The 43,584-nt window shown below is 40.9% G+C and carries 34 protein-coding genes; 26 read left to right on the top strand and 8 right to left on the bottom strand.

What is annotated here, in order from left to right; translation table 11 throughout:
* Positions 1–2,016 precede the first annotated feature (2,016 nt).
* Entirely contained in the window at positions 2,017–3,165 is a 1,149-nt protein-coding gene (locus WCP75_RS04130; RefSeq protein WP_336276980.1) for a 5-(carboxyamino)imidazole ribonucleotide synthase, read from the bottom strand.
* Positions 3,166–3,173: 8 nt separating this feature from the next.
* Positions 3,174–3,665 carry a 5-(carboxyamino)imidazole ribonucleotide mutase gene (gene purE / locus WCP75_RS04125; protein WP_336276979.1) on the bottom strand — a complete coding sequence of 164 codons (492 nt, stop codon included), beginning with the start codon at positions 3,663–3,665 and terminating at the stop codon, positions 3,174–3,176.
* Between the two features lie 585 nt (positions 3,666–4,250).
* On the opposite strand from purE, the gene WCP75_RS04120 reads away from it, so the two are divergent.
* From WCP75_RS04120 to WCP75_RS04105, 4 genes are all read left to right on the top strand, one after another.
* Entirely contained in the window at positions 4,251–4,751 is a 501-nt protein-coding gene (locus tag WCP75_RS04120; RefSeq protein ID WP_336276981.1) for a helix-turn-helix domain-containing protein, read from the top strand.
* A 551-nt stretch (positions 4,752–5,302) separates the two neighbouring features.
* The gene (locus WCP75_RS04115) at positions 5,303–5,455 is read left to right on the top strand and encodes a DUF5993 family protein (protein WP_336276978.1); all 153 of its coding nucleotides are present in this window, start codon (positions 5,303–5,305) and stop codon (positions 5,453–5,455) included.
* Positions 5,456–5,465: 10 nt separating this feature from the next.
* On the top strand, positions 5,466–6,041 hold the full coding sequence (locus WCP75_RS04110; protein ID WP_336276977.1) for a disulfide bond formation protein B: 576 nt from the start codon (positions 5,466–5,468) through the stop codon (positions 6,039–6,041).
* 1,543 nt (positions 6,042–7,584) lie between these two features.
* Positions 7,585–9,225, top strand: coding sequence for a BID domain-containing T4SS effector (locus WCP75_RS04105; protein ID WP_336276976.1), 1,641 nt, complete (start codon positions 7,585–7,587; stop codon positions 9,223–9,225).
* 1,294 nt (positions 9,226–10,519) lie between these two features.
* Here WCP75_RS04105 and WCP75_RS04100 read toward each other — a convergent pair.
* Positions 10,520–10,804 carry a hypothetical protein gene (locus tag WCP75_RS04100; protein ID WP_336276975.1) on the bottom strand — a complete coding sequence of 95 codons (285 nt, stop codon included), beginning with the start codon at positions 10,802–10,804 and terminating at the stop codon, positions 10,520–10,522.
* 1,519 nt (positions 10,805–12,323) lie between these two features.
* Between WCP75_RS04100 and infA the strand changes: the two genes are divergently transcribed.
* The 19 genes from infA (at position 12,324) to WCP75_RS04005 (ending at position 34,956) form a co-directional block, all read left to right on the top strand.
* Complete coding sequence (gene infA / locus WCP75_RS04095; protein WP_010702900.1) at positions 12,324–12,542, top strand: translation initiation factor IF-1; 219 nt, start codon at positions 12,324–12,326, stop codon at positions 12,540–12,542.
* A gap of 210 nt (positions 12,543–12,752) precedes the next feature.
* Positions 12,753–13,439 (top strand): Maf family nucleotide pyrophosphatase, encoded by a 687-nt coding sequence (locus tag WCP75_RS04090; protein WP_336276974.1) that lies wholly within the window; start codon positions 12,753–12,755, stop codon positions 13,437–13,439.
* Positions 13,440–13,524: 85 nt separating this feature from the next.
* On the top strand, positions 13,525–13,725 hold the full coding sequence (gene yacG / locus WCP75_RS04085) for a DNA gyrase inhibitor YacG (protein WP_336276973.1): 201 nt from the start codon (positions 13,525–13,527) through the stop codon (positions 13,723–13,725).
* Between the two features lie 1,321 nt (positions 13,726–15,046).
* Positions 15,047–17,644, top strand: coding sequence for an ATP-dependent chaperone ClpB (clpB, locus tag WCP75_RS04080; protein ID WP_336276972.1), 2,598 nt, complete (start codon positions 15,047–15,049; stop codon positions 17,642–17,644).
* A 734-nt stretch (positions 17,645–18,378) separates the two neighbouring features.
* The gene (locus WCP75_RS04075; protein ID WP_336276971.1) at positions 18,379–18,690 is read left to right on the top strand and encodes a hypothetical protein; all 312 of its coding nucleotides are present in this window, start codon (positions 18,379–18,381) and stop codon (positions 18,688–18,690) included.
* A 373-nt stretch (positions 18,691–19,063) separates the two neighbouring features.
* Positions 19,064–20,389, top strand: coding sequence for a PBSX family phage terminase large subunit (locus WCP75_RS04070; protein WP_336276970.1), 1,326 nt, complete (start codon positions 19,064–19,066; stop codon positions 20,387–20,389).
* Entirely contained in the window at positions 20,389–22,266 is a 1,878-nt protein-coding gene (gene bgtI, locus WCP75_RS04065) for a BaGTA-type gene transfer agent portal protein BgtI (RefSeq protein WP_336276969.1), read from the top strand. Before WCP75_RS04070 ends, bgtI begins: the two co-directional genes overlap by 1 nt.
* 56 nt (positions 22,267–22,322) lie before the next feature.
* Complete coding sequence (locus WCP75_RS04060) at positions 22,323–23,120, top strand: hypothetical protein (protein ID WP_336276968.1); 798 nt, start codon at positions 22,323–22,325, stop codon at positions 23,118–23,120.
* Between the two features lie 276 nt (positions 23,121–23,396).
* A complete protein-coding gene (bgtG, locus tag WCP75_RS04055; RefSeq protein WP_336276967.1) occupies positions 23,397–24,530 on the top strand; it encodes a BaGTA-type gene transfer agent major capsid protein in 1,134 nt (377 codons plus the stop codon).
* A 420-nt stretch (positions 24,531–24,950) separates the two neighbouring features.
* Entirely contained in the window at positions 24,951–26,099 is a 1,149-nt protein-coding gene (locus tag WCP75_RS04050) for a phage capsid family protein (RefSeq protein WP_336276966.1), read from the top strand.
* Between the two features lie 112 nt (positions 26,100–26,211).
* Positions 26,212–26,892, top strand: coding sequence for a hypothetical protein (locus WCP75_RS04045; RefSeq protein WP_336276965.1), 681 nt, complete (start codon positions 26,212–26,214; stop codon positions 26,890–26,892).
* Entirely contained in the window at positions 26,893–28,365 is a 1,473-nt protein-coding gene (bgtE, locus tag WCP75_RS04040; protein ID WP_336276964.1) for a gene transfer agent protein BgtE, read from the top strand.
* Positions 28,366–28,490: 125 nt separating this feature from the next.
* Positions 28,491–28,949 carry a hypothetical protein gene (locus tag WCP75_RS04035; protein WP_336276963.1) on the top strand — a complete coding sequence of 153 codons (459 nt, stop codon included), beginning with the start codon at positions 28,491–28,493 and terminating at the stop codon, positions 28,947–28,949.
* Positions 28,946–30,067 (top strand): BaGTA-type gene transfer agent maturation protease BgtD, encoded by a 1,122-nt coding sequence (gene bgtD / locus WCP75_RS04030; protein ID WP_336276962.1) that lies wholly within the window; start codon positions 28,946–28,948, stop codon positions 30,065–30,067. The genes WCP75_RS04035 and bgtD overlap by 4 nt, the downstream gene beginning before the upstream one ends.
* An 875-nt stretch (positions 30,068–30,942) precedes the next feature.
* Positions 30,943–31,245 (top strand): hypothetical protein, encoded by a 303-nt coding sequence (locus WCP75_RS04025; protein WP_336276961.1) that lies wholly within the window; start codon positions 30,943–30,945, stop codon positions 31,243–31,245.
* 60 nt (positions 31,246–31,305) lie between these two features.
* Positions 31,306–31,956: a gene transfer agent endolysin BgtA gene (gene bgtA / locus WCP75_RS04020; RefSeq protein WP_336276960.1), complete on the top strand. Its 651-nt coding sequence runs from the start codon at positions 31,306–31,308 to the stop codon at positions 31,954–31,956.
* A gap of 13 nt (positions 31,957–31,969) precedes the next feature.
* Positions 31,970–32,212 carry a hypothetical protein gene (locus WCP75_RS04015; protein ID WP_336276959.1) on the top strand — a complete coding sequence of 81 codons (243 nt, stop codon included), beginning with the start codon at positions 31,970–31,972 and terminating at the stop codon, positions 32,210–32,212.
* Between the two features lie 564 nt (positions 32,213–32,776).
* On the top strand, positions 32,777–33,220 hold the full coding sequence (locus WCP75_RS04010; protein ID WP_336276958.1) for a hypothetical protein: 444 nt from the start codon (positions 32,777–32,779) through the stop codon (positions 33,218–33,220).
* A 998-nt stretch (positions 33,221–34,218) separates the two neighbouring features.
* On the top strand, positions 34,219–34,956 hold the full coding sequence (locus WCP75_RS04005; protein WP_336276957.1) for a DUF4167 domain-containing protein: 738 nt from the start codon (positions 34,219–34,221) through the stop codon (positions 34,954–34,956).
* Positions 34,957–35,011: 55 nt separating this feature from the next.
* Here the strand turns inward: WCP75_RS04005 and WCP75_RS04000 are convergent, their stop codons facing one another.
* From WCP75_RS04000 to WCP75_RS03985, 4 genes are all read right to left on the bottom strand, one after another.
* On the bottom strand, positions 35,012–35,461 hold the full coding sequence (locus tag WCP75_RS04000; protein WP_336276956.1) for a hypothetical protein: 450 nt from the start codon (positions 35,459–35,461) through the stop codon (positions 35,012–35,014).
* Positions 35,462–35,564: 103 nt separating this feature from the next.
* A complete protein-coding gene (locus WCP75_RS03995) occupies positions 35,565–35,981 on the bottom strand; it encodes a hypothetical protein (RefSeq protein WP_336276955.1) in 417 nt (138 codons plus the stop codon).
* A 171-nt stretch (positions 35,982–36,152) separates the two neighbouring features.
* Entirely contained in the window at positions 36,153–37,178 is a 1,026-nt protein-coding gene (locus tag WCP75_RS03990; protein WP_336276954.1) for a PAS domain-containing sensor histidine kinase, read from the bottom strand.
* A 20-nt stretch (positions 37,179–37,198) separates the two neighbouring features.
* Positions 37,199–37,993 carry a response regulator gene (locus WCP75_RS03985; RefSeq protein WP_336276953.1) on the bottom strand — a complete coding sequence of 265 codons (795 nt, stop codon included), beginning with the start codon at positions 37,991–37,993 and terminating at the stop codon, positions 37,199–37,201.
* Between the two features lie 172 nt (positions 37,994–38,165).
* On the opposite strand from WCP75_RS03985, the gene WCP75_RS03980 reads away from it, so the two are divergent.
* The 3 genes from WCP75_RS03980 (at position 38,166) to WCP75_RS03970 (ending at position 40,563) form a co-directional block, all read left to right on the top strand.
* Positions 38,166–38,369, top strand: a complete 204-nt coding sequence (locus WCP75_RS03980) for a NepR family anti-sigma factor (protein ID WP_336276952.1) — start codon at positions 38,166–38,168, stop codon at positions 38,367–38,369.
* Between the two features lie 6 nt (positions 38,370–38,375).
* The gene (locus WCP75_RS03975) at positions 38,376–38,930 is read left to right on the top strand and encodes an RNA polymerase sigma factor (protein WP_336276951.1); all 555 of its coding nucleotides are present in this window, start codon (positions 38,376–38,378) and stop codon (positions 38,928–38,930) included.
* 226 nt (positions 38,931–39,156) lie between these two features.
* Positions 39,157–40,563, top strand: a complete 1,407-nt coding sequence (locus WCP75_RS03970) for a sensor histidine kinase (RefSeq protein WP_336276950.1) — start codon at positions 39,157–39,159, stop codon at positions 40,561–40,563.
* 683 nt (positions 40,564–41,246) lie between these two features.
* Here WCP75_RS03970 and WCP75_RS03965 read toward each other — a convergent pair.
* The gene (locus tag WCP75_RS03965) at positions 41,247–43,235 is read right to left on the bottom strand and encodes a M23 family metallopeptidase (RefSeq protein WP_336276949.1); all 1,989 of its coding nucleotides are present in this window, start codon (positions 43,233–43,235) and stop codon (positions 41,247–41,249) included.
* Positions 43,236–43,584: the final 349 nt, after the last annotated feature.

Raw genomic sequence — 43,584 nt, 5'->3', positions numbered from 1 at the left:
AAGGTTTGGGAGGGTAGTTGTGTTTGGGAACCGTTGAGGAGGGGTCTGTGGATTGAGAGCCCTTGGGGTGTGTTGGTGGACTTGAGACGTTTGTGGGAGTTGCTGGGGACTGGAAACCCTTGGGTTTGTGTTTGGGAATTGGAAACGCTGGGGTTGGTGTCTGTGAACTGGAAACGCTGCGGTTGGTGTCTGTGAACTGGAAACGCTGCGGTTGGTGTCTGTGAATTGGAAACACTGCGGCTGTGTTTGTGAACTGGAAACGCTGCGGCTGTGTTTGTGAATTGGAAACACTGCGGCTGTGTTTGTGAATTGGAAACACTGCGGTTGGTGTCTGTGAACTGGAAACGCTGCGGTTGGTGTCTGTGAACTGGAAACACTGCGGCTGTGTCTGTGAACTGGAAGTTGCTAAAAAAATAGCCTATAAAAACCTGATTGTTGAAAGGGACAAGCTCAGTATTCTTTATGTCTGATAAACACGTTGTTGGTGCCGAATGTGTCTATAAAAAATGGCTCGTCGTCTTCCAGACAAAGTTTACGAAAAAACTGAAAAAGCCAAATCAAAATCACATCATCAACTTAAAATTATGCAAATAGACCATCGGCGAGCGCCTACGTTACACGTCTATAAGCGTAAAAATGGAACTCTTCATAAAAAGAGTACCAATAAAAACCATATCAGACTTATTCATTTTTTGATTTATGATATTTTCAAATTACAAAAGTGATTAAGTAATAGGGTAAAAATCATGACGTTAATATTTAACTGAGCTTCGCCAACTCTTGCACCGCCTTCTTTGCGACCATCATTGATGCAACAACTGCTGGAGAGAGAGGAGACGGTGTACAGACCGACAGGCGATGAGGTCAGCTTTTATGTCTGTTGTTCCCAAAAGCTTAGCTTTATACACTTCACAATTTCCCAGCACATGCATTACGCAATTGCATGTCTCCGTGTAGGAAATAAGCTCTATACAATCTACGGATCTTTATTTGCTTGTCAGCGAAAAAAGATATGTAATGACAGAGATTGTCCACTTCGTGAAATCTCGACGAATGCCTTAAGTGGCAGTGATTTCCACTTGGTTAAAGAATTTTTATTTAAATGAGGTTGAGAGAATCCCTAGCCATTTTCTCTGGTATGAGAAGATTGAATGAACAATAATCATAAAAAATCGCTCAAAGTTTGTAAAATGCTGTATTATTACAATTCTGTATAAACGTTAAATCGTAAATAATGTAAAATGAAAGCCTATACGTTTTAAATAAACAACAAACCATTCATAAAGTCCTGCAACTTCCTCTGTTCATAAGATCTCGCAATTTCTTTTATAATAGTTCTATATTTGTTCAAGTCTGTATCATTTATAAAGTAAAGATTTTTAGCATCTCCTGAAACAATATTGTTGTGCCTTCAGGTTGATGAAATGGCGCAATGTCTGAGAAACGGAAAAGGTGGGGATTCGTCCTACAAAACGTGAAAATGAAAAATGTAGCAAAAAGGTTGAGGGGAGAAAATATTTGCGTTCTCTACAGAAAAAAACTGAGAAATAAAATTTCAAATGCGTGCTTCAAGTCGCAGTGATTCCCACTCAGTTAGGGAATTTTTATTTAAATAAGGTTGAGAGAATCCTTAGCTCTTTTCTTCAATTTACTGAAAGCAAGTATCATGGTTCTTCGAGAGGAAAAGAAAGAGGAGAGAGCCTTGAAGAATGTTGCGGGAAAACATCAAAAAACGCCGCTCTAAAATAGCCTTTGGGGTATTAAAGGAAATACGAACATAGAGTATTTTAAGAGAGAAAACCCTTAAGATTAAGAGCTGTCTTTACGAGGAGAGTTTTAGAAAGATATTGAAAGATACAAAGAATACCTCATGAATATATCTTTCGTGTTTACAAGGCGAAAAGGACAACATTTTTCCATAGTTACAGCGAAAGAACGCCTTTCCTCCCCCCGTTCTTTAAGAAATTCAAAATTGATTAGAACTTTTTTTCCGAAGGACGTTTTCGCGGGAATATATCATTCTTCGCGTATATTAGCAGATGTGTTAGCGGTCCCCGTTAATTTGATAACATGACCCATTTTACGAGTTGGCTGGACAGAGCTCTTACCGTATAAATGCACCGATGTGCGGTCTTGCGTTAAAAAATATTTGAATTCACCAAGATTGCTGCCAAGAAGATTTATCATTTCACAATTGCTATGGCGGTAGGTGCTGCCCAAGGGAAGCCCACAAATGGCGCGGATATGTTGTTCAAACTGTGATGTTATACATGCCTTTTGCGTCCAATGCCCAGAATTATGCACGCGCGGTGCCAATTCGTTTACCAAAAGAGCGCCGTCCATTAATACAAAAAACTCAACGCAAAGAACGCCGACATAATCCAGACTATCCATGATCTGCGCGCTGATATCCTGAGCAGCTTTTTGCACATTAAGCGGGATACGAGACGGCACAAACGATTTGTGAAGAATACCGCTTTGATGCTGATTCTCAGGGCAATCGTAAAAAACATGTTCTCCTTGCGGTGTCCGCGCTGAGAGAACAGAAATTTCTGATAAAAATGGAACAATTTCTTCCAAAATACACGGTTGTCCCTGAAAAACCGCTGAAGTTTCAGCAGCGTACTGCTCCGTTGGATGATTCAGCATGACCTGGTTTTTTCCATCATAGCCGAAACAACGTGTTTTCAAAATACCGCGATTGCCTAATGCGGAAAGGGAAGAAATGAGCGATGAGTGGTCATCAACAGCATGCCACAAGGCAGTGCGGATGCCTTGAGAGTTCAAAAACTTTTTCTCAAATAGACGATCTTGCGATATTTCTAGTGCCTTGGATGAGGGATAAACGCACTTACTTTGCTCAACATATTTGATCATGGATAGGGAAAGGTTTTCAAATTCATAGGTCACAATATCACACATTGCAATAAAGCGATCTAACGCTGCACGGTCGTCATAAGGCGCGGCAATATGGTGGCTGGCTGTTTGTGATGCTGGGCAATCTGCCTCCGAACAAAAAACAACAGTTCTAAATCCAAGTTCTGCTGCGGCTATTGCCAACATACGAGCCAGTTGTCCTCCCCCTATCAAGCCGATCGTTCTTCCCGAAGTTAACGCTTGGGAAGAAGATGAAGAAAATTTTTCGAAAGATAAAGGCTCTGTCATGTTGTATCTCAATCTGTAGGAGTTTGCGCTACACTGGATGATTGTTTTTGGCGCCAATCTGCTAGACGTTGCGCTAAGTCATCATCATAAACAGCTAAAAGTGCTGCTGCCAAAAGCGCTGCGTTTATGGCACCCGGCTTTCCGATTGCCAACGTGCCGACGGGAATTCCTGCTGGCATTTGTACAATCGAAAGTAAAGAATCTTGACCATACAATTGCTGCGTGTGCACTGGAACACCAAAAACAGGAAGCGGCGTCAGAGCAGCCAGCATACCAGGAAGATGTGCCGCGCCACCAGCTCCAGCGATCAATACCTTAAAGCCTGCTTCTTTCGCACCTTTCGCAAATTGGTAAAGGCGATCAGGAGTACGGTGCGCTGAGATAATTTGGGAAGTGTGGGAAATTTCAAGACTACTCAAAATATCCGCACTATAGCGCATCGTCTGCCAATCGGATTGGCTGCCCATTAAGATCGCTACATCATGTGGTTGTTTAGTCATCCTATATCCTTTTCAAAGGTTCAATGATTCCCTCCCGTTTTTTTTTAAAGTTTTATACTGTCTTTGGAAAGTAAATTTATACAAAAAAATAGTTTTTAATAATACCTTAGCTAGAAACTCATGTTTCGAAAATTTAGGCAACAAAAAACACAAATTTTTATAAAATATAAAAAAATAATCTAAACAAATTAAGTGATTAATGGTGTTGCATTTCGCATTTTATAGATAAATTATTTGACTTGATTAGAAAAATATTGATGTAAAATAAAAAGAAAAGTTATAAAGTAGTTTCCGTGTATAGAAAAACTGTAAAAAATGATTTAATAGGCAAAATAAAATTCCGATGTTAGGACCTTATTTTAAATAAGATTAGCTTATGGTGTTAGTTGTTTTTTCGTTAAACTGTACAATACTAAACAGATAAGTTCATTGGACAAATAAGGTTGTTTACAGATTCGGAAAAAAGGCTCCAAGCCATTTCAAATCACTCAAAGAAAGGGGTGAGAAACAACGCTTTTTCACTAAACAAGGAAAAAGTGTTGGCTTTCGCGCCTTGTAAACAAGAAAATATTTATGAGGTATTTTTTGGCACGTCCCGATTCAGAACCAAAAACACCATTAGCAAAGCGCTTACGAAAAATAAGAAAAATGTTTGGAAATGAAGAACGTGGCGCTTTTGCAAAATCTCTCGGTTTAGCGAAAAATACACTGGCAAATTACGAGCTAGGTGCCAGCGAACCGCAAGCGTCTATCATAATGGCCTACCACACAATTTACAGCGTGGATGTGCGTTGGATACTCACAGGCGAGGGGGAAATGTTTACCGATGTGGCAAGGGCAAAAGCTGCAGGCTTTAAACCACAGCCCATTCCCGCTGGACTGACGAAAAAACTTGAACGTGTAGCCCATACAATCTATCGCGATGCAAAAATAGAACTCTCTCCAGAAAAGCTAGCGCAATTGGTGGAGGAGCTCAGCAGAAAGTTGCAAGAACTTGTTCAAAATATCAATGACAAGGAAGAAGTCGAGGCAACCTTGCCGCTTCTTAAATTGCATTTAAAACGTCAAGTTAAAGCAAAAAAATAAGCAGAAAAGATGCATAAAATACGGATTAAAAATTATCTGAAATCAAAAGTTAATGAAAATTATGAAATCCAAAGTTAATGAAAATTATTTGTCGCTTTTCTATGATTCTTGAATCTGAATGCGATAGCCGATTTTTTTTAAATAGAAGAGCAGAAAGCTAGTGCACTTAAAAAATAAAAAATTCTAGCATGAAAAATGATAAAAAAATTTATGAGGTCCAGAGGCAAAAATATGGCAGTTATAAGGACGCCTTATTTCATTTGAAAAATTCCTGAATATTAAACCCAAATTATGATCATTTCATACCCTCTAGTATAGAGACAAAAACGATCCCATACATCTTTAAATAAATAATGTTTGACCAAACAATAATTCTTCTATATCTCAATGAAACCCACAACTTCTAATGTTCTTCTTTCGCACTAAGGTGAAAATCTAAAGCATGGATCGTGGGTAAATAAATATATCGTCTCTTTTTTTGACAATTATCTAACATCTCTTCGTGCAATATGCGCTCACCGCATATTACTAAATAACAAAGGCTTTTTACCATGTTTATCCCATTTTTAATTGCTTTGTGCACAGCAGTAACCGCTGCCTGTGGAAAGAAAAACACAAGCTACGCTCTTTGGGTGGTTTTGTTGATTGTTATCCTCCTTACTTTTAACCATCATGCAACCTCTGTCCTGAATTTGTCTTTTTAAGGGGGAAATTATGAAAAATATCGAGCAAAAAAACTACCATTTTGTTGTCTTTATGAACTCTTTGGGACTCATTGGTTTATCCATTGTTTTGTTAGTAGCTTTTTATTATCAGTTAATGAAATTTGAATTGCCATGCCCACTTTGTCTTCTTCAGCGCGTTGGTCTTATGCTGGCTGGGTGCGGATTCCTTCTTAATATATGCAACAAAATAAAAAATACCCATTATGCTATGGTTATTCTCGGCTGTATGGTAACGGGTATTGTCGCTATTCGGCAAATATTTTTGCATATCGAACCAGGCGATCTCGGATATGGATCGACTTTCTTCGGATTGCATTTTTATAGTTGGACTTTTATCATTTCCGTCCTTTGTATTTTGGGCGTTGTTGTTGTTATGGTTTTGACGGAGTTGTCGCATAAATTTAAGGTGCTGCCCTCTTTACCAATGTTGAATAAGACAGCAAGTTTCTTGTTTATATTTTTGATTGCAGCTAACTTAGTTTCTACTGTATTGGAGTGCGGAAGCGGACAATGTGCCGATGATCCTGTTAGATATGAATTATTGTCAAGTTGGTTTCTTTCTTAAAAAGATTCTTTTGGGCTTTTGGAGCGTATCATAAGCGAAAAAATTTCATAAGCCCGGCTTTGATTTCTGTAGAATATATCTCAAATATCTAAATGATAGAAAAAGATGCAAAATTACCAAAAATTTTGCATCTTTCTTGCAATATGTCGCTCGTGGACTTCTAATCTCTTGATAATTTGCCTTTGGTGACTGATCACTGCAAGCGGCAGGGTCCGTTCGAGTTTTAATCTTCTGAGAAAATCCGGAAATGGATCATCCTGAACACATCATCCTATTAAAGAGAAATGCTCGCGCATACATAGCGAAAACAAGACCTTATATTCTGACAATGAGTTCTCATAATAAATTCCGTCAATTTCATTATAAATCGCCGATTATATATCAAATGAGTATACACTTTTGGGGCTTTTTCTTTTGTAAAATGTCATGCGTTTTTGTTACGAAATTAAAAAACGGTAGAATTAAAGCAGAAATATGCGATTGAAAATAATTTCAAAAATATCGTAGTCGTAGCCATTATATACAATGAAGAGAATAGCTATTCATTAAAGAAATGAAAAAAGTGAGGGGAGAACGATAATACGATCTATGAGAGCGGAAAGTGTGTGTGCACTCACGTGAAACGGCATTATTTCTCCAAAAGATTGAAGGTGGATATATTCTCCTGCAGGGTGCTATATGCGTTTTACTGTAGAAAATTGCCTAAATGTATTTCTCTGTAAAAACTTCAGCATTCCTAGATTTAAAAACTTGTTATCGTATTTACTATTATAATTTTTTCTTTATTTCTGTAAAATCGTTTTTAAGATAAAAAGTGCCTCGAATTTCATTGTATATTTCCACGACAAGCTGAAGACTAAATCTTAACACAATGCGCATTTGTGGACTCTCCACGCATATTTGTCGTTTGAGCTTGGAACAAGAAGCACTCATTCTTATAAATCGTTCTTGATATATCTTTGATAAAGCGTCGGTGATCGTGATGTTAGAGCACGATTTATGACGCCATTTTTGTGCCGTTTTTGCAGAAAGTAAAATATCAAATATTATTTATTTTCATACGTTTACTTTTCTGTTGACCACCCTACATACCAGATTGTCATCATACGACCACTGCATTCGCTACAATCGTGGTTTTACATCTATCAAGTGGCTTTGGGGAGCGACTTCGTTGAAAGAAGCGATCGCTGAGTGCGGGCGCTTGCGGCGGTGTCTGTGACAAATATAAAAGTAAAATAGAAAAGGTAAAAATATAAAAGGCCGTAAAAGGCAAATAATAAACAGCAGAAAAGGGAGGTTCATAGAAAGTCTTTTTTAAAAGGGGAAATTTACGAAAACAACTCCAGCCGGTCGTTGTACATTTCTCGCGTAGAAAAATTACAAGCAGAACATGGAAGCGGTTAACGCCGCTAAGAATGTCTGTGTAATTGATGAGAGTGCACTTTGCCGTAAAACATTTGAAAATCCCAGAGGGAGAGTCAGAGGTATTCGTTAAGGAAGCTTGATATTCTCGTGAACAGCGCCGCATTTTAAGGAAGCGAACATGGTAAAATCAGAACAATTACAATTACATACGGTAAATACGGGACATGCGGGACATGCGGGGCGCACAGAGGGCTATTTTTATCCTGGCACACAAGTTCTGAAAAACAGATACGGGATAACAAATGCCCAGGAATTAGATGCAAAATGCAGCCTTGATCTAGTCTTGGCAATGGATGAGCTAAATCATGAGCCACTGCCAGGAAAATTTACTACCAGTTACCTAAAATACATTAACAGAATATTGTATGGTAGTAATTTTGAATGGGCTGGTCAGACCATCGATCAACCATGTGTGTTTTCAGATGGTACTGCTGCTGGTTTGGTGAATGCAGAATTTGCTGCAGAGATCCGAGAAGGCCTGCAGGAGATAGATAATGTTCTAGAAGAAAACAGCGACTTAAAAAACCTATCAGATAAAGAATTTGCTAATGTTACAGCACGAACATTTTGTGCTCTGGATAAGCTGAAGCCGTTCGTAGAAGGAAATGAGCTTACACGGCAAGTATTTCTTGAAAAGCTGGCTGAGGCCACAGGCCGAAAAATTGATCTTTCGCTTGTAACCACTGCTCACTTGGAAAATGTGACCAGGATTGCAGAGAAATATGATGATATGAAGCCTATGGCAGAGATGATTCAGGGTATTTCTAACCCTAAAACAGCTGCTGCTTTGAGAGAATTTTTGGGCCAAATGCAGAATGCTACGGGTGGTGCGATTCAGCAGCATATCGTTTTGGGCGCAAATGAAGGAGGAACTTATCAGGGTATTTATCAAGGTTCCGGCGTAAATGGTTTTGCGGTTAAAATGGATGATGTGTATATCGTCGGGTCGTTGGAGCATTTAACGCCAGAACAGCTGAAAAGTTTGAAACCTGGCGACAAGATTACTTTTCAAGTTCCAAAGGCTGAGGAGCTCGACAAAGTTCTTATCCCGGCGGAAAAATTAGCTGATTTAACCAAAGAAGAGCTTGGCCAGAGAGTTTCGGAAAGACCTATTATTCAGGCAACGCAAAGGCAAGTTCAGCGGTATGCGGAGCTCGTCTACGGTGATCCTGGTGTTTTTGACAAAATGATGAAAAAAATGTGCGGTGAGAGATTCGTCGATGGAGAGCTCCCCGACCAAATTTTGAATAATCCAAAAAGTTTTCACAGACTTTCAGGTGTGGGCTTTCTCGGATTTAAAAGTGAAAGGCGTCAGCGAGCCGAGGAAAATATTGAGAGACTTAGTGAGGCAATGCAGAAGTATCTCCGCGCTACAGCAATTTGTAAGCATGATGCCATTGATCATCATCGGGAAGAGCAAGCGCGCTGCGGAACGCAGATCGATATGCCAAGTAAGACACTGCGGGAAGTTTTTGAATTTCCGATGGATATGCAGAAAGACATTTTCAAAGAGCTGCCTGAGCTGAAACAAGAACTTAGCGATTTTGTGAAGAAAGTTGAGAAGCGTCTCTCAGCGGAAGAACGGTGTGCTGTCAGCGATAAAAATCTTAAGAAACTTGCTGAGAGTGTTGGGGTATCAGAAAGTAAAGCAGAGCAAATGTTGAAAATTATTAATGGTGCAAAAGCAATTAATGAAGAAGTTCAGCAACAAGCGCAAGTCATCAAACTTCATCAGACGCAAAAAGTAATGTCTATGTAAGCTGATGAGGAAAAAATAAAATATATATCGTCATTGGGAGCTCGTATAAGACGGTACAAAGTAGAGATGATGTGCGTTGTTTCAGCACGGCGTGTTAACCTAAAAGAGAAAAAATCAACGCCGTGCTGATTTTGTAGTTATACAGGCCACATTTAGGGTTGGCGTTGCTTCTGCCATTCTTGATACAGACAACATTGAACAACGCGGACGGTCTTTTCATTCAAGCGCAATATAAAAAATGTGATATCGAATATGAAAAACGACAGTCCGGTTCTATAAAAGGACAGGGAAAGGGAGCTGTTCGTAATGGGTTTTCTGGGATAATATTCGGTAACTCTCAATCGATGTTTTGCAACATTGTGCAAAACAAGAAATATCGGTGCTAAGTTTTCAATACCGCTTTTATTAAACGCATCATAATCGCTGGAATGTGACTTACGCTTTCAATATTGTTGTATCTATGTAACTAAAAACAAGTATATATTTCTTCATCTGATACACAACGATTTGAGTATTATACGTTTTTTGCATTTTTTTGCAGTTTTGCGGGAAGAGAAGAAAAAACGAAACTGTGTAGTATAAAGCAGAGACGTGTGGTGGTGAATAAGCTGATTTCAGTGGGCAACGATACAGAGTAAAATTTCAGTGAAAAAGAATGACGCTAGCGTTTTTGTCAACTTGGTTAGGGCCAACATTTTCAGTTCTGAAATAGTTTCTAATGGAGTTTTTTTATGCTCTCTATTTCTCATTCGTTACCCCATCAGGTTTAACGGTCCCTTCTGTTGCAGCTATACCGGTTGGCCATCCTGGCTTTGCAATAAAAGCAGTATGGTCAAAGGATGTGGTGCTAAACGTATTTAGGATTTTTATTGCCGTGCGTTCTTACATTTGAACATACCTACTGCGCATCTTCATTGAGCTACATCATTGCTTTTTTATCTCAAATGCTCGTATTTTTGGAAAAAAATAAAAAAGCGGGGCTAGTGGTTTAATAGCTTAAGGCATAGCCCAGGCGTTATGCAGTATTCATGTGAGGACAATGTGAGACCTAGACATAATTTGGGAAAAAATATAGAAAATTTATAAGTATTGGTACAGTTAACAGTGGCTTTGTTGATTTTGAGAGAAAAGAAGAAAAACGTCAATAAACGGAAATGAAGAAGTTTTTTCACAATAGCTCCTTTCTAAGAAGGATGATACGGGGTTTAAAAAACAGCCATTAAGAAGGCGGTATGCAAAACAAAAGAAAGAGGTTACTGTCTCTTTCTTTTATTTGTTATTGCGAAATTATCATTTATCCGCTTTGGGCGATTTCCGCTGAAATCATATTTGAGCCGTTGTGACTTTCTTCATTTTCACGAGATTGAGGATAATCGCTGGACATCCACGTGTTATCATTTGATTTTCTTAGTGGAGCATTAGGACTTTCGGCGTCTTCCATTTTAGAGATAAAAATAGTGGACAAAAAAAACCGAGATTTTTGGTGCCCTATGAGCAGCATCTCATAACATTTCATAGACAGATTTAGCAAAAGATCAGGTCTCTCTAATTGACTGGTCCTCTCTGGGGGGGCTGCCATTCTTGAGTGTTTGCGACGACATCGAGCTTTTTCTCCACCGCTGAAAAGGTTTCTTGTCGTTTTAGAGGCATCCGCATTTTTGCTAGTTTACCCTATTTTTCTCCAGCATCTTCCTGGACTCTACCAAGGCATCTTAATCTTCTATTGAGTTTTTCTAATTTATTTCCAAATAAAGTCCTGGAAGTCGTGCTGATTGCGATTGCCGTTGCTACCTCCAATTAGCGTACCTCATACTGCCGCTTGAGACAGAAATGAAGCCAGAGACAATGTGAGAGATTGCTATTGTTCAGCATATGCAATTGAAGAAAATCCTACTGATATGTGTATTGATGCAGGATGTCCGTTGTAAGCCTGTGGTTGCAATGCTTTTGTCTCAGGGGTTAATACAACGAAAATGACAAAGACAAACGGAGTATTTGTGATCTTTTGTTGATTGTTGTGCCGCATTATGGAAATTTGAACGCCGCTCAGAACAGCATTTAGCAATGATGGTGGTTATCAGAACCGATTGTAAGCTTAATTTGCGCATTTTTTACGCGATATTACGAAATCACTTAAAAAATTGAACAAATATTAATAGCGAAAAAAAATGTAAAAAAACGTTGCACCATTTTCTGAGATATATGGCGCATTAGGTATCTTATGGAACTATGCGGTTAAACTAATATATGCATTTTATCAATGTTCAGTCTATTGAGTTTAATAGTTAGATCTAGTTAGCTGAACATTGATCATCGCATTGACATCGGCACTGTTTTCTAAAATGCAAGAAATTGCCCGCGTCGTCGACACGTTGGCGGAAGAAAACAACTCGCTTTTTAAATTAGATTTTGAAAAAAATTTTGTTTGTAAAAACAAAATACAACCACGCAATATAAATCTCCGACAAATCTATAATTTTGACCAATTAAGCTAACAAACAATTTATCGTCTGAGAAAAAGAAATAAAAGCATCTGGCAAATAAGGAGAGGGAAATGGAAAATTTGAGCCAATTTTTTTAGTGTGTTTTTACGTAAAACCGTATTTACCAAGATTTTTTCTTGTTTTCTGTATATCTGTGTAAGTGTATAATCGTTAAATCGTAAATAAAGAAATAAATAGATCTATAAGGCCAATGTTTACAAAGACATGATCTTTGATGTCATTGGCGTTTATGTTGTTTTCTAAAGTGCAAAAAATAATTCATATTATAAGAAGAGAAGCTTAAAAGTGATTTGCACGGTTTGCGGAAAAATGAACGAGATATAAAAAAATACTGAGGTAGAATAAGCTGAATTATGATCATCTTTCAAAAAAATTATCTCAAATGTCCATAAAGCATCCAACCAATACAAAATGTAGAAGCATTTAAAAGGCAAGTGTTGAAGAAAATCTCTTTCTTTTTGTTGAATTTTTGTTCACAAAACTAGAAAAATAAGATATGAACGCTAAAAATTAATCCGCGTGGTATTCGTTAAGAATCGATGCGCGGGATTATTTTTAAGGTTAACGTGCGAATTATAAAGGGAGTCGTTGTTTATGTCCAAAGAAGAGGTTTTGGAATTTTCTGGTGTTGTAACTGAGCTTCTCCCTAATGCCATGTTTCGCGTTAAACTGGAAAATGACCATGAAATCATCGCCCATACTGCAGGTAGAATGCGCAAGAATCGCATTCGTGTATTGGCAGGTGATAAAATTATGGTTGAAATGACCCCTTATGATTTGACAAAAGGACGTATCACTTATCGCTATAAGTAAGACGTGGTATTTTATTTTCTATGAAAATAGCGCTGTTGTTCAGGAATGCTGCTCCCATCCTTTCCAAAAGAAAAAATTATCTTTGGGACGGAAAAAAAGAAGTCGCCTGGAAGATCTAAGAAAAAGAGGCGGGGAGCTGTTTGCGAAAAAAAATCAGTGTTGCGAAAGCTCGTCTCGTGAGGGTGTAGTGTCGCTTTTGAGGGGGTTGATGTGGGTGTCTTGAGAGGAACTTGCGATGAAGAGTCGCATTCGGAAGAAGTTCAATTGGTGCTCGCTTCTGCTTCGCCGCGCCGGTTAGCGCTTTTGGCGCAAATTGGTCTGGATCCCCATCATGTCTTGGCAACAAATATCGATGAAACACCAAAAATAAGAGAACATCCCGCAAATCTTGCAAAGCGTTTGGCAAAGGAAAAAGCGCTGAGAGCACAAGAAATTTTGCTGTGGTGCAAGAAAAACAGAAAAGAAGAGTTCTCAGCGAGAAAAACTGTGATTTTAGCCGCCGATACCGTCGTTGCTGTCGGGCGTGTCATTCTTCCTAAACCAGAACAAGAAGATGAAGCTTACGAATGTTTGCGCTACCTTTCTGGACGTGTCCACGAAGTATATGGCGCCATTTGTGTGCTAAACGAATATGGAAAAAAAACTGTGAAGCTAATCGAAAGCCACGTCCGTTTTAGGCGGTTGACCTCTGCTATGATAGATGCTTATCTTGCGTCTGGAGAATGGAAAGGAAAAGCAGGCGGATACGCTATTCAGGGAAATGCGGGTGCTTTCGTTGTTCATATTGCTGGCTCATATTCCAATGTGGTTGGTTTGTCATTAGCTGAAACAATGGATCTCCTTACAGCTTATCGCTTTCCCGTTCTCACAAATTGGACTAAAGAGATCGTGGCTTGAGAAAAGCTCAGCAAAAACAAATAAACAAAACAAAAATATCAGAAAAAATGAAAAATGGCGCGAATAAACGATTAGGGTGCAATAAATGCCAAAAGAGCCAGGTACAACACAAACAGAGGTAGCTACAAAATATCCTCCACGTCCTTGCCCAATTTGTGGTCAAATGTCTCGGCAAGATGCTTATCCTTTCTGCTCAACAAGATGCCGCGCATTGGATCTTAACCGGTGGCTTTCAGGCGCTTATATCTTGCCACCCCCACCGCAAAAAGCAGATGAAGAAGAATAAAAGAAAGCAGAAAATGTTAAGAGCTGGAAGGGTCAGTGTTGAAGGTCATCCGTGGAATAGAGTGGTCAATGCTAAAGGAAACTGAGCACTTAAAGCCAATAAAAAGCTCGGTTTTTGAAACTGAAAAAAATAAGTGAGATCAAGAAGGGCAAAGATGATGTTTCCTGAAATCAGGAAGATCCCGGTTCATTGAAGTTCAACACGGTTTCGCCAGCCTCAGGGTAAGGACCGCACTTGCTGATATGGTCTTGCAAGAAAACCAAAAACAGCCCCAGAAAAGTGGCTGTACAGAACGTGTCTAGTTTTATAGAAAGCGAGAAATTCAAGGGCATTATATATGTTTTAAAGGGGCAGGTGCAATTTCAAATTAAGGATATGGATCACCCCGTATCTATATTTATTTTACAAAAATATCGTTGTGTAGCAGCCGTGTTAGATGCTCTTTGAGCAATGCGGGATTTTACGCAGACATGAAAGCGGAAGCAACAGGTTTAAGACTATAAGTTAACCTTGAGGGACTTAATAAAAAAATTCGGCTGTTTCATCTGCACAATAAGGTGTTATGCAAAAGGAAAATATCTTTCTTAAAGTTAAAAACAAAACAAGTGGTCGGGCTGTGTGAAAAGTTGAAACCTTGTCTAAAACATCAATGGTAAGGAAAACGTTGAGAAAACTTTTCGCCACTTAGAAAACTGAATAACGGAAAACTGAATAATGCAAAAATAGGGACGGAAAAGTATACCTTGAAGAAAAATATACAGTCAATGCGTTCTCAAAAGTAAAAACTCACCCACTTTTCGCTTTTCGTTGTTTGAAGCAAATTCAAAAACTACCTTTTACTTTTTGATCGCATTTTTTTCTAAAGTTGTTCAAAAATTAGCCTTTAAGCTCACAAAAAATTCCTGTGAGTAAAATTTAAACTCGAAAATAAGGCGCCCTTTACTGTGCATTTCAGTAAATCGAGGAAGTGCCGTTGATTGTGGTTTTATTCCGTCTTTTCTCATTGTTTATAAAATTTTGTGTCAAATGATATCGGGAAAAATTAAGCCTCTACTACGAAAAACAAAATAAGACGTTGCTAATTCTCTTGAGTTAAACATCGTGTTTTTTCTTTTCCCGCTAAGGCCTATTTCGCCACAATTACTCCTTATTTGTTGAATCATTCCTCTTGTACTATCTCTCGTCGAGACCCATATTCATTTTGGAAATGTGGTTGTTTCCGTGCTGCACCGTTTGCTCCGTAGGGCCGGAGGATGGAGGCCTTTGCAAAGGTCTTTGGAGAGTGAAGTAAAGGGTGGTGGCGGTTACGAAAGGAAAAAAAATGAACCTGGAAAAATATAGTGAACGTCTTCAAGGCTTTTTGCAATCAGCGCAAAATAACGCCCTCTCTCGTGACCATCAGCAATTTATGCCAGAGCATCTCCTCAATGTGATTTTGGAGGATCCCCAGGGATTGGCTGCCTCTTTGATTCAAAGAGCAGGGGGAGATCTTTCACTTATCCGGAAAACGCTCAAGGACGCCCTCGATGCTCTTCCACAAGTTCAAGGAGGAAATGGGCAGCTTTATCTATCTCAGCCCTTGGCAAAAGTCTTCTCTACGGCAGAGAATATCGCACAAAAAGCCGGAGACCAATTTGTAACCGTAGAGCGAGCTCTACAAGCGCTGCTTATGGAAAATACCGCAAAAACAGCCGACATTTTAACAAAAGCAGGCGTAACTCCGCAAGCGCTTAACCAAGCAATTAACGCTCTTCGTAAAGGAAAAACAGCAACAAGTCCACGTGCTGAGAGCCAGTATGATGCCCTTAAAAAATATGCTCGTGATTTGACAAAAGATGCACGGGAAGGAAAACTTGATCCCGTCATCGGACGAGAAGAAGAAATCCGCCGAGCCGTTCAAGTTCTTTCAAGGCGGACAAAAAATAATCCTGTTCTCATTGGAGAGCCCGGTGTGGGAAAGACAGCAATCGTTGAAGGTCTCGCACTGCGAATTATTAATGGCGATGTGCCAGAAACACTGCGCGATAAACAGCTGTACGCGCTGGATATGGGCGCGCTCATTGCTGGGGCAAAGTATCGAGGTGAATTCGAAGAACGATTAAAAGGGGTCTTGGCTGAAGTGCAAGCCGAAAGTGGGCAAATCATCCTCTTCATTGATGAACTACACAACCTCGTTGGGGCCGGAAAGTCCGATGGCCCTATGGATGCTTCCAATCTCCTGAAACCCGCTCTCGCACGAGGAGAACTCCATTGTGTCGGTGCGACGACTTTAGATGAATATCGTAAATATGTTGAAAAAGATGCCGCCCTCGCACGGCGTTTCCAGCCCGTCTTCGTGTCTGAGCCAACCCTCGATGATACAGTCTCCATTCTACGAGGCATTAAAGAAAAATATGAACAACACCACAAAGTGCGATTAGCAGATAGCGCTTTGATTGCTGCCGCGCGCTTATCTAATCGTTATATTACAGACCGTTTCTTGCCCGATAAAGCCATCGATCTGATTGATGAAGCTGCAGCGAGATTACGTATGCAAGTCGATTCAAAGCCAGAAGAGCTCGATGTGGTCGATCGGCGAATCTTACAGTTGAAAATTGAGCAAGAGGCCTTGAAAACAGAGGTCGATCCAACAGCAAAAGAGCGCTTAAAAATCGTACAAGACGAGCTTAAAACATTAGAACAACAATCTGCAGAAATGACAAGCGCTTGGCAGGCCGAAAAGCAAAAATTAGGACACGCAGCAGACCTGAAAAAACAGCTCGAAGATGCTCGTAATGCTTTGGCTATCGCTCAGCGAAATGGGCAATTCCAGAAAGCAGGAGAACTCGCTTATAGCGTCATTCCTGAACTCGAAAAACAATTGAGTATTGCTGAAAATGACGACCAACAAAGCAGTTTCGTCGAAGAAACTGTCACCGCTGAGCATATTGCACGTATCGTTTCAAGATGGACGGGAATTCCCGTTGATCGTATGCTGGAAGCAGAAAGAGAAGCTTTGCTGCGTATGGAAGACGAAATCGGAAAACGTGTCGTGGGGCAAGGTGAAGCCGTTCAGGCTGTGGCACGCGCTGTACGACGCGCGAGAGCAGGGTTGCAAGATCCAAATCGACCCATCGGATCATTCATGTTCCTAGGTCCAACAGGTGTCGGGAAAACCGAATTAACTAAAGCACTCGCCGCTTTCTTGTTCCAAGATCCTAATGCAATATTACGTATTGATATGTCCGAATATATGGAAAAACACGCCGGTGCACGCCTCATTGGGGCACCGCCTGGGTATATTGGTTATGAAGAAGGAGGCGTGCTGACAGAGGCTGTGCGCAGAAGGCCGTATCAGGTCATTCTGTTCGATGAAATCGAAAAAGCGCATCCCGATATTTTTAATCTCTTGCTCCAGGTCCTTGATGAAGGGCGATTAACAGATAGCCAGGGAAGAACCGTTGATTTCAGAAACACTTTACTCATTATGACTTCAAATTTGGGGGCTGAGTTCTTAACTGCTCTGCCCGAAGGACAAGAAATCGATCAGGCAAAAGATGATGTTATGAAGGTCGTAAAAGCATCTTTCCGGCCAGAGTTTCTTAACCGTATTGATGAGATCATTCTGTTTCAGAGATTGCAGCGCGATGATATGGAGGCAATCGTTGATATTCAAATACAACAATTGCAAAATTTGCTCAATGAACGAAAAATAACTCTACATATCAAGCCAGAAGTAAGGCAGTTCATCGCTGATAAAGGATATGATCCCGTCTACGGAGCCCGACCTCTCAAACGGGTGATACAAAAAGAAATTCAAGATCCGCTCGCCGAGAGCATCTTGTTTGGAAAAATTCACGATGAAACGGATGTCACAATCGTAAAAGAAGGTGATCGTTTGAGCTTTCATTCAGAAAAGCAAACCGGAAATAGTGCGTAAGAAAACAGCTGTCGACAATAAAACTTGACAAGGTTAATCTAAAAAGGTACCATTATACCACAATCGGTTTTTTTCGCCTTAACGTTGGGTTTTGTGCCGGGCGCGTTCCCGTTGTGTTTGTTTTTCCAAGTTGTTTGTCGGGGTCTCCGTGTGCGTGTCCAGAGGTCAGAACGCTGATGTTCTGGTTTGGTTGCGGCGCTGGTGTCCGTTCTGGAAAAAGGAACCGAAGCAGCTGGTGTTTTTGTGTGTCGTGGAAGAATCCGCACGTCGGTGGTACGCGGTGGGAAGGTGTTCCTTCCGTTTCGTTTTCGGGCGTGTTTTGTGGGGTCGTTCCATCAGGTGGGTTGTTCCTGTTTCTCTCCTCTGTGTGTTCTTTTTCGAGCGAACGGCAGGGTGCGCGCACGCTTCTTTTAAAAAATGATCTGCAATCTCGATACAAATGGTGAAATAGCGGACAATAAGGGCAGGTCATGGTTGTGTGCGTTAAAAAAATAGACACAAAGCTATTGAGCATGATGGTAATTGCCGGAAACTCACGCCAGATGGTTGGACGGATTAATCAGAAGTAAGATGAAAAAGCCGCGGTGTTGGAGTCGGTCGGTGAGTAGGCCTGGCCAGGATTGCGGTTCACTTGGAACTGTGTTTCCGATTATGTGAGTCATCTTATCGATTATCAAAATATTTCGCTGATCCTTGCGCAAGAAAATGAGCTATCACTTATTTAAAGGGACACAATGGTAAAAAATGAAAAGTGCCTTTCTTTACGTAAAAGAGGACGGTCGAAAGGGGCGTTAAATAAATCAACGAAACGCTTTAATGAAGCTCTTCTTACTGCTGCAGAGCAGGCGGGGTCCCAGTATGGGGATGATGGGCTTGTGTCTTATCTGCAGTATCACGCACTTAATAACCCTGTGCCTTTCTTTTCGCTGCTTGCGAAGGTTTTGCCTTTACAAGTGACTGCAGAAGCTGGAGGTAACGTCAAAACAATTTCCCGTATCGAGATCGTTCCGGTCGATTCAAAAGATATGACGCCAGGTGAACGATGACGCTCTACGACCGCGATGTTGGAAGGCTGTGGGTGGTGCCAGAGAAACTTCGGTGGTCTTTAGTGATACAAAATAGTTTCATGGCTCTTGAATATCATAACAGCTGAGCATTTCGATGTGCCATTTTTTGCATATATCAATATTCACGTGCCAATGTTTGTTGTCATAAAAAATTGATGAGGGATACGGAAGTTTTACTTTGCGTGGATAGAATTTTATGTAGCTGGTCAGTTTAGTCTGTATGGGAAAAGCATGGCCAAGAAAATTTCTTTTGGTACAGAAAAGACTCCCACCTGCAACGTTTTTTAAAAATCTGCTCCCAAAACGCTTTAGAAGAAATTCTATTCCTTAATCGGATAATCTTAGTTTTAAAATGACAACTGCTCAAGTCGCTCTTATTCCAAAATTGATCCCTGTTTTTTCTGGGAAAGCCGATGTGCGCGCCGCTTGGGGAGGCCGAGGATCTGGAAAAACGAGATCCTTCGCCACGATGACCGCTGTTATCGGATATCGGCACGGAAAAGCCGGTGAGAAAGGTATTATTCTGTGTGCGAGACAATTTCAAAATTCACTCAGTGAAAGCTCATTGGAAGAAATTAAGCGTTCCATAGAATCTCACTCTTTTCTACGGGATTATTATGAAATCGGCGACAAGTATATCAGATCAAAGGATGGACGAATTGTCTACGTTTTTGCCGGTCTGGATCGAAATATTGCAAGTATTAAATCGATGGGACGTATCTTCCTTTGCTGGGTTGATGAGGCTGAGCCTGTTACTGAAGCAGCTTGGCAGACTCTTATCCCCACATTACGCGAGGAAGGAGAAAATTGGAACGCAGAGTTATGGGTAACGTGGAACCCCTGCCGAGAAAATGCACCCGTGGAAAAACGTTTTCGAAATGTGGATGATCCCGATATCAAGGGCGCTGAGATAAATTGGAGAGATAACCCACGATTCCCAGAAAAGCTTAATCGAGATCGAAAAGCAGATTTAGAAAAAAGACCTGAACAATATAACCATATTTGGGAAGGAGGGTATCTTCAATCTGTTCAAGGGGCATATTATCAAAAAGCTCTACTGGAAGCAGAGCAAGAAGGACGCATTACTACGGTGCCACGCGACCCCTTGATGCAGATCAAAATCTTTTGGGATATCGGTGGGACAGGGGCAAAGGCTGACGCTACCGCTTTGTGGGTGGCGCAATTTGTGGGACGTGAAATCCGTGTTCTCGATTATTATGAAGCTCAAGGACAGCCCTTGTCTGAGCATATAGGGTGGATATTTCAGAGGGGATACGATAAGGGGATGATGATTTTGCCCCATGATGGTGCTACAAAAGATCGCGTCTATAATGTAAGTTTTGAAAGTGCCCTTCAGCAAGCTGGTTTGCAAACAAAAGTTATTCCTAATCAGGGAGCAGGCGCTGTTAAAATGCGCATCGAAGCTGTAAGACGGTTGTTTCCTGCCATATGGTTTAATCGTGAAACAACAAAAGCAGGGCGAAAAGCACTCGCGTGGTATCATGAAAAACGAGACGAACAGAGAAATATTGGATTAGGCGCTGAACACGATTGGGCTAGCCACGGAGCTGATAGCTTCGGGCTTCTATGCCTTGCCTATGAACAACCAACATTTCGACCGAACAAAAATTCTTACCGAGCTCCTCAGCATTCTCAAACTTCATGGATGGCTTTTTAATGAATAATTCTGCAGATTCTTCAAATAAATTAGAGACAATTGAATATCAGGCTCTCTTTAAAAAACTCGTCGGCTGGTATCAAGAGGATATCGCTCATGTCGAGAAATGGCGGAAAAATGCCCAAGAAGACTACGATTTTTATAATGGACGTCAATGGAATGAGCAAGATATCGCCGCGCTCAGAGAGCAAAATAGACCGGTTATGACTTTTAATCGTGTCGCACCTTTGGTCAATGCCGTGATTGGTACAGAGCGTAATAATAAGAGACAAGTGCAATTTATTCCACGACAAGAAGGTGCAGCATTTGCAAATCAAATATTAACTGGTGCCGCTGAATGGTTTCGTGATGAAGCTGATGGTGAATATGAAGATTCTGACGCCTTCCAAGACGCTATCATTTGTGGAATGGGTTGGACCGATACCAGGCTGGATTTTGAAGAAGATCCCCAGGGAAAACCAGTCATTGCACGATTAGACCCTATGAAAATGGTTTGGGATGCGAGCGCTATTAAACCAAATCTCACAGATGTGCAGCATGTGTGGTATATCGATGAAAAACCCCTTGATGTCGCTCAAGAAATGTTTCCATCTCTACATTGGAGCGATCTTAATGCTGATTGGGTTAAGCATAACGCCCCTTTTTATCAAACTAGCGATAGCAATATGCAAGGCTACGGACAAGATCTTGGCGAAATAGATAGCCGCCAGAAGCCAAAAATGGTCACATTGGCCGAATGTCGATGGTTCGAGCGGGAGGTTGTTTACAAGGTCCTTGATCCACAAACAGGAAAATTTATCAATCATTCTGAACAAGAATTTCAAAAATTAAGCCAAGAGTTTCCCTATATCCAAGCAACGAGAATGACAAAAAAAATTGTCAAACGAGCTTTTTTGGGGAAAAGGTTACTCGACGTGCCGGACAAGCCTCTCGTCCCCCCAAACCAATTGGGTTGGGAGTGTATTACGGGATATTTTGATAAACTAAGCCGCCAATTCTATGGAATTGTTAAACCAACAAAAGATCCTCAACGCTGGGCTAATAAATATTTTAGTCAAGTGATGCATTTGCTCAATAGCCAATCAAAAGGCGGGATTATGGCAGAGAGAGACGCTTTCGATGATGATCGACAAGCCGTAGAAAGTTGGGCAAGAGCAGACAGTATTACCTGGCTGAAAAGTGGTGCTGTTGCGGGGGGAAGAATTCAACCAAAACCTGTGGCACAATTCCCACAAGGATTTTTCCAACTTTTCAATGAAGCAAAGGGCGCTATTACACAGGTAACAGGACTGTCTCACGAGTTTATTGGAACGCGCGAGGTGAATCAACCAGGAATTTTGGAAGAGCAACGACGCCAATCTTCTCTCAATTTGCTTGCTTCATTCTTTGACGGTTTACGTCGATACAGGCAACGACAGGGAAAAATTATCCTTTATCTCATTCAAAATTATCTCTCTGACGGGAGATTGGTACGAATTGCTGGAGAGGAAAATGCACAATATGTACCGTTAACACGAGAGGTGATCACAAATTTGGAATACGATATCGTGGTCGATGATGCACCGACAAGTCTCAACGAAAAAGAACGAACGTTTGCTATTATTATGCAATTGCTGCCTTTGATGCAAAGTTTTACAACACCAGATATCATTCTCGATCTTTTGCATTATTCTCCTTTGCCAGCATCGCTCCTTCACAAAATTGCTGTAAAAACGCTTAAGCAGGATCAACCTCAACAAGAACAGTACGATTCTTCCGTGCAAAGTGGAAACCCAGCAATGAAACAGAGCCTAGATAATGGAGGACAACACAGTGCAGGTGTTGGAATACAACAGGCAATGCAAGCCATTTTGCAAATGGCAAATGCTCAAAAATAAGCCGCTTAATTTAAAAATATATCCACCATATTGCTGAAAAAAAGAAGGTCAACCTCATGGATCAAGAATACTTAACGCCAGAAGAACAAAACCAATTGGAACAAGATATTCCGCATCAAACGCAAGAGGAAAAAGTTTATCAGAAGGAGAAAAATGCCGGGGAAAAAGCGCTTGAAGAAAACTCACAAGGGTCGGATACAATAGATCAACAACACCAAGAATGCGCGCTGCAAGAAGATGAACAAAAAACGCAGAAGGGAGAGAGCCCCCCAGATCCGCAAAAAGACTTCATGGGATATATGCGATGGTTGGGAGAAACACTACACAAACAAGGCTTGTTGAATACACAACAACAGTTAGAGCAGAAAAATGCCCCCGAAGAACAACAGCTGCATGCGTTTTACAAGCAATCTGTCGCCGCTGTTAAACAAAAGCATCATGATTTTGATAATGCTGCCGATTTTATTTATGATATGCGTGCTAACCAATTGGCCGCTCTCTCTTCAATTTATCCAGAAATGGCCGATCAAAAAGTCGTGGATACAATTATCGGTAATGAATTAAAGCAAATTTTGCAGTGTTGTGCACAAAAAAATAAAAATCCTGCTGAGGTGATTTACTCTATCGCACAAAATATTGGATACAATAACCCTGACAGTAATACTGCCGAAAATTTGCGCGAAAAGCATAATTCTGCGCGTACACTCGCTGCCTATAATGGTTTGACCACAAACGGTCCTATGGCCTTGGATATGCTCGATAAAATGTCAGAGGCAGAATTTAGTACGTGGATGAGCGATCCAAAAAATAAAGCTACCTTTGACCATTTGATGCAAGGAGGACGGTCTGACTGAAAAAGTCATGAGAGATGATCTTTGAAAGAGGTACACGTCGAGCTTATGGTTCAAAAAAACAATATCCAAGAAGCTCATCTTCGACACTAAATGCTCTGAGAAAAACTTTGCCAAGAAGAAAAACAAAAAAACTCCCTTAAAAGAAGAAGGACTCCTTGGTTAAAGATCTCATACAAAAAAAGAAATTAATCCACAGTTCGAAAAATAAAAAATGTGGACAAGCAGCGATCGGCAATTTGCCGATTTTTTTTATGCCAATAATCTGAAGAGGAAAAAATGACAACAAGCTATATCGGAGTAAATGACCAAAAGGCCGTGTGTATATGGTCTAAACTTTTGAATCAGGAAATTTCAAAGGCCATCCCTATTGCTTCACTGATTGGGAAAGACTCCAACAGTATCATACAGCTGAGAGATGAAGCGAGTAAAGCGAATGGTGATTCAATTAGCTTTAATTTACGCACGCAACTATATGGCAATGGGATAAGTGAAGAAGACGAGCTGGAAGGCAACGAAGAACATCTGCATTTTTTAAGTGATAGGGTGGTCATTAACGAACTTGCTCATGCTGTACGCGTTAAAAACGAGGGCACTATCGACCAGCAGCGGGTTATACACGACCTGCGTACAGAGGCCAAAAATGCTTTGGTTGATTGGTATACAGATCGTTTAAGCATGATGTTTTTCATGCATGTTTGCGGATATACACCGGACGCACTGGAGTTTGAAGGACGAAACCTCCAACTCTCTCCCGTTCATTACGGATTTAATAAACCAACGGCACCAACCAGTAAACGCATAATTCGACCCAATGACAAAATGGCAGATGAAGAGTTAGACAAAAACGATGTTTTTGATCTTCAACTCATCGATAAAGCGGTTGAACGAGCTAAACTCGCAAATCCTAAAATTAGGCCTGTGCGCGTTGATGGTGAAAATGTTTACGTGCTTTATTTGCATCCGACGCAGGTCACGCAGTTGCGGACCAACACAGACAGAGGGCAATGGCTCGACATTACTAAGGCTGGCTATAACGGAAGCCGCGGGAAAAACCCCATTTTTGATGGGTCGCTTGGTATGTATAATGGCGTCATTTTGCGCGAGGCGGAACATATAACTCAAGGTGTCGTATCAAGCACAGAAGATGAGGTTCCGGAAAGTATGCCCAGCACACGCCGTGCCGTCCTGCTCGGGGCACAAAGTGCTGTGATTGCTTTTGGAAAAGATCGGGGGTCGACACGCTACAAATTGGTAGAAGGGCTGTTTGACTATGAACGCGAATTTGGTGTCGCTGCAAGAACCATTATTGGCATGAAAAAAACGCGATTTGATTTCTCTGATATGGTAGATGAGGGAGAAGTACAGGATTTCGGGACAATTGTGATCACAACTTACGCAGAACCCGTTTAAAAACTTTTCAGAAAAGTATAGCAAAGAACGTGCAATCACAAAATATCGAAGTAAGGCCCAAAAAAAACAACTATGTTCATAGTTGAAAGGACTTTATGATGGCAAAAAAACTTCTCAAACGAGTGTCGTTTGGGAAGTGTTGCGTGCTTGATCGCTACCCGCAACATCCTCCTCCGGGAACTCCCGTTTTGAGGGATGATTAACAAAATGTCAGTGACAAATTCAATATTTGAGCCAGTGATCGTCAAAAACGACAGCGCTTTTGACCATGTGAAATATGCATAAAGGAAGTACACAGGAAAAGCTGTCAATGAAAACTGATAAAAACGCCGAAACTAATTTATCTCAAAAAGCAAAGGCGCGGATTGTAAACAATCCGCTCTTTAGTAATTTTTACGTCACTAAGCTTAAGAGGGGAAAATGCAAAAAAATCACGTAAAATTAAATGACCAAAAAGTTTCGTCTGTACGATCTAAATTGTTGAGCAAGGAAATTTCAAAAATTATGCCTATCGCTTCATTGATTGGTAGAGACTCCAACAGCGTCATACAATTAAAAGAAGAAACTAATAAAGAAAGTGGCGATGCGGTTATCTTTAATTTACGTGGGTACTTGCGTCACAACGGAGAAAATGATTCCGATCGTATTAAAGACAACGAAGAATATTTGTACTTTATAAGCGATCGTGTGGCTATCGACGAGCTTTCTCATGCTGTGCGCGTTCAAAGTGACGGAACTGTTAACCAATATACCATACGCGACTTGCGCTCAGAGGTCGAAAACGCATTAGTCGATCGGCATGCAGACCGTTTAACCACGATGTTCTTCTTTCACGTTTGCGGATATACAGCGAATTACATAGATATTGGACATGAAAAAATCATGCTCAAACCTGTCCATTATGGATTTAATAGGCCAACACCACCGACCGATAAACGCATTATACGACCTAATGGAAAAACCGCAGACGGAGATTTGGACAAAAATGATATCTTTGATCTCGAACTTATCGATAAAGCTGTTGACCGCGCTAAACTCGAAAATCCAAAAATAAAACCGGTGCGTGTAGGGAGGGAAAATCTTTATGTGCTTTATATGTACCCAACGCAGGTCGTCCAATTGCGCAACAGTACGGAAAAAGAGCGATGGATCGAAATTACTAAAGCACAATATCATGGGAACCGCGTAAAACACCCTCTCTTAGATGGGGCTATTGGTATATATAATGGAGTCATTTTGCACGAAACTGAGTGTGTTACCGCGGGTATACAGCTTGGTGAAGATGATGGAGGAACTCCCGTGCAAAATGTGCGTCGTGCCGTTCTACTTGGAGCACAAAGCGCGATTATGGCCGTTGGAAAAAATCGTGGAGAAGCAGACTATCAATTGGTGGAGCGAGTTTTCGATCATGATCGCGAATTTGAGGCAGTTGCGAAAATCATCATTGGCATGAAAAAAACGCGCTTTAGTATCTTTCCGAAGTATGTGCAAGATGTGATGTCAATGAGCGAGACAAGCAAGCAAGATTTCGGGACGATCGTGCTCCCAACTTGGGCAGAGACTATCTAATACTATCCAGAAAATTTTTAACCCTTCTTCCGGAAAAAACAATTTTGTTCAGAGAAGAAAAAAAACGCTACTCAAAATGGCGAAACACTGAAAATAAGGATTATGGTGCTTTATGTCTGTTCCATCCAACAAGGTTACACAACAAGATCAGTCCAAGATTTTTACCCGTATGGTCGCGCTCATTCAAGATGAAGTCGATGACACAACAGCTGAATATGTCGTTCAAATTCAAGATTCAATTTTTACTGCTTTGAGGCTTTGCAAAATGGAGCCGTTCTTCTTCAGTAAAAAAAAGGAATCAATATTGAAAACACAAGGTGGAAAAACATGGTACGGACAACAAGAAGGACTATTGGTCGATTCAGAAAAGGATATTGAGTCCGCTTTTTTAGAAAAAAACTCTACAACGCAGGTGCAGTTGCTTTATGAAACTCCAAAAATCTTAAAGAAAAAATACGGAGAAACGCCACCGCAGGGAACACCCCTCTTTTATACATATATGGATAAAAAAATAGGGCTTTTTCCAACGCCAAAAAGTAGCGTAATCGTGCGATTCTCTCATGCCGCCATACGATTTTGTGAGAAAAATGTTATTCCAGAAGATGATCCATGGATGCTCTACGCATTCGATCTGATTAAAGCACGCGCAAAATATGAGCTTTATAAAAATATCCTCAAAGATCCTGAATATGCTGCCGTTTCTTTTAATGATTTTCAAGAACAACTTAAGGCTTTACGCATAGAGACGTCCAACAGAAAAAATGCATCAAAAATTATTTCAATGGGGTTCTGAATGGCTTTTTTTCCAATCGCCGATTATCGACCAGATGTTGCCGATATTAATAGCGCCTTTACCAATGAGCTTACCAATGTACTGCCAGCTGATGGGTCTTACATCCCCATGCCAAGCTTCGTACCATTCGCGAAACCTTGCCCTGACAATATTTTAAGCGCTATCGCTGTTAAAACAAAGTCCGGCGTATCAATTATAGCTGGAGCAGAAAAAAAAATTTACATGCTCAACAATACAACGATGCAATGGAACGATATTAGTAGAGAAAAAGAGCCGTATCTCGCCAATATCGATGCACCTTGGTCTTTCGCTTTGTTTGGTGATCAGGTCATCGCTGTTAATTCCAATGATAGACCTCAAGTTATCAATCTTGTCAATAATGACGGCAAATTTAGAAATTTAGGGGGAAATCCACCACGAGCCGGGATCGTTAGGGTGTGGGGAGATTTCGTTTGTTTGATGAAATTGACTGAGCATCCAAGGCGCGTTCATTGGTCTGGTTTAAATGATGCCGAATTCTGGACTGTTGGAAAAAAAAGCTGCGATTACCAAGATTTCCCTGATGGTGGATTTGTACAGGGCTCAACTGAAACAACAAATCCAATCATCTTTATGCGTTCGGCAATTTACGCTGGATCGTTCATTCCTGGATCTAAAATGATCTTTAGCTTCCAGAAAATACACGATAAACGTGGTGTAAAAAATCCTGAATCTATCGTTTGTCGAGGAAATTTTTCTTTCTTTGCAGATGAAGGCGGGTTCTATCAGATAACAAATGAAGGACAGATTATACCTATAGGTTTTGAAAAAGTGGATCGGACCATAATGACAAAAATTAGCAATAGTAGCAGTGGCCTGTCGACTTTATTTGCCGCCATCGATGGCGTTTATAATCGTGTTTATTGGATAATTGCAGGAGATGATGCTGTAAAAGAGCGCCTCTTACTCATTTATGATTGGGGATTGCAAAAATGGACCAAAGCGATTTTGAAAATCAAAATGATTTTGCCAATCTTCTTATCAAGCGTAACGTTAGAGGGACTTGATGAAGTCTCGAAGAATATTGATGATTTATCTTTCTCTCTTGACAGTAAGATTTGGAAAAATGAATCCCCTATTCTTGGTGCCTTTGATAACCAGGGCAGGCTTGGATCTTTCTCCGGTAAGCCTATGGATTGTGTTGTGACATCGCAAGAAATGGGGCAGACAAACGGCAGGATGACACGGGTTAAAGATATTATGACACAGGTCAATAGCGGAGAGTTTTATTTGTCTGTCGGAGTACGTTTGCGTCAATCTCTTGAAGAAAAAGTAATTTGGCTTCCAGAAAAGCAGCCGTCTTATAACACTGGGAAAATCCATTACCGCGTGAGGGCACGGTTTTATCGCTTTAAGTTGCGAATCCCAGAAGGAGCTAACTGGTCTCATGTTACGGGATTTGATGTGGAATTAAAATCTGCCGGAGTGCGTTGAGAACGTCTTCTGATTCAAAAAAACAAGCAGTGCATTGAGCATTTCCCCATATCAAAGGGCGAGGAAGGTGGGTCGTACTTTGTAATCATCCATTTGGTTAAATGAAAGGGGATAAAAATAAGATCATGATACAGAAACAAGACGGACAAAATCCCTATTCTCTCCATCTTACCAATTTGTGGACGTGGGAAAAAATAATACGCTACAAAAATTGTATCAATTCGGCTGTCACAAAATACGCAAAGAAATTTCCAGATGATGTGTGCTTACATACCATGGCTCGAGAAATCGCAATGGGACAAACGCAATTATGGGTCATCTTAAAAAATAATATCAAATTTACTGCTTTTGTGATCACCAAAATTGAAGTGACACACACGGGAAAAAAACGTGTCATTATTTTGGATTTAGCCGGGGAGGGCGGGGTGAAATTGGTTAAATTAATTGAGCAAATCGAAGAGTGGGCGCGCGCAATTAACGCTGATGAAATGCTTATGCTTGGAAGGTCTGGGTGGGCCAAAGCGCTCGCTCATCACGGCTATTCTCGTAATTCTATCCATTATAGAAAGGTTTTGGTTGCATGAGAAAAAAAGTAACACCACAGATTCAAACGAAAACGCAAACAAATGCTCCGCCTATATGGGCAGAAGATATCTTAAAAACAGCCAGTGCTCAGGCGCTCGACCTTTTTAATAAAGGAGTCGGCGGTAATGTTTACCAAGGTGAGCGCATAGCCGGATTGAGTGATATAACAAAAAATGCAATCTCAGGATTAAAAAAGGCTGCCGATCAATACAATAATCCGGCATTGATGGGCGTGTTGAACGCTCCAACACAAAGTGCAACAAATCTCTCTAATATGGCAAAGGGAAATCTCATTGGAGGGAATAGCAAATTTGATATCGCACTGCAAAATGCGCTCAATAAAACCTCTGATGCTATTAATCAATCTGTTGCAGGAGCTGGGAGGTACGGGTCTGGTGCACATGCTGGGGTGCTCGCCGATGAACTCGGTGCATTGGCAACAAATGCTAGCGCACAGCAATATAATCAAGATGTCAGAAATATGATGAATGCAAACCAGATGATCGACAATTCTTGGCGTGATCAAATAAATGCTGCAAATGCTTTCTTTCAAGGACAGAGCAATGCCCAGAACAACGCTTTGAAGAGCGGGGTGATACAAGATACTGCACGCCAAAATGCATTAGATTCTCAATATCAAAAATGGATGGAAGAAGATAATAAAGACTGGAATAAGTTGGAACGGTTGTTGCAAGCAGGAAAGCAGGCCGCGGGAAATTACGGAACAACGTCGGCTCAATCAGTGACAGAGTCCCCAGTTATGAACGATTCATTAAATGATGTACAACGGTTGCTGGGATTGGTGGGAGGAATTTTGGGACTTTCTGATGCAAGAGCAAAAGAAAATATCGTGCCAGTAGGAAAGAAAAACGGTTACCCGCTTTATACGTTTAATTATAAGGGATGTTCGCAACGCTATTATGGCGTCATCGCTCAAGAAATTCTGCGTTTAAATCCAGAAGCCGTGCATATGGACAAAAAAACAAAGTTATTGCATGTCGACTACAGTAAGCTTGGTTTTAAAATGAAAAAAGTCACAGTGCCTAAACGCAAAATCTTTTCCTTCTTTCCCAATTTCTTTAACCGACTTTGTTCTTTAAAAAAAACCGTAACATAGAGGTGAAACTATAATCGATTGGGAAGCCACTATCCAAAAATCGCTGCGTTAATGAATACATAAATTAGGGGGGAGAATAGTTCACGAGATTTGTAAATTGGGCTATCTTGTGACGGAGAAGTTCGTAAAAAAATCTTTGTTGGAAGATTACGACAGGCCCAGCGGTGAGCTGTGCGTGACGGGTGAAGGGGTGGTGTCTGGTCCCTGAACTCATATGACTTCCCGACCCTTCTTCTTAGAATGGTTGGTGCTGTGAGTTTGAATCTTAGGACAGAAGATAAATTTAGAATGCTCATTCACAGAGCAGCGAAAATGATTCGCTGTATATTAAAGCACCAGGAAGCCTTGCATAAAAAAATTCTAGTCTACCGATAATGGGGGGATGGAAAAACCGAAAACCCTACCTCCCGATGAACTCAATTTCATCTCTTTTCAAAATTCGTACCCAGATTCTGTAATCACCTTTACCGCGAAAAAATGCCTAGGTAAGTGGTATTTCTCAGAAAAAATATGCAAACTCTGCTGACTCTGCTGATTGACTAAATATCAGGATGAGGTGATATGTGCACAAATATCCGCGGCTTGAATGCTCTGGAACTCTATAAATAGCTGTAGCTTACACAAGGTAAAAGGTGTTGCAAAACAAAGAAACAGAAGTGATGTAGTTATTTTTGCTACGCTTGTGCAACGCAACCCTCTTAAAACATACTGAAAATTATCGATTTTGGCAGTGATTGCACTGATTTTTGTCTTTTTCCGATTAATGATTAAGGCCAAAGTTTTTGATGCATGTAAATAATGCGTGGCAGTGCACGTGAGATGAAGCCGGCCGGTATTTATGTCCTTCACCCATAAAATAAACAGGAGATTGCTAAATGACATTTTTTCCATTTTCTATCGCGGACATTAAAGATCCTGAACGTATCCGTGTGGTCCTTTATGCCAGTGGAAGAATGGGACATGCTCCTTTAAATGCACTGTCAGCACAAATGCGCCAAGACATCGACACTATCGACAAAAAACTGACGGAAAATATGGTGCAAACTTCGCAGCAGTTAGATGCTTTAGAACAAAAATTGGGAGAGTTCCTTCGAAATATGGAGGCGGTTGAACAAGAGCAAAAAATCAAGGCAACAAAAAAAATGATTAAAAAACAAAATGTTAAAATACTAAAATAGCATTATTTTACTCTCCGATTCTTCCTTCTACATCACAAATCGTTTGAGGAGTTCTAAAAAATGAGAAAAATCTCGAAAAAGGGGCTTGCGCTTATCAAACAATGGGAAGGTCTTCGATTGCACGCTTATAGAGATTCCGCTGGGGTATGGACGATTGGTTACGGCCATACTTCACAAGCAGGAAAACCTTTCGTGCAAGAAGGAATGCGTCTCACCGAAAGGCAAGCAGAAAATCTATTACAAAAAGATTTAAAACAATTTGAGAACACTGTTGAACAGGCTGTCGCTGTTCCTTTAACTGATGAGCAGTTTGCTGCTCTCGTTTCCTTTTGTTATAACGTGGGAATGAAAGCTTTTTGCAATTCTACACTCTTAAAGAAGCTTAACGAAGGTGATTATGAGTCCGTGCCCATCGAATTGCAAAAATGGACAAGAGCGGGAAAAAAACGTTTGCAGGGGCTCGTGTATAGACGAGCCGCCGAAGCGGGTCTGTGGACTAAGGGCGCTTACGTTTCTCCCAATTATCAAGAGGTTGAATCGCCGAAAAAATTCTTTGGAGAGCTAGAAATTTTGGCGCCAGTTATTGGCTCATTTTCCGGAATAACAGGGATTTTGACCGGACATGGGCCCGTACAATGGGCCCTAGCTGTTATCATGGTTTTGGCTACAGTCTCCGGGATTGGCATGTCTATCTATCGAATGAGGGAATAGTAAGGGTAATTTTTTGTTTCGTTGGAGTTTTATTTTAGCTTCGTTGATCGCTGCCACTTTAAGTGGCTTTTTTTATGGACGACTTTTAGAGAGAAACAGGACTTTAGTCCAAGCCGTTTCCGCTTTTCAAAATCGCGAAAAAATCAATGATAAAGTTCTTTCCCTTTCTCCTTTTCGCCTTTGTATTGCTCTTGGCGGGATGCCAGACGAATGCAAAACTTTATTGCGCGGGATGGACGAAACCCCCAACCATTAATAAACCAGCTTATTTAGTGAAAACAGAACCGTTATTGTCACGCTGGATTTTGGCGACAGACCAATTCGGTAAAAAACAAAATTGCTGGGGACCGTAGATGACGAAAAACTATACCAGCCCGCTTACTCTTTTGTATGTCTCTTAAGTTAGTGGATACCGGCCCCTCCCCGTGTATGTTCGGTTTTCGAAGTCCGATTCTACTTGTGCCGGTCATGTTGGCGTGACTTCAAAATGTCTTAGCCCCATTCGTTTAGAACTTTAGCAAAAATAAGAAAAATTTATTTGCTGTATGAAGTTTTACATGAATAAAATCTTGTGGTAGATCCTTCGGATTCTTGTCAAGAAATGAAAGTAAAAAGCCTCTATAGAAGGATTGAAGAGATAAGAGGGGTATGAGGTATTTCGAGAAAGAAGAGGCAACTCCTCTCTGGGTTACGTGAATTGCTTTTTATCTAAGAGGTTTGAAGTGCTGTTCATTCGTAATATATTTTTATTGAGTTCGGTTTTCTTTTGTTGTCCGTTACAAAAGAATCCAGCTTCTGTACACTAGAATATGTGATATTTATGGTAAGAAGAATCCGTGCGATGAGGAAGCTGTGTCGCAAAAAATTGTATCGTATGGCTTCTCGTGTTTTTGTTATTATCCTCTGTGTCTTTCTGTGTGGTTCTACAGTTAAGAAAGCCGTTAAGTACTTTTTTCCCGCAGAGAAGATCGCACAACGAGAGCTTGTTCCGTTGGTTATCCCAACATTTGATTTGCGAATTTATTGCAAAGAAATTTCCGCTTCGGTTCTATCTGATGTAAAGATGGAGGTTTATTATCGATGCATTAATCTAGAAAGTGAAGCCTATTTCGCAATCCGTGATATGTGGGATGGTCTCTCCTACCATGTAAAGGAAAGATGTGTCAAAATGGTGCGACCAGGAGACGGAAGCTATTTTCTTCTACGGGATTGTTTCATCAATGAAAAAAAAGACGAGAAGCACAAGGTACGTAACCGATTTTAATATGCCGCTTATGCCCCGTAATATACAAATCTCCACTTAAAAAAGGATACACTCCAAAGAATATTTGGTTGCCTCGTTGATTCTCAAGAATCGTCGCCGTTGCTTGATAAAAAATTTTTCCTCTCCTTTTGAAAAATATAACTGAAATGTAGGAGAAGAGGCCACCGCATTCGTTTTTGTGGCCAATTTGAAACGCACAAAAAAGAAGTAGAATGCATTCCGCCGCTCATATTTATAAAACCAAATTTTTTAAAAATTTATGGTATGTGGATCGTAATTTTTCCGAAAATCTGTCGTTGTTTTCATTATTCCATACCATCATTGAGGCATCTGAGACAAAATTTATAGTGCAACCTGTTGATTACAAAAAAATGATAGCCTATTTGACAATAAAAGGACTTGAACAATTTCGTATGTTAACTTACCTATAGAGAAAGGTGGTCCTGTGGCGTACTGGTTGGATGATCGCTCAGGGTGGGGTTGCTTTAGCGTAAAAAAGAGGTTATGTTTGCACAATGGGCGTGTTTGCATGGTAAGTGATTTGTGGGGAAGTGGGCGTTTATGAGCTAGGTATGCAAATGAACGGGGGGTGTCGTCGTTTTTTAGAAGCGGTGGTTCGGTAGGAATCACAAGGTTTTGTTGATGCGATTGTTTGTTTGCTAAGGTGCTGTGTGCGTGTTTTCGTTTCTTGCTGTTTTCCACAAAATGGTGACATTTCGGATGGAATTTTGCCTGCTTTGAAAAAGACACTTGGCGTTTTGTGTAAACAATGTATTTCTGCTGGTTAAAAGAGAAATAGGGAATTTTGGGCGTAGGTTCCCCCTACTTTTTGTGGTTTTCAAAAACTATGTGCTTTTGCCAAATGTCAGTAGGTATCATTCTGATAAAATAAAACGTGGATAGCCTGATAACCGTATTTTAAACATGATCAGCGTTATTGAAAAATAATGCAATGAAGAAGAATCAATTAAGACACACACACTCCAAAAGGGATAAATATGAGGCCACAACAAAATAGACGGGCGCGCGGTCGTAGTAACAACAATAATGGGAGCAACAGTAGCCGTCGAGGTCCAAATCCGTTGTCTCGCAATTATGAGAGCAGCGGTCCAGATGTCAAGATCCGCGGAAATGCTCAGCAAATTGCCGATAAGTATTTAAGTCTTGCACGCGATGCGCAGGGCAGTGGTGATCGCGTTATGTCTGAGAATTATTTGCAGCATGCTGAACATTATTTGCGTATCATTTTGGCTGCTTCTGCCCAGGCATCTCAGTCTGTGCGCCGTGATGAAGGCAGTGAGCAAGAATATGATGAAATGAACGGCGAAAGTACGAGAAAAGACAATACGGGCTCCGACGAATCTGAAAGATATGCGCAAAGTTACAATGGCCGGAAAGTCGGAGCGCGAAATGGGTATGCTGGTGATGAGGAACCGGGTACGAATATTTCGCCAGACGAAATAAGCGGAAAAGAGAAAGCTAGCGTACAAGAAAGTGACGAGCCCGTCAAAAAAGTACGTCGTACTTCGCGTCGCCGCACTGTGGTCGGTCAAGATGAGGCTGCTACCGATCTTGCGCGAGCAACGCAAAAGGATGGCAAAAATGGAGAGGTACCGAAGGAAAAAGTTTCCCCTTCTCCCTTGTCGGTGTCGGGCGAAGAAACAATGAGAAAAACACGTCGACGGCGGGCAGCCGCGTCTCGGGTAGAAACACCCTCTGCTGAAGGGAATGTTTGAGGAGGCTTGGGTTTGCTCAAGAAAAAATGCCGTGGGGAATCATCGATGCTTATTATCAACGGGGAGGTTCGGTGGGCGTTCCGTGCGTCGTTTCGACTGAAAAAATCGCAATAAGCGCACCAGTGTAATAATTATAGATCATCAATTGTGTCTTTCCCTCTGGAGTTCGCACCTTAAGTGCGATGTTGTGTTCTGAAAGATCCTGCGACAATATCTGCGTTCCTCTCGGCAGAGAGAGTGTATGATGGGTTGTTTCTGAATCTTTTCCCTGGAAAGAAGAGGGGTTCACTTGTTTTGTATCTGGCCTGGGCGCCGCGATTTTGTATATAACGCCAAATAATACAGAAAGAATAAGAATAAGCGTTATTGAAACGGAAACAATCATCAAACGCATGAGCCTCTTTCTTATCTGTTCTACTGCAGGATCTAAGGGTTGGTCCTGAGGTACAGCGCATTGCTCTGCATGATGGTTCCGTGGAGTATAAATTTTCTGATTACCTGCCATGCTACACTCTTTAGTGAATTTTTTTAAGACAGAGCAATCTACGATTTTAACAACTTTTATGCAAGCTATCTGCGCGTGTATTACATTATGCGCAAGGAGGTGTTTATGATGGAAAGAGAGTTCGCTGCGCGATTCGTGTTGGTGATGCTGTTTTTGTTTGTTGTTTGTTAATCAGAAGATTTCCTCGATTCGTTACGGACCAAGTGATACTTACCTCTTCTTCACGTGAATTTGCATGCACACTGGTGCATTGAGCAAAAATTTGTTCGCCAAAATGTAAAAATTTTTGGATGGATGGCATTAAAGCCTGTTCACATTCTTGAGCTGTCGGGTAAGTTTTGACCATCGTGCTATCAGAATAACAACTGTTGAAGTCATCTGTACATGAAACCAGTATCAAAACAAAAATAAGAGCACTCATAGAACATTTTCTCAAGTCAAGGCTAGGGAACGCAACGCCGTTTGCCCGCGTGGGGCTGGCTTCCTCATTTAAAATGTTCTCAAGAGTGATTTGTTCCAAAATAGATTGAGTCTACATTGGGTTAGTTTGTGCGGCTATAGCGAGCGAACCCAATTTTTCATGGGATCTGCTCTGGTGGAGATGATTCGTTCGGAAAGATATCTTTATATTGGCTGCAAAGCTATCTCGATAGGGGTGAGTATTTTGCTTTATTATTTCTCAGGACTTTAGTCACTTTTTAGGAAAAACATCAAAATAAGTTTCGGGAACACAGAGGCAATAGACAATGCCTTTTTCTGTTAATTTTAGGGAAGCTGATCCATCTACAGAAACAGGAACGATTTTTTCTAGAACAGCACTGCCAAAACGAGCCTTCTTATCAGAAGAAAGGGGGGTTTCTGATTCAAAACTTTCATTCCAAGTAATGAGAAGTTGTGTTTTTTCACTTGCTTCTTTGTTAATTGTGCAGTGCACAGACACATTTCCCCTTTCTTGCGATAAAGCACCAAAAGAGAGGGAGTTGACGATCAATTCGTGAAAGGCCAAACCAATATGCAGAGCCGCGTTCGGAAAAAGATATGGGTCCACGCCTTCAACAGAAAAGCGCTTGGTTTCTTTCGTAAAATAACCCAAAGCCAAAGTCTGTGAATGAACCAGCTCGCGAAATTGGGCACCACGCCAATCAGAATCGGTAATAAGGTCCTGAGAATGGGAGAGAGAGTGGATGCGTCCTTGGAATTTGCGTAAGAAAATCTGAAGAGATTCCGTATAGCGTGCGGTTTGGCTGGCAAGACTTTGGATGATAGCTAAAAGATTTTTAGAGCGGTGGCTGACTTCTCTGAGGAGCACCTTCAGGACTTGTTCGCGTCGGCGTAATCCGGAAATATCAACGCCTGTGGTGATGATACCGATGATTTCTCCATTATCATTGCGGTGGCAATCAATCGAAAATTTGTACCAAATGGCTTGCTTTGCCATGTCTTCAAATCGCACTTCTATAGTTTGCATTTTGCCAGTGGCTAAGACTTGCAATTTGATCGTTTCCATATTGTCGGCAAGGTCAAGTGAGAAAAAATCAGTATCACGACAGCCGACGCGCCATTTGTGATGCAAATGTTTTGGCAGGTTTTCTGCCCATGAATAAACGAGATTGGTCGTTTGATACAAAACGCAAATACCAGAGCCGCGAATTGCTTGCATTAAGGCACTAAGACGTGATTTTTCTATCGGCAATTTTGGAATTGAGGTAACAATCATAACAAAAATGTTACCTTGTGCTAAGCGGCTTTTGAGGTGTTCTTTTGAAAAAATAGAGCCTGTGAGATAAGCGCTTTGACCATATCAGGATTAAAGGGCTTTGTTACCAAAAAAGTTGGCTCTGGACGCTCTCCAGTCAACAATCTTTCGGGAAAAGCAGTGATAAAAATTACCGGTATATTATCGTTCTTTAGAATGTCATTGACTGCATCAATACCAGAACTGTTATCGGCCAATTGGATATCGGCCAAAATCATGCGTGGCTTTTTTTGATGATGCATAATCACGGCTTCGTCGCGGGTACGCGCAATTCCAACGACTTGATGACCAAGGCTTTCTACCATTTGCTCAATATCCATAGCGATGAGAGGTTCATCTTCGATAATCATGACTTGTGTGGCAATTTGCTGAGAAATATCTGTTGACGCTTGGTTGAGGAGTTTACGGAACCCTTTTGCATCAATATCCATGATTTCGCTTGCCTCTCTCTCGTTAAACCCTTCAACTGCAATTAACAAAAAAGCTTGGCGCGCACGCGGTGTGAGGTACGATAATTTTGCACTTGTTTTTTGTTCAAGACTAAATTGTGGCAAAGGATCAGGGACATTGGGTGTAGTTTGGTCGAAAAGATGACAAAAAAGCCAATAGGTACCAATGCGATCGCTAGATGTTTTAGGAAAAATAGTAATGTCTGCAATAAGTGCTTCTAACATCGCTGACACATAAGCGTCGCCGGACATTTGGTTACCTGTAACAGATCGAGCAAAACGTCGAAGATAGGGAAGATGCGGTGCGATGCGTGTTGATAATGACATAATTTACAACTCCTTTGACCTTTGAAGCACTTTGTTAAGCAAGAACCCTCAACAGATAAAAAAGTTCCCCCCCTCGTATGGAACTTTTTTCATAAAGATTATATTTACAACCATAAGGCGAAAAAATCTCTTTGCACTGTTACCTTTGTTATATGGATTAGGGGGATAAAAAATGAACGACCGTGATGAAAAAAATCTCGCCAATTGCTCTGCTGTTGGAGAGGAGATTCTCGGGGTCAACAGCGAAATAGCGCGAAAATTACGTCAATTTTACGTGGAGATTCAGGAAGAAGCGTTGCCCGTGCGTTTGTTGGAGCTGCTGGAAAGGCTGGATCAGGCAGAAAAAATAAGTCTGAACAGCATGAAAAAGGTTTAATTTTTCATGAAGACGGGCGTGCGAAATTTTAAACAAGAATTGCTGTTGGTCTTACCCACATTGCGGGCTTTTGCTGTTTCTTTGAGCGGAAAACACGATAAAGCAGAGGATCTGGTACAGGATACTGTCATGAAAGCGTGGGCTAAGCAAGATAGCTTCGAAATGGGAACTAATCTCAAAGCGTGGCTCTTTACGATCTTGAGAAATGAGTTCTACAGCCAACTGCGCAAGAGAGGGAGAGAGGTCCAGGATAGTGATGGTACATTTACAAAAAATGTGGCAATTCATCCTACTCAATATGGGTCGCTTGATTTGCAAGATTTTAAAAAAGCCTTAAATGCGTTATCTAATGATCAAAGAGAAGCCATTATTCTCATCGGTGCATCTGGTTTTTCCTACGAAGATGCCGCAGCCATTTGTGGTTGCGCCGTTGGAACAATCAAAAGCCGTGTTAGCAGAGCACGAAGTCGTTTGCAGAAACTTCTCAAGGTAAATGGTGAATCTGATTATGGACCCGATGCTCACTCGGCTGGAAGCACGTTGTGTTCATTTAGTGGCTAAAAAGGTATGATAATTATGGTCGAGGCTCTTGTTTTTCTCATTCCATTCTTAGCTATTAAAGCAGGAATGGTATTCTTGGGAAGTTCATAGTGTTTGATGTGCACCTTTTAGAAAATAAGAGTAGCTCATATAAAGCGGTTAATCAGGATCTCTGCGTCGTGATCCATAAAGCGGGACTCCTTTGTGTTGAAAGATAACAATTTTCAGGCTCGCTGATGGAAGTTATATGACGATAGAGATGAATTTGCTGCCCAAAATATCTATCTCCGCTTCTACGATTTCACGTTGGCGGTGGGCGGCGATTATTGTGTCCCTCGTTATGGCTTTTCTGGCATCAGCCTTCATCATGCTACTCTCAAACGCTGTTGATCAGGAAATTGCACGGTTAAATACAAGTTCAGAATTGCGCGAGCAGACTGACTTGGCGCTCATCAATTTAATTGATATGGCTATTGCTGACCGTAACTACGCAAAAAACCGTAGTCCAGAAGATAAGGAGCATTTTGAAAATGCAGTTCGTAATCTTGATGATATTCTAAGTTATGCCGCCCTCATTGTTTATGCGCATCCGCAATGGTATGAGTGGTTTGCTGCTTTTAAGAGGGAAGTTGAAGCACGAAGAGATATTATGAATGCACATATGCTCGCTCTTGATGGAGATACCGACTCATCTTCAAAACTTTTTGTTCCTCTTGAAATTCATAAAATTCAAGTTGCTCGTCTAGCCCAATTAATGACAGGTTTTATTAACGGGGATGACGTTGTGCGGCAAAAACAGCGCGAGAACATAGCGCTTATGCGTGCTGCTTTAACACTGGCAGCCATTATTTCTGTGGTGAGTACTTTTATATCAGCTTATTTTGTCATTAATCGTTTCCATCGTGATGTGCGTTCCTTAAAAATGTACCAATTATTGCTACACAGCGAAAATGCTGCCCTTGAAGCTCGCGTGAAAGAGCGCACGCAAGAACTCGAAAAGGCACGTAATCACGCTGAAAAAGAACGACAACGTGTTGAAATGTTGCTGCAGGATGCAAGCCATCGCATTGGCAATTCTCTTGGAACAGTGTCTTCTCTGCTGGGCTTGCAATTAAATCGTAGTACAAGTGAAGAAGTTCGTTCTGTTCTCGGTGCTGCACGTGATCGTATTCAGACAATATCCGCGGCGCACCGTCGCTTGCGCTTGGGCGATGATATGGAAACAACTTCATTGGCGGAGTTTCTGAGTTTGGTGGTACACGATGTTGAATTGGCCGTACCTTTTGAACTACGTGAAAATATAACTATTCATACTTCTTTCAAAGATTATCGGCTGTCTTCTAGAGACGCAACAACGCTTGGGATTATCCTTGGTGAGTTGCTAACAAATTCTTTAAAACATGCTTTTCCTGATCAGCGTTCCGGAAACATTTATATTTCATTCGGTCTCCAAGAAGATGGACAAATGATGTTAATCGTGGAAGACGATGGTGTGGGCATGAGCAACCAAAGCACAAAGAAAAAAACAGGCCTTGGCCATTTGGTTATTGAACAATTGTGCATGCAGTTTGGTGAAAAACCACTTTTTGAAACTTCTGCTTTGGGTGGTACAAAGGTCATGATTCCTTTGCCAAAGCTCAATGTGAATAACTAAAGGAGCGCGTTACTTAAGCTTATCAAAAGAAACAATGGTTTCTGTAAATGAATGCCTCATAATCGGGGAAGGGTTGTGCTGGTGGGGTGTGTGGTGACAAGATCTTTGGTGAAAATAGATCGCTTTGTTTCCAATCATTATAAGATCTAACATGGATACGATTCATTTTGCTTATTGATAAGGGAGTTTTTGTTTTTAAAAAACCTCTCTATTGTTCATTTATATTATCAACTGTTTTTCAAATACTTTATCATTTTATCTACGACGGTGGGTGTAGGGGCTGCGTGCTTAGGACAAATTGACTTTGATCGAGCCAATCGATTTAGATGCCGACAAGCCGTTTTGGAACATAAAAAATACGAATCTCTTCCAAATGAAACGCAGCTATCGTAAAAATTTTTGGGAGTTGTTTTCTTTCTCTGTGAACGGTGAACCAGCAGTTTTCAGCTAGTTCAAAAAATTTGAACAAGGAAGCAGAATTTCTCTATTTTGTTTTAAATGAGCAGAAGAAATCTGACGGTTTTTTTTTACCGTATATATTATTTCTTTGTGAGATAAGAACTTTCTTTTCGATTAGAACGGAAGAGGGATGTTATTTTTCTTTTGTGTCTGGTGTTTCGGATTGTTTATTATGCACAAAGTCAGAAGGAAACGATGTTGCTGTAATGATTGAGAAAAGTAACTTAAGAAGCATCTTCTGACAGAGTTGCTGGACTGTTGATCAATGAGTCTATATTGTCTTTTTCTTGAAAAAATGCTTGCAGATCTTGGTTGGTTAAAGATTTACTATCGGGTATACGAATGCGCATTGGGTTGACCTTCGTTCCATTGACAATGAGTTCGAAATGAACGTGAGGACCTGTTGCCATCCCCGTTGATCCGACGTACCCGATGACCTGCCCTTGTCTCACTTTAACGCCTGGTTTTATACCTTCTGCGTAACGGCTTTGGTGTGAATAGGTGCTAACATACCCGTTGGCATGTCGAACTTCTGTATGGTTTCCGTAACCTCCCATCACGCCTACTTTTATGACAACCCCATCTCCAGCAGCAATAATAGGCGACCCCTTTGGTGCGACCCAATCAACACCTGTGTGCATTCTAACATATCCTAAAATAGGGTGTTTACGTGGTCCAAAAGGAGAGCCAAAAACGCCGTTTGGAAGGGGCTTCCGGATCAAAAAGGGTCTTGAACTTTTTCCCTCTGAATCATAGTAGTCTACGCTACCATCTTTTGATTGATAACGGTAATATTTATAGGTCGTATTGCCGAATGTGGCACTGATATAGCGAATTTCAGGGTCTACATTTGTGGCAGGTTGTTTCGCTTTAAGATTTTTTTTCCCTTTGTGGTTTTTGTTTGTTTCATTTTCCTGTGGTACAGCGTAGAATACTTCTAGCTGATCTGTTGGTGTTATCCGGCTTTTCATATCAACGTTAGTGGCGAGCAGACGAATGATATGCCGAGAGAGGGATTTCGACATATTATGGCTGAGCATTGCACTATAAATAGCGTCATAGGCTGTTGGTAGTTGCGTCGCATTGATATGGGGAATGCCATTTTGAAAAGCGGTTTTAAGTGCGTGCGACATCTCTGGTTCTGCGCTTTCAACGAATTGGTTGCTATCATTGAGGGCAATTGTGAGGATGTGATGCTTGCCTCTGTAGATGCTCGCTCGCACGATACGATCCTCTTCCCCGAGCTGTGTGACAATTCCAATACGTAATAGACTTCCTTCTTTTAGCGTATCTGAGTGGTTAAAAATGCCCAAGATATCCGAAATCTGTTCAATTTGTGTTTCTGTATAGTCGTTCTTTTTAAGAGCATCTACTATCTTTTGCTTTTTTAGAATGGGAATAATATCTTCAGCATAATTTTTAGTAAGATCGATTCGCTGATTTCTAGGAGATACAGTCATGTTCTCTTGAATAATGCGTACTTCCGGGGCGTCTGTGAATTTTGGAGTAGAGGATAGTTCATCTAATTCTAAAGGGTCGATCAGTGTTAAAACGGAAAGATGTTCGTTGGTTCTATCCAAAGAGAAGCCAGCTTTTAGTAATTCTTGTTGCGCTTCGCTGGAAGTTATAGTGTCCGCGTCATTAAAGTCTATTTGATTAACGAGAAAATCGTAATTGCGCAGAATCACCTTTGTTTCTACTTTTGCTCCGTAGATCTGCCCAGAATCTTGTGGTTTGGCTTGAGCGTTTGTCGGGTCATCGTCAAAAATGCTTAAAGAATCAAATTTAGGGTAAGTGTATTGGTGTGTGCGTTCTTCAGCCAAAGCCATTCGGATCCATTCAAATTTTTGAGTCTGAATGATTTTGGCATTGCTCTTTTTTTGCAAAATTGACAATTCAAACTGGCGCTTACTGTCAAAACTTTGTCGCGCTCGTGTAGGGAAGATGCGATCGCCTTTACGTCCATTAGCGCCGGATGTTTGTGTTTTTGACGGTTTTTTTTGCTTAAACCACTGTGGAGGTGTCACCAGCCGTTGTTGTTCATCTAAAGCAGCAAAGAGCGCAATCCCCATGAGAATACAGGAAGTAATCCCAGTAAGAACCGTTCCTGTAAGCCAGCGTACAGAGACTTGCCGATGGGCGGGAGGAGAGCGTTTGACTTCAAGGGCAGGATCTTGCCCGGGGTCATTTTTTTGATGTTGGTTATCCCACATAAATTCCCATTGCAGTCTATCTTAGATTTTTAGAATATTGGATCCTTTCAGGATATTGCACGCGGGAAGCTAGCATAGCTTAGGGTGCTTGTACAAGAATTTGGTTATTTTTTTGGGGGAATATGAATTCTTTCCGTAACAAAAAACGGTTTTTTTTCGAATTATAACATGGTGGAAAGTAGGAGGACAATTTTAATTTAAGTGAGATTTTTTAGTGTATTCAAAGAAAATGAAACTTTTGACTGCAGGAAAATAGGATAGAATAGGGAAGTTATTTATTTTCACCTTTGCTTTAAAAATGGTGTTGACTCTTTTGGGGAAAGGGTTCTATATAGCGCTGCAACGAGAG

This window comes from Bartonella numerosa, assembly GCF_037070845.1.
Lineage (GTDB): Bacteria > Pseudomonadota > Alphaproteobacteria > Rhizobiales > Rhizobiaceae > Bartonella.
The sequence above is the reverse complement of the archived record's forward strand: the minus strand, read 5'-3'. Positions and strand labels throughout refer to the sequence as shown.

What these genes read in the sequence shown, in the direction of transcription:
- WCP75_RS04100 (WP_336276975.1), bottom strand. Translation starts at nt 10,804, where the DNA reads ATGGCAGCCCCCCCAGAGAGGACCAGTCAATTAGAGAGACCTGATCTT.
- WCP75_RS04025 (WP_336276961.1), top strand. Translation starts at nt 30,943, where the DNA reads ATGACATTTTTTCCATTTTCTATCGCGGACATTAAAGATCCTGAACGT.
- WCP75_RS04060 (WP_336276968.1), top strand. Translation starts at nt 22,323, where the DNA reads ATGGATCAAGAATACTTAACGCCAGAAGAACAAAACCAATTGGAACAA.
- infA (WP_010702900.1), top strand. Translation starts at nt 12,324, where the DNA reads ATGTCCAAAGAAGAGGTTTTGGAATTTTCTGGTGTTGTAACTGAGCTT.
- WCP75_RS04070 (WP_336276970.1), top strand. Translation starts at nt 19,064, where the DNA reads ATGACAACTGCTCAAGTCGCTCTTATTCCAAAATTGATCCCTGTTTTT.
- WCP75_RS04010 (WP_336276958.1), top strand. Translation starts at nt 32,777, where the DNA reads ATGGTAAGAAGAATCCGTGCGATGAGGAAGCTGTGTCGCAAAAAATTG.
- WCP75_RS04130 (WP_336276980.1), bottom strand. Translation starts at nt 3,165, where the DNA reads ATGACAGAGCCTTTATCTTTCGAAAAATTTTCTTCATCTTCTTCCCAA.
- bgtI (WP_336276969.1), top strand. Translation starts at nt 20,389, where the DNA reads ATGAATAATTCTGCAGATTCTTCAAATAAATTAGAGACAATTGAATAT.
- bgtG (WP_336276967.1), top strand. Translation starts at nt 23,397, where the DNA reads ATGACAACAAGCTATATCGGAGTAAATGACCAAAAGGCCGTGTGTATA.
- WCP75_RS04115 (WP_336276978.1), top strand. Translation starts at nt 5,303, where the DNA reads ATGTTTATCCCATTTTTAATTGCTTTGTGCACAGCAGTAACCGCTGCC.
- WCP75_RS04075 (WP_336276971.1), top strand. Translation starts at nt 18,379, where the DNA reads ATGGTAAAAAATGAAAAGTGCCTTTCTTTACGTAAAAGAGGACGGTCG.
- WCP75_RS03970 (WP_336276950.1), top strand. Translation starts at nt 39,157, where the DNA reads ATGACGATAGAGATGAATTTGCTGCCCAAAATATCTATCTCCGCTTCT.
- WCP75_RS04045 (WP_336276965.1), top strand. Translation starts at nt 26,212, where the DNA reads ATGTCTGTTCCATCCAACAAGGTTACACAACAAGATCAGTCCAAGATT.
- WCP75_RS04005 (WP_336276957.1), top strand. Translation starts at nt 34,219, where the DNA reads ATGAGGCCACAACAAAATAGACGGGCGCGCGGTCGTAGTAACAACAAT.
- WCP75_RS03975 (WP_336276951.1), top strand. Translation starts at nt 38,376, where the DNA reads ATGAAGACGGGCGTGCGAAATTTTAAACAAGAATTGCTGTTGGTCTTA.
- WCP75_RS03980 (WP_336276952.1), top strand. Translation starts at nt 38,166, where the DNA reads ATGAACGACCGTGATGAAAAAAATCTCGCCAATTGCTCTGCTGTTGGA.
- WCP75_RS03965 (WP_336276949.1), bottom strand. Translation starts at nt 43,235, where the DNA reads ATGTGGGATAACCAACATCAAAAAAATGACCCCGGGCAAGATCCTGCC.
- WCP75_RS04050 (WP_336276966.1), top strand. Translation starts at nt 24,951, where the DNA reads ATGCAAAAAAATCACGTAAAATTAAATGACCAAAAAGTTTCGTCTGTA.
- bgtA (WP_336276960.1), top strand. Translation starts at nt 31,306, where the DNA reads ATGAGAAAAATCTCGAAAAAGGGGCTTGCGCTTATCAAACAATGGGAA.
- WCP75_RS03985 (WP_336276953.1), bottom strand. Translation starts at nt 37,993, where the DNA reads ATGTCATTATCAACACGCATCGCACCGCATCTTCCCTATCTTCGACGT.
- clpB (WP_336276972.1), top strand. Translation starts at nt 15,047, where the DNA reads ATGAACCTGGAAAAATATAGTGAACGTCTTCAAGGCTTTTTGCAATCA.
- WCP75_RS03990 (WP_336276954.1), bottom strand. Translation starts at nt 37,178, where the DNA reads ATGATTGTTACCTCAATTCCAAAATTGCCGATAGAAAAATCACGTCTT.
- WCP75_RS04105 (WP_336276976.1), top strand. Translation starts at nt 7,585, where the DNA reads ATGGTAAAATCAGAACAATTACAATTACATACGGTAAATACGGGACAT.
- bgtD (WP_336276962.1), top strand. Translation starts at nt 28,946, where the DNA reads ATGAGAAAAAAAGTAACACCACAGATTCAAACGAAAACGCAAACAAAT.
- WCP75_RS04110 (WP_336276977.1), top strand. Translation starts at nt 5,466, where the DNA reads ATGAAAAATATCGAGCAAAAAAACTACCATTTTGTTGTCTTTATGAAC.
- WCP75_RS04035 (WP_336276963.1), top strand. Translation starts at nt 28,491, where the DNA reads ATGATACAGAAACAAGACGGACAAAATCCCTATTCTCTCCATCTTACC.
- yacG (WP_336276973.1), top strand. Translation starts at nt 13,525, where the DNA reads ATGCCAAAAGAGCCAGGTACAACACAAACAGAGGTAGCTACAAAATAT.
- purE (WP_336276979.1), bottom strand. Translation starts at nt 3,665, where the DNA reads ATGACTAAACAACCACATGATGTAGCGATCTTAATGGGCAGCCAATCC.
- WCP75_RS04000 (WP_336276956.1), bottom strand. Translation starts at nt 35,461, where the DNA reads ATGGCAGGTAATCAGAAAATTTATACTCCACGGAACCATCATGCAGAG.
- bgtE (WP_336276964.1), top strand. Translation starts at nt 26,893, where the DNA reads ATGGCTTTTTTTCCAATCGCCGATTATCGACCAGATGTTGCCGATATT.